Annotated in this window: 68 protein-coding genes, 1 tRNA gene and 1 pseudogene (1 of these 70 running past the window's edge); 35 read left to right on the top strand and 35 right to left on the bottom strand. The window is 70.6% G+C overall.

Annotation, left to right across the window (positions count from 1 at the left end; all coding sequences use genetic code 11):
* Both DP107_RS00825 and DP107_RS00820 read right to left on the bottom strand, forming a co-directional pair.
* Nucleotides 1-52 carry the start of a DUF2110 family protein gene (locus DP107_RS00825; RefSeq protein WP_144260234.1) on the bottom strand. It extends 626 nt beyond the left edge of the window, so 52 of the gene's 678 nt are visible here — the first part of the coding sequence; its start codon is at nt 50-52; its stop codon lies off the left edge, out of view.
* Nucleotides 53-589 (bottom strand): transcription factor, encoded by a 537-nt coding sequence (locus DP107_RS00820; protein ID WP_144260233.1) that lies wholly within the window; start codon nt 587-589, stop codon nt 53-55.
* Nucleotides 590-790: 201 nt separating this feature from the next.
* On the opposite strand from DP107_RS00820, the gene DP107_RS00815 reads away from it, so the two are divergent.
* Nucleotides 791-1,306 (top strand): TIGR04206 family protein, encoded by a 516-nt coding sequence (locus DP107_RS00815; protein WP_144260232.1) that lies wholly within the window; start codon nt 791-793, stop codon nt 1,304-1,306.
* 104 nt (nt 1,307-1,410) lie between these two features.
* Here the strand turns inward: DP107_RS00815 and DP107_RS00810 are convergent, their stop codons facing one another.
* Nucleotides 1,411-1,695, bottom strand: a complete 285-nt coding sequence (locus DP107_RS00810; protein WP_144260231.1) for a DUF7091 family protein — start codon at nt 1,693-1,695, stop codon at nt 1,411-1,413.
* A 102-nt stretch (nt 1,696-1,797) separates the two neighbouring features.
* Here DP107_RS00810 and DP107_RS00805 point away from each other — a divergent pair, with 102 nt between their 5' ends.
* The 3 genes from DP107_RS00805 to DP107_RS00795 all read left to right on the top strand — a co-directional run bounded on the left by DP107_RS00805 (nt 1,798) and on the right by DP107_RS00795 (nt 4,075).
* On the top strand, nt 1,798-2,358 hold the full coding sequence (locus DP107_RS00805) for a GNAT family N-acetyltransferase (protein WP_144260230.1): 561 nt from the start codon (nt 1,798-1,800) through the stop codon (nt 2,356-2,358).
* 177 nt (nt 2,359-2,535) lie between these two features.
* A complete protein-coding gene (locus DP107_RS00800; RefSeq protein ID WP_144260229.1) occupies nt 2,536-3,468 on the top strand; it encodes a replication factor A in 933 nt (310 codons plus the stop codon).
* 1 nt (nt 3,469) lies between these two features.
* Nucleotides 3,470-4,075: an RPA family protein gene (locus DP107_RS00795; protein ID WP_144260228.1), complete on the top strand. Its 606-nt coding sequence runs from the start codon at nt 3,470-3,472 to the stop codon at nt 4,073-4,075.
* A 107-nt stretch (nt 4,076-4,182) separates the two neighbouring features.
* Here the strand turns inward: DP107_RS00795 and DP107_RS00790 are convergent, their stop codons facing one another.
* On the bottom strand, nt 4,183-4,881 hold the full coding sequence (locus DP107_RS00790) for an HD domain-containing protein (protein WP_144260227.1): 699 nt from the start codon (nt 4,879-4,881) through the stop codon (nt 4,183-4,185).
* 318 nt (nt 4,882-5,199) lie between these two features.
* On the opposite strand from DP107_RS00790, the gene DP107_RS00785 reads away from it, so the two are divergent.
* Nucleotides 5,200-5,925, top strand: coding sequence for a GNAT family N-acetyltransferase (locus tag DP107_RS00785; protein WP_144260226.1), 726 nt, complete (start codon nt 5,200-5,202; stop codon nt 5,923-5,925).
* A 43-nt stretch (nt 5,926-5,968) separates the two neighbouring features.
* Here the strand turns inward: DP107_RS00785 and DP107_RS00780 are convergent, their stop codons facing one another.
* Both DP107_RS00780 and DP107_RS19705 read right to left on the bottom strand, forming a co-directional pair.
* Complete coding sequence (locus tag DP107_RS00780) at nt 5,969-6,241, bottom strand: PadR family transcriptional regulator (protein WP_144260225.1); 273 nt, start codon at nt 6,239-6,241, stop codon at nt 5,969-5,971.
* 355 nt (nt 6,242-6,596) lie between these two features.
* The gene (locus DP107_RS19705; RefSeq protein WP_185977114.1) at nt 6,597-6,743 is read right to left on the bottom strand and encodes a hypothetical protein; all 147 of its coding nucleotides are present in this window, start codon (nt 6,741-6,743) and stop codon (nt 6,597-6,599) included.
* A 167-nt stretch (nt 6,744-6,910) separates the two neighbouring features.
* On the opposite strand from DP107_RS19705, the gene DP107_RS00775 reads away from it, so the two are divergent.
* Entirely contained in the window at nt 6,911-7,669 is a 759-nt protein-coding gene (locus DP107_RS00775) for a proteasome assembly chaperone family protein (RefSeq protein WP_144260224.1), read from the top strand.
* Nucleotides 7,670-7,703: 34 nt separating this feature from the next.
* Here DP107_RS00775 and DP107_RS00770 read toward each other — a convergent pair whose 3' ends face one another.
* Together DP107_RS00770 and DP107_RS00765 are read right to left on the bottom strand one after the other, a co-directional pair.
* Complete coding sequence (locus DP107_RS00770) at nt 7,704-10,274, bottom strand: hypothetical protein (protein ID WP_144260223.1); 2,571 nt, start codon at nt 10,272-10,274, stop codon at nt 7,704-7,706.
* Nucleotides 10,275-10,277: 3 nt separating this feature from the next.
* Nucleotides 10,278-11,390 (bottom strand): M14 family metallopeptidase, encoded by a 1,113-nt coding sequence (locus tag DP107_RS00765; RefSeq protein ID WP_144260222.1) that lies wholly within the window; start codon nt 11,388-11,390, stop codon nt 10,278-10,280.
* A 198-nt stretch (nt 11,391-11,588) separates the two neighbouring features.
* Between DP107_RS00765 and DP107_RS00760 the strand changes: the two genes are divergently transcribed.
* The 3 genes from DP107_RS00760 (at nt 11,589) to DP107_RS00750 (ending at nt 13,404) form a co-directional block, all read left to right on the top strand.
* Nucleotides 11,589-12,257, top strand: a complete 669-nt coding sequence (locus tag DP107_RS00760) for a J domain-containing protein (RefSeq protein ID WP_394348507.1) — start codon at nt 11,589-11,591, stop codon at nt 12,255-12,257.
* A gap of 25 nt (nt 12,258-12,282) precedes the next feature.
* Entirely contained in the window at nt 12,283-12,534 is a 252-nt protein-coding gene (locus DP107_RS00755; protein ID WP_144260221.1) for a hypothetical protein, read from the top strand.
* A gap of 93 nt (nt 12,535-12,627) precedes the next feature.
* Nucleotides 12,628-13,404: a VOC family protein gene (locus DP107_RS00750; RefSeq protein WP_238330729.1), complete on the top strand. Its 777-nt coding sequence runs from the start codon at nt 12,628-12,630 to the stop codon at nt 13,402-13,404.
* Between the two features lie 121 nt (nt 13,405-13,525).
* Here DP107_RS00750 and DP107_RS00745 read toward each other — a convergent pair whose 3' ends face one another.
* The gene (locus DP107_RS00745) at nt 13,526-13,849 is read right to left on the bottom strand and encodes an FUN14 domain-containing protein (protein WP_144260220.1); all 324 of its coding nucleotides are present in this window, start codon (nt 13,847-13,849) and stop codon (nt 13,526-13,528) included.
* Between the two features lie 103 nt (nt 13,850-13,952).
* Between DP107_RS00745 and hflX the strand changes: the two genes are divergently transcribed.
* Together hflX and DP107_RS00735 are read left to right on the top strand one after the other, a co-directional pair.
* Nucleotides 13,953-15,257, top strand: coding sequence for a GTPase HflX (gene hflX / locus DP107_RS00740; protein WP_144260219.1), 1,305 nt, complete (start codon nt 13,953-13,955; stop codon nt 15,255-15,257).
* Between the two features lie 117 nt (nt 15,258-15,374).
* The gene (locus DP107_RS00735; RefSeq protein ID WP_144260218.1) at nt 15,375-15,869 is read left to right on the top strand and encodes a twin-arginine translocation signal domain-containing protein; all 495 of its coding nucleotides are present in this window, start codon (nt 15,375-15,377) and stop codon (nt 15,867-15,869) included.
* A 43-nt stretch (nt 15,870-15,912) separates the two neighbouring features.
* Here DP107_RS00735 and moaC read toward each other — a convergent pair whose 3' ends face one another.
* The 4 genes from moaC to DP107_RS00715 form a co-directional block, all read right to left on the bottom strand.
* Complete coding sequence (gene moaC / locus DP107_RS00730; RefSeq protein ID WP_144260217.1) at nt 15,913-16,431, bottom strand: cyclic pyranopterin monophosphate synthase MoaC; 519 nt, start codon at nt 16,429-16,431, stop codon at nt 15,913-15,915.
* Nucleotides 16,428-17,879 carry an NAD(P)H-hydrate dehydratase gene (locus tag DP107_RS00725; RefSeq protein ID WP_144260216.1) on the bottom strand — a complete coding sequence of 484 codons (1,452 nt, stop codon included), beginning with the start codon at nt 17,877-17,879 and terminating at the stop codon, nt 16,428-16,430. Before DP107_RS00725 ends, moaC begins: the two co-directional genes overlap by 4 nt.
* A 687-nt stretch (nt 17,880-18,566) precedes the next feature.
* A tRNA-Ser gene (locus tag DP107_RS00720) sits at nt 18,567-18,651 on the bottom strand.
* 52 nt (nt 18,652-18,703) lie between these two features.
* Complete coding sequence (locus DP107_RS00715; protein ID WP_144260215.1) at nt 18,704-19,465, bottom strand: hypothetical protein; 762 nt, start codon at nt 19,463-19,465, stop codon at nt 18,704-18,706.
* Between the two features lie 59 nt (nt 19,466-19,524).
* Between DP107_RS00715 and DP107_RS00710 the strand changes: the two genes are divergently transcribed.
* Nucleotides 19,525-19,740 carry a hypothetical protein gene (locus DP107_RS00710; protein ID WP_144260214.1) on the top strand — a complete coding sequence of 72 codons (216 nt, stop codon included), beginning with the start codon at nt 19,525-19,527 and terminating at the stop codon, nt 19,738-19,740.
* A gap of 428 nt (nt 19,741-20,168) precedes the next feature.
* On the opposite strand, the gene DP107_RS00705 is transcribed toward DP107_RS00710, so the two are convergent.
* The 3 genes from DP107_RS00705 to DP107_RS00695 form a co-directional block, all read right to left on the bottom strand.
* Nucleotides 20,169-21,254, bottom strand: coding sequence for a ferritin family protein (locus DP107_RS00705; RefSeq protein WP_202877305.1), 1,086 nt, complete (start codon nt 21,252-21,254; stop codon nt 20,169-20,171).
* A gap of 82 nt (nt 21,255-21,336) precedes the next feature.
* A complete protein-coding gene (locus DP107_RS00700; protein WP_144260213.1) occupies nt 21,337-21,801 on the bottom strand; it encodes an RNA-binding protein in 465 nt (154 codons plus the stop codon).
* A gap of 8 nt (nt 21,802-21,809) precedes the next feature.
* Nucleotides 21,810-22,016 carry a DUF1918 domain-containing protein gene (locus tag DP107_RS00695; protein WP_144260212.1) on the bottom strand — a complete coding sequence of 69 codons (207 nt, stop codon included), beginning with the start codon at nt 22,014-22,016 and terminating at the stop codon, nt 21,810-21,812.
* Nucleotides 22,017-22,309: 293 nt separating this feature from the next.
* Between DP107_RS00695 and DP107_RS00690 the strand changes: the two genes are divergently transcribed.
* On the top strand, nt 22,310-22,873 hold the full coding sequence (locus DP107_RS00690; RefSeq protein WP_144260211.1) for an NUDIX hydrolase: 564 nt from the start codon (nt 22,310-22,312) through the stop codon (nt 22,871-22,873).
* A gap of 77 nt (nt 22,874-22,950) precedes the next feature.
* On the opposite strand, the gene DP107_RS19700 is transcribed toward DP107_RS00690, so the two are convergent.
* The 3 genes from DP107_RS19700 to DP107_RS00680 form a co-directional block, all read right to left on the bottom strand.
* Entirely contained in the window at nt 22,951-23,097 is a 147-nt protein-coding gene (locus DP107_RS19700; protein ID WP_185977113.1) for a hypothetical protein, read from the bottom strand.
* Between the two features lie 57 nt (nt 23,098-23,154).
* Entirely contained in the window at nt 23,155-23,997 is an 843-nt protein-coding gene (locus tag DP107_RS00685; RefSeq protein WP_144260210.1) for a hypothetical protein, read from the bottom strand.
* Nucleotides 23,998-24,218: 221 nt separating this feature from the next.
* The gene (locus tag DP107_RS00680; RefSeq protein ID WP_144260209.1) at nt 24,219-25,241 is read right to left on the bottom strand and encodes a sensor histidine kinase; all 1,023 of its coding nucleotides are present in this window, start codon (nt 25,239-25,241) and stop codon (nt 24,219-24,221) included.
* A 180-nt stretch (nt 25,242-25,421) separates the two neighbouring features.
* Here DP107_RS00680 and DP107_RS00675 point away from each other — a divergent pair, with 180 nt between their 5' ends.
* Entirely contained in the window at nt 25,422-25,898 is a 477-nt protein-coding gene (locus DP107_RS00675; protein WP_144260208.1) for a DUF5796 family protein, read from the top strand.
* Nucleotides 25,898-26,140, top strand: coding sequence for a DUF7508 domain-containing protein (locus tag DP107_RS00670; protein ID WP_144260207.1), 243 nt, complete (start codon nt 25,898-25,900; stop codon nt 26,138-26,140). The genes DP107_RS00675 and DP107_RS00670 overlap by 1 nt, the downstream gene beginning before the upstream one ends.
* 302 nt (nt 26,141-26,442) lie before the next feature.
* On the opposite strand, the gene DP107_RS00665 is transcribed toward DP107_RS00670, so the two are convergent.
* Nucleotides 26,443-26,715: a DUF7111 family protein gene (locus tag DP107_RS00665; protein ID WP_144260206.1), complete on the bottom strand. Its 273-nt coding sequence runs from the start codon at nt 26,713-26,715 to the stop codon at nt 26,443-26,445.
* A 51-nt stretch (nt 26,716-26,766) separates the two neighbouring features.
* Nucleotides 26,767-27,909: an acyl-CoA dehydrogenase gene (locus tag DP107_RS00660; protein ID WP_144260205.1), complete on the bottom strand. Its 1,143-nt coding sequence runs from the start codon at nt 27,907-27,909 to the stop codon at nt 26,767-26,769.
* Nucleotides 27,910-28,013: 104 nt separating this feature from the next.
* Between DP107_RS00660 and DP107_RS00655 the strand changes: the two genes are divergently transcribed.
* The 4 genes from DP107_RS00655 (at nt 28,014) to DP107_RS19695 (ending at nt 30,165) form a co-directional block, all read left to right on the top strand.
* Nucleotides 28,014-28,304, top strand: a complete 291-nt coding sequence (locus DP107_RS00655) for a ribonuclease P protein component 4 (RefSeq protein WP_144260204.1) — start codon at nt 28,014-28,016, stop codon at nt 28,302-28,304.
* A gap of 73 nt (nt 28,305-28,377) precedes the next feature.
* Entirely contained in the window at nt 28,378-28,620 is a 243-nt protein-coding gene (locus tag DP107_RS00650; protein WP_144260203.1) for a YhbY family RNA-binding protein, read from the top strand.
* Complete coding sequence (locus tag DP107_RS00645) at nt 28,620-29,567, top strand: mechanosensitive ion channel family protein (RefSeq protein WP_144260202.1); 948 nt, start codon at nt 28,620-28,622, stop codon at nt 29,565-29,567. The genes DP107_RS00650 and DP107_RS00645 overlap by 1 nt, the downstream gene beginning before the upstream one ends.
* 421 nt (nt 29,568-29,988) lie before the next feature.
* Nucleotides 29,989-30,165, top strand: a complete 177-nt coding sequence (locus DP107_RS19695; protein WP_185977112.1) for a hypothetical protein — start codon at nt 29,989-29,991, stop codon at nt 30,163-30,165.
* Here DP107_RS19695 and DP107_RS00640 read toward each other — a convergent pair whose 3' ends face one another.
* Entirely contained in the window at nt 30,166-30,555 is a 390-nt protein-coding gene (locus DP107_RS00640; RefSeq protein ID WP_144260201.1) for a cupin domain-containing protein, read from the bottom strand.
* A 48-nt stretch (nt 30,556-30,603) separates the two neighbouring features.
* Nucleotides 30,604-31,062 (bottom strand): methyltransferase family protein, encoded by a 459-nt coding sequence (locus DP107_RS00635; protein WP_185977111.1) that lies wholly within the window; start codon nt 31,060-31,062, stop codon nt 30,604-30,606.
* 79 nt (nt 31,063-31,141) lie between these two features.
* Here DP107_RS00635 and DP107_RS00630 point away from each other — a divergent pair, with 79 nt between their 5' ends.
* On the top strand, nt 31,142-32,563 hold the full coding sequence (locus tag DP107_RS00630; protein WP_144260199.1) for an NAD(P)/FAD-dependent oxidoreductase: 1,422 nt from the start codon (nt 31,142-31,144) through the stop codon (nt 32,561-32,563).
* A gap of 23 nt (nt 32,564-32,586) precedes the next feature.
* Here the strand turns inward: DP107_RS00630 and DP107_RS00625 are convergent, their stop codons facing one another.
* The 5 genes from DP107_RS00625 to DP107_RS00605 all read right to left on the bottom strand — a co-directional run bounded on the left by DP107_RS00625 (nt 32,587) and on the right by DP107_RS00605 (nt 35,608).
* The gene (locus DP107_RS00625; RefSeq protein WP_144260198.1) at nt 32,587-32,952 is read right to left on the bottom strand and encodes a hypothetical protein; all 366 of its coding nucleotides are present in this window, start codon (nt 32,950-32,952) and stop codon (nt 32,587-32,589) included.
* Nucleotides 32,953-33,015: 63 nt separating this feature from the next.
* The gene (locus tag DP107_RS00620) at nt 33,016-33,819 is read right to left on the bottom strand and encodes a BtpA/SgcQ family protein (protein ID WP_144260197.1); all 804 of its coding nucleotides are present in this window, start codon (nt 33,817-33,819) and stop codon (nt 33,016-33,018) included.
* Nucleotides 33,820-33,956: 137 nt separating this feature from the next.
* Entirely contained in the window at nt 33,957-34,295 is a 339-nt protein-coding gene (locus DP107_RS00615; RefSeq protein ID WP_144260196.1) for a VOC family protein, read from the bottom strand.
* A 66-nt stretch (nt 34,296-34,361) separates the two neighbouring features.
* Entirely contained in the window at nt 34,362-35,090 is a 729-nt protein-coding gene (locus DP107_RS00610; protein WP_144260195.1) for a cytochrome c biogenesis CcdA family protein, read from the bottom strand.
* Complete coding sequence (locus DP107_RS00605; RefSeq protein WP_144260194.1) at nt 35,090-35,608, bottom strand: TlpA family protein disulfide reductase; 519 nt, start codon at nt 35,606-35,608, stop codon at nt 35,090-35,092. The genes DP107_RS00610 and DP107_RS00605 overlap by 1 nt, the downstream gene beginning before the upstream one ends.
* Nucleotides 35,609-35,710: 102 nt before the next feature.
* Here DP107_RS00605 and DP107_RS00600 point away from each other — a divergent pair, with 102 nt between their 5' ends.
* The 4 genes from DP107_RS00600 to DP107_RS00580 all read left to right on the top strand — a co-directional run bounded on the left by DP107_RS00600 (nt 35,711) and on the right by DP107_RS00580 (nt 39,187).
* A complete protein-coding gene (locus DP107_RS00600; RefSeq protein WP_144260193.1) occupies nt 35,711-36,904 on the top strand; it encodes a DUF3179 domain-containing protein in 1,194 nt (397 codons plus the stop codon).
* 66 nt (nt 36,905-36,970) lie between these two features.
* Nucleotides 36,971-37,768, top strand: a complete 798-nt coding sequence (locus DP107_RS00595) for a DUF7537 family lipoprotein (protein ID WP_144260192.1) — start codon at nt 36,971-36,973, stop codon at nt 37,766-37,768.
* Between the two features lie 115 nt (nt 37,769-37,883).
* A complete protein-coding gene (locus tag DP107_RS00585) occupies nt 37,884-38,711 on the top strand; it encodes a DUF7537 family lipoprotein (RefSeq protein WP_185977110.1) in 828 nt (275 codons plus the stop codon).
* 68 nt (nt 38,712-38,779) lie between these two features.
* A complete protein-coding gene (locus tag DP107_RS00580; protein WP_144260189.1) occupies nt 38,780-39,187 on the top strand; it encodes an SRPBCC family protein in 408 nt (135 codons plus the stop codon).
* A 177-nt stretch (nt 39,188-39,364) separates the two neighbouring features.
* On the opposite strand, the gene DP107_RS00575 is transcribed toward DP107_RS00580, so the two are convergent.
* The 4 genes and pseudogenes from DP107_RS00575 to DP107_RS00560 form a co-directional block, all read right to left on the bottom strand.
* Nucleotides 39,365-39,613: an HVO_2901 family zinc finger protein gene (locus DP107_RS00575; RefSeq protein ID WP_144260188.1), complete on the bottom strand. Its 249-nt coding sequence runs from the start codon at nt 39,611-39,613 to the stop codon at nt 39,365-39,367.
* A 202-nt stretch (nt 39,614-39,815) separates the two neighbouring features.
* Nucleotides 39,816-40,391: a flavin reductase family protein gene (locus DP107_RS00570; RefSeq protein ID WP_144260187.1), complete on the bottom strand. Its 576-nt coding sequence runs from the start codon at nt 40,389-40,391 to the stop codon at nt 39,816-39,818.
* Nucleotides 40,392-40,460: 69 nt separating this feature from the next.
* A pseudogene (locus tag DP107_RS00565) lies at nt 40,461-40,831 on the bottom strand (DoxX family membrane protein).
* A 291-nt stretch (nt 40,832-41,122) separates the two neighbouring features.
* Nucleotides 41,123-42,160, bottom strand: a complete 1,038-nt coding sequence (locus DP107_RS00560; RefSeq protein ID WP_144260186.1) for a tyrosine--tRNA ligase — start codon at nt 42,158-42,160, stop codon at nt 41,123-41,125.
* 100 nt (nt 42,161-42,260) lie between these two features.
* On the opposite strand from DP107_RS00560, the gene DP107_RS00555 reads away from it, so the two are divergent.
* The 6 genes from DP107_RS00555 to DP107_RS00530 all read left to right on the top strand — a co-directional run bounded on the left by DP107_RS00555 (nt 42,261) and on the right by DP107_RS00530 (nt 45,151).
* On the top strand, nt 42,261-42,695 hold the full coding sequence (locus DP107_RS00555) for a nuclear transport factor 2 family protein (protein ID WP_144260185.1): 435 nt from the start codon (nt 42,261-42,263) through the stop codon (nt 42,693-42,695).
* Nucleotides 42,696-42,697: 2 nt separating this feature from the next.
* Nucleotides 42,698-42,925 carry a hypothetical protein gene (locus tag DP107_RS00550; protein ID WP_144260184.1) on the top strand — a complete coding sequence of 76 codons (228 nt, stop codon included), beginning with the start codon at nt 42,698-42,700 and terminating at the stop codon, nt 42,923-42,925.
* Nucleotides 42,926-43,023: 98 nt separating this feature from the next.
* Nucleotides 43,024-44,190 (top strand): thiolase C-terminal domain-containing protein, encoded by a 1,167-nt coding sequence (locus DP107_RS00545; protein ID WP_185977109.1) that lies wholly within the window; start codon nt 43,024-43,026, stop codon nt 44,188-44,190.
* Nucleotides 44,187-44,582, top strand: a complete 396-nt coding sequence (locus DP107_RS00540; RefSeq protein WP_144260183.1) for a Zn-ribbon domain-containing OB-fold protein — start codon at nt 44,187-44,189, stop codon at nt 44,580-44,582. Before DP107_RS00545 ends, DP107_RS00540 begins: the two co-directional genes overlap by 4 nt.
* Before the next feature lie 41 nt (nt 44,583-44,623).
* A complete protein-coding gene (locus tag DP107_RS00535) occupies nt 44,624-44,860 on the top strand; it encodes a CDGSH iron-sulfur domain-containing protein (RefSeq protein WP_144260182.1) in 237 nt (78 codons plus the stop codon).
* A gap of 48 nt (nt 44,861-44,908) precedes the next feature.
* Complete coding sequence (locus DP107_RS00530; RefSeq protein WP_144260181.1) at nt 44,909-45,151, top strand: CDGSH iron-sulfur domain-containing protein; 243 nt, start codon at nt 44,909-44,911, stop codon at nt 45,149-45,151.
* 133 nt (nt 45,152-45,284) lie between these two features.
* On the opposite strand, the gene DP107_RS00525 is transcribed toward DP107_RS00530, so the two are convergent.
* Complete coding sequence (locus DP107_RS00525) at nt 45,285-45,596, bottom strand: hypothetical protein (protein WP_144260180.1); 312 nt, start codon at nt 45,594-45,596, stop codon at nt 45,285-45,287.
* A gap of 90 nt (nt 45,597-45,686) precedes the next feature.
* Here DP107_RS00525 and DP107_RS00520 point away from each other — a divergent pair, with 90 nt between their 5' ends.
* The 3 genes from DP107_RS00520 to DP107_RS00510 are packed head-to-tail and all read left to right on the top strand — an operon-like array spanning nt 45,687 to nt 49,364.
* Nucleotides 45,687-48,170, top strand: a complete 2,484-nt coding sequence (locus DP107_RS00520) for a penicillin acylase family protein (protein WP_144260179.1) — start codon at nt 45,687-45,689, stop codon at nt 48,168-48,170.
* On the top strand, nt 48,167-48,532 hold the full coding sequence (locus tag DP107_RS00515; protein WP_144260178.1) for a hypothetical protein: 366 nt from the start codon (nt 48,167-48,169) through the stop codon (nt 48,530-48,532). Before DP107_RS00520 ends, DP107_RS00515 begins: the two co-directional genes overlap by 4 nt.
* A gap of 52 nt (nt 48,533-48,584) precedes the next feature.
* The gene (locus tag DP107_RS00510) at nt 48,585-49,364 is read left to right on the top strand and encodes an HAD-IIA family hydrolase (RefSeq protein ID WP_144260177.1); all 780 of its coding nucleotides are present in this window, start codon (nt 48,585-48,587) and stop codon (nt 49,362-49,364) included.
* Between the two features lie 135 nt (nt 49,365-49,499).
* Here DP107_RS00510 and DP107_RS00505 read toward each other — a convergent pair whose 3' ends face one another.
* The gene (locus DP107_RS00505; protein WP_185977108.1) at nt 49,500-49,880 is read right to left on the bottom strand and encodes a winged helix-turn-helix transcriptional regulator; all 381 of its coding nucleotides are present in this window, start codon (nt 49,878-49,880) and stop codon (nt 49,500-49,502) included.
* A 64-nt stretch (nt 49,881-49,944) separates the two neighbouring features.
* Here DP107_RS00505 and merB point away from each other — a divergent pair, with 64 nt between their 5' ends.
* Nucleotides 49,945-50,661 (top strand): organomercurial lyase, encoded by a 717-nt coding sequence (gene merB / locus DP107_RS00500; RefSeq protein ID WP_144260176.1) that lies wholly within the window; start codon nt 49,945-49,947, stop codon nt 50,659-50,661.
* A 25-nt stretch (nt 50,662-50,686) separates the two neighbouring features.
* Nucleotides 50,687-51,349, top strand: a complete 663-nt coding sequence (gene hisH / locus DP107_RS00495) for an imidazole glycerol phosphate synthase subunit HisH (RefSeq protein ID WP_144260175.1) — start codon at nt 50,687-50,689, stop codon at nt 51,347-51,349.
* Between the two features lie 160 nt (nt 51,350-51,509).
* Here the strand turns inward: hisH and psmA are convergent.
* Nucleotides 51,510-52,248: archaeal proteasome endopeptidase complex subunit alpha (psmA, locus tag DP107_RS00490; RefSeq protein WP_144260773.1), on the bottom strand; the 739-nt coding region annotated here is incomplete at its 5' end.

Below are 52,248 nucleotides of genomic sequence, written 5' to 3'. Positions count from 1 at the left end.
CCCGCTCCCTGGCCTCGCCCTCGACGTACAGCTTCGTCGCGAGGACGACCATCTAAGCCTCGGCCTCTTCGGGCGCGGAGAGATGGAGCTCCTCGCGGAGCTCGGCGATGCGCCGTTCCATCGCGTCGACGAGCCGCTCGTTGGACATGGAGGTGAGCTCGGCGCCGCAGTTGGGACACTGGAAGCCGAACTCCATTGCCTCGCCGAACTCGAACCGGATGGAGTCCTGCTCGCAGAGGTAGAACTCGTTGTCGCGCTCGTAGTCCTCGCGCTCCTCTAGGGCCTCCAGCAGCCGGTGCATCTCCTCCTCCAGCCGCTCGGGGATGTTCTCGTACTCGAACGTCCAGAGGTAGGTGAGCCAGCCCGAGTCCTCGTCGCGCAACCGACGGTAGCTCGCGAGGTCGTTCTCGTAGAGGATGAACAGGGCCCGTCGCACGTCATTGAGCTCCATGCCCAGCTCCTCGGCCAGCTCCTCGTCGGTCACCTCCCCGTCCGGCGGGGCCGCCGCGACCGGCATCCCGGTCGGCCCCACCAGCTCATGGAGATACTTCTGTATCACGGGGTCCTCCAGTAGATCCTCGAACGCCATTACGTCGTAATCCGCCGGTCCGCCGGGTAAAACTTCCGCTCGGGCCGGCCACGCCGATATCGGCCCGGGTTTCACACCCCGAGCGGGTCGACCCTCCGGGGCCGGGTCGAGCCGCCGCCGTCGGCCGCGCACCGTGGCGGGAGCCCCGCAGGGGTCGCCGCCACCACCGGAGGGAAATACGCCCGTCACGAACGGAGTCCCATGGCGAACCAGGGGCCCGAAGGGGGTGACGGTGACGCGCCGGCCGAGCCACCGGCCACCGGGACACCACACGCCGGCCCACGCCGTCGGTTCGGCGCTATCCTGTCGCTGGCGTTCGTGCCGTGGACCGTCATCAGCATCTACAGTGAGTGGACGCTCGTCTTCCCCTTCGGCTTCTTCAACACGAGCCCACCGCAGCTGGTCGACCTCTACACCATGCTGTTCGTCGCGGGCGGCGGGCTCCCGCGGAACCCGGGGCTGCTACCGCTGTCGGTGCTGTTCTACCTGCTCGCGCTGGGGAGCGCTGCGGTCGCGCTCGGCGACCGCGAGGACCCCCGCTTGACCGCCGGCCTGCTCGTACTCGCCGGCGTCGCGCACCTGGGGGTTGCCTACTCCGTGAGCCACCGCCTCTACTACACGCCCGTCCCGTTCGGCGCGCTCCTGATGCTGGTCGTCGCCTGGTGGTACTACTGGCCCAGCCTGCGCGCGACCGTCATGGCACCGGTCGAGGGGTAGCCGGAGGGCACCCGATACCGCTGTTCCGGAGGGATGAGGCGGGTTCTCCCCGGGAGATACGGATAGATGGATGATACCCGAAATCATGCGGTCATACCCCCCGGTTACCACGTCTCGATGCGCCCCTCGCGGATGTCCTCGACGCAGCCCTGGCAGTCGACGTGGTCGGCATCGAAGCAGACGGGCCGGGCCGCCTCGTCCAGGTCGACGGCGCGGCGCTCGGCGTGGCGGCGGCAGACGATGCGCGCCCGGTCGGCCTCGTCGGTCGGAAGGTCCGCCAGGGCCCGCTTGCGCGCGGTTTCGTAGGCGCGGCGGGCCTCCTCGACCTGTCGCCCCGCCGAGCGGAGCTTCGTCCGGAGGAACCGCTGCAGCCGCCGTCGGTCGCCCATGTGGGAGCGTCGACCCGCGTGCACAAAATCCCGTTGGCGGCGGGGGCGCGTGCGAGTCCGGCCGGGGAAACCGATTAGTCCCCCGGCCGGCGTCGCTACACCATGCCGGGACCGGTCTTCCTCGAGACGGAACGGCTCGAACTGCGGACCGTGGAGGAGGAGGACGCCGACCTCGTCCAGGAGGGACGGATGAACCCCGAGATACGCCGCTACATCACCAGCTTCCGGGCGCCACGGAGCCACGCGGCCGTCGCCGAGGAGGTGCCAGCCGACGACGGCGTCCACCTGTTCGTCGTCCCGCGGGCGGGCGAGCACGGGGGCCGCTCCGTCGGACGGGCCGCCCTCGACCACGTCGACGAGACCGACGGCTGGGCCAACATCAGCTTCTGGCTGTTCCCGGAGGCTCAAGGGAGCGGATACGCGACGGAGGCGGCGGCCCATCTCGTCGCCTTCGGTTTCCGGGAGCGCGGCCTCCGGCGTATCACCGCCAACGCCGTCGCGCCCAACGAGGGGTCCATCGCGGTGCTGGGGCGGCTCGGGTTCACCCACGAGGGGACACAGCGCGAGAAGACGATGGTCGACGGCGAGTACGTCGACCTGGAGCTCTACGGCCTCCTCCGGCGGGAGTGGCCCGGTGTCGACGCCGTGCTCGACATCGATTGAGCCGAGTGTCGCGCCCGCCCGCCAGCCACATCACGGAACCGTGATACGCCTGTAATAGGTGCGGAGTGGGCTCAAGGCGAGCGGTTACAGTTCCACTCCGGTCGCGAAACTTCTTATACCATCCGGCGCCAAGCGCCGTACGCCTCCCAACGAAAACACGAGGAGGCGAGAGCAACCATGGCAGACCTACAGCGACACGCCGAAGAGGTACACGACCAGTTCTCCGATCAGCTCGATATCACCGCCGAGGAGGTGCACGACCGGCTCGAGACGCTCGTCGAGGAGTACAAGGTACCGGCCGAGGAGGCCCGCCGGAGCGTCGTCTCCACGTATCTGGACGAGTCGGGCATGGAGCGCGACCAGCTCGGCGGCGCCGGCGGTAACGCCTCGATGCTCGTCAACGAGATCGACGAGGACGAGCAGTGGGTGGACCTGCGGGTGCAGGTGGCCGACCTCTGGGAGCCCCGGAGCGACGCCGTCTCGCAGGTCGGCCTGCTGGGCGACGAATCCGGCACGAGCAAGTTCGTCGCCTTCGAGACTAGCGACCTCCCCCTTCTGGAGGAAGGGGAGAGCTACGCGCTGGACAACGTCGTCACTGACGAGTACGAGGGCACCTACTCGGTGAAGCTCAACCGGACGACCGACATCGCCGAGCTCGACGAGACGGTGGAGGTCGGCGACGACGCCGCGGAGGTCGAGGGCGCCCTGGTCGACATCCAGGACGGGAGCGGCCTGGTCAAGCGCTGCCCGGAGGAGGACTGCACGCGCGTCCTCCAGAACGGCCGCTGCAACGAGCACGGGGAGGTCGACGGGGAGTACGACCTCCGCATCAAGGCCGTCCTCGACGACGGCGAGGAGGTCCACGAGGTCATCTTCGACGAGGCGGCGACGACCGAGCTGACGGGCATCGGGCTGGAGGAGGCCATCGACATGGCCAAGGACGCGCTCGACACGGAGGTCGTGGTCGAGGAGATGCGCGAGGACGTGCTCGGGCGCTACTACCGCGTCCGGGGACCGACCTTCCGGCGCTACGTCCTGGCGGAGGAAACCGAGCGGCTCGACGGGCCCGTCGATGCCGAAGCGACGCTGATCAAGGCGAGGTCGATCTGAGATGAGTTCCATCCCAACCCGCGAGGTGGCGCGCCGGGCGTTCGCCACCGAGTTCAACGACGCCGGCTACACGTTCAAGGAGTCCGACGACGACCGTGCGCCGCTGTACGCGCTGCTGCCGACGGGTGCGCGCGCCAACCGCGTGTTCGTCGTCGGCACGCTGATGGAGACCGAGGACGTCGGCGACGAGTCGGAGTACTGGCGTGGCCGCATCGTCGACCCGACGGGGACCTTCTTCACCTACGCCGGGCAGTACCAGCCCGAGGCGGCCGCGGCGCTGCGCGAACTGGAGACACCCACGTTCGTCGCCATCGTCGGCAAGCCCCGGACCTACGAGACCGACGAGGGCGACGTTCGCGTCTCGCTCCGGCCCGAATCCATCACGGTGGTCGACCAGGCCACCCGTGACCGCTGGGTCGTCGAGACCGCCGAGCGGACGATCGAGCGCATCGGGGCGTTCGATCCGGAGACGAGCGAGTACGCCATGATGGCCGGGGAGCAGTACGACCTGCCGGTCGAGACCTACCGTGACCAGGCTATCGCCGCTCTGGAGTCGCTCGAGGACGGCGAGTCCGCGGAGGCCCCGACCGCCGACGCGGCCGACTGAGACGGGACTGGCGCCGAGGGCGGACCCTCCAGTTCGGTTTCGCCGTTCCACCACCAGGAGGCCGTTACAGCCGCTGCTATCGTGACGCGTACGGTCGCCCGCCCCGGTCAGTCTTCTCCCGTGTCGTCCCGTGGCGGTTCCATGTCGGCGATCTCCCCTTCGAGCCACTCCTTGAACCAGCGGACCCGCTTCAGCCGCCGGTGGGCGATGGACTCGGCGGTACCCGAGTGGACCCGGTCGGCGGCGTCCTCGCCGCGTTCGAGCACGCGCCCGACCATCTCGTTGGCGTCCATGTGCGTCCGGGACTCGTAGCCCATTCGGAGCAGCATCAGCGCGGTCCCGTTGGCACCGATCTTGTCGAGCAGGTCGGCCTCCATCAGACAGCGTGACTCGAGGGTGACGTCCGCGAGGTCGCCCTGGTAGGAGTGTTCGCGGACGGCCCGGCAGACGGCGTCCACGAACGACGGCGGGTAGTCGCCGCGGGTGTCGAGGTACTCCCGGGCGACGCGCGCGCCCTCCTCTGCGTGGACGTCCTGGTCGGCCTCCAGCTTGGAGATGTCGTGGAACAGCGCCGCGACGCGGGTCACGTCCACGTTGGCGCCCTCCTCTCGCGCGATGTCGGTCGCCAGCTCCGTCACGTTGAGGATGTGGTTGAACCGGTACTCGGCGCTGTGCCACGGGTACCACCGCATCCGGCCGCCCTCCTCCTCGTTCTCGACGGAGGCCGCGAGGTAGTCGTGGACGAACCCCTTCATCGCCTCGAACTCCGCCTCCGAGACCGGCGATTCCGTTATCTCAACGCCCATCGACCCACCCCCGGTAGTCGTATTCCGCACGTACGTCAGTCATCTTACCGAAAGGAAGGATGTTTCGAGCCTTAGAGGTTGTGGTACGAACACCGCGCCGAATCCGCTGACAACGGCCGTCTGGGTCGCCGTTACGACCGGTATCGTGCTCCCGGAGGCCGCGCGGACGACCGTCGAGTTTTGTCGAAGACTGACACCAGCGACGGGCCGCCGCCCCCGGACCGGTTCCGCGTGGGTCGGCCGGGGTGCTGGACGCGCGTCGAACCGTGTCCGCGTCCCGAGGTGGTTTTATATCGCCGCCGAGCGTGGGCGTCTCACATGCAGGTTCGAGAGGCGACACCGGCCGACGAGTCGGCGATCCGGTCCATCGCGAAGCGGTCCATGGAGGCCTCGTACTCCCTCTCACCGGGGGCTATCGAGGAGGCCATCCAGCGGTGGTACTCCAGCGACACTTTCACCGAGAAGCTAGGGGACGACGACGTCCTCTTCCTCGTCGTCGACGACGGCGTCGAGGTGGTCGCGTTCTCCGAGGGCGAACTCGTCGACGAGAACGGGGATATCAACTGGCTCCACGTCGACCCGATGCACCGCGGCGAGAGCATCGGCGGGGAGCTGTTCCGCGAGACCCGGCGCGCGCTCCGGGAGCGTGGCGCCGAGACCATCCGCGGTCGCGTCCTCTCTGACAACACGGAGGGGAACAGGTTCTACGAGCGGCAGGGCCTCGTCAACAGCGGCGAGGGCCGGGTCGAGCTCGACGGCCCCACCTTCGTCGAGAACGTCTACACCGACGCCGAATCGGACGACCTCGAGGCCGCGACCGCCCCGGACGACGAGGAGGTGTACGTCGACCATCTCGACACCGACCGCGGCTCGAAGGGCGCGTTCCACGTCGTCTACGCCGACGATGCCCGCGAGGACAAGTGGGGCTACTACTGCGGCAACTGCGAGAGGTTCATCCTGTCGATGGATACGATGGGACGGATGGAGTGCGAGGAGTGTGGGAACCAGCGCAAGCCGACGCGCTGGGACGCCGCCTACATGTAACCCGACCGGCACCAGCAGCGACCGTTCCGAACGCTGACAGGGCTCAGTCGAGGTACTGTTCCTCCCACTCGCGCCGGGCGTCGATCTCGCGACGACCGCGGCGCGTCAGGGTGTAGTAGTTCGTCCGCCGGTCGTGCTGACCCTTCTCGACGAGCCCCTTCTCGACCAGCGTGTCCAGGTTCGGGTACAGCCGACCGTGGTGGATCTCCTTCTCGTAGTAGTCCTCCAACTCGTCCTTGATCGCGAGTCCGTGCGGTTCCTCTCGCCCGGCGATGACGTACAGCAGATCGCGCTGGAAACCGGTCAGGTCGTACATGGCGCGTAGATACGGGTTACTGTCTGTCTGGAATAAGTATATCGATTTCATCATGTCACTCGGCAAATCTGTCCCCGACCGCGCCCGGGATGCGCACCGTACGATCGGTTCCGGCGCAGCAACCGCTCTAGGACCACGCTCCCGGCTCCCTGAGCGGTCCAGTAACTGGCGCGACGCGGTGCTCCCGAGTCGATTCCCGAAAGGAAAGCAAGGGCCGACCGGATGAAAAGGCCGGTCGGCCGTTGCCGCCCTGAATTGGTCCCCGCTGACGCTTCGGCCCTCCAAGCGAAGCGTCACCTGTATTCTACCGCCGTTTCCACTTAAGCCTACCGACCCGGAGCAACTGAACAGAAGTTCAAATATACTCCTCCTCCAGCACCCACCCGAGGGCGCGCTTGTAGTAGGTGAACATCTGCCGGACGCCCTCGTGGTTCATGTCCTCGTCGTCAAGCTCGGCCTTCAGGAACTCGTACTGTTCGCGGATCTCCTCTTCGTCACGCATGGCCCGGGCTACTGGCGCCTCCGGCATGAACCTGACCGTCCCGGGTGCCCGAGGAGCCACCGATGGCGCGGCCGGCGGCCGTCGGGAGGCACGCGCCAGTCGATGGAACCGTGGACCGTCGCCCGCGACCTGTGGGGGTTCAAGTGTCGCGGCACCGACCGCATGGTATGGACGAGTTCGACGTCGAGGAGCACGCGTCTCCCGAACTGGACGACCCCGTACTGGTCGAAGGGCTGCCGGGCGTGGGCCACGTCGGCAAGCTGGTGGCGGAGCACCTGCTCGAGGAGTTCGAGGAGGCACAGCTGGTCCGGCGGGTCTACTCCGAGCACTTCCCGCCGCAGGTCGCCGTCGACGACGACGGGACCACCACGATGGCCTGCGCGGAGTTCCACGCGGTTCCCACCGACGGTCGGGACCTGCTGCTGCTCTCGGGCGACCACCAGGCGACGGACGCCCCGGGCCACTACCGGCTCACGGACCGGTTCCTCGACACCGCCGACGAGTTCGGCGTCGAGCGCGCGTTCGCGCTCGGCGGCGTTCCGACCGGCGAACTCATCGAGGAGTACGCCGTCGTCGGCGCCGCCACCGACGATGACCAGGTCGCCGAACTGGCGGACGCCGGCGTCGAGTTCCGCGACGACGAACCCGCGGGCGGTATCGTCGGCGTCAGCGGCCTCCTGCTCGGCCTCGGCGAGCGCCGCGGCCTCCCGACGGCCTGCCTGATGGGGGAGACCTCCGGCTACCTCGTCGACCCGAAGAGCGCCCGCGCCGTGCTGGAGGTGCTCCAGGCGGTCGTCGACTTCGACGTCGGCTACGAGGCCCTGGAGGACCGCGCCGAGGAGATGGAGGCGGTCATCAAGAGGATCCAGGAGATGGAGCAGGGCAGCCAGGCCCCCAACGACGAGGACCTGCGGTATATCGGCTGATCCGCGCCGACCGGCGCTCCGCCGTCATGTGGTGTCAGAGGACGTTCGTCGAGGGGCCGACGACGTACGCGGTCTCCGTCCCCGCGACCTCCGCGGTGACGGCGGCTCCGTCGATGGTCGCAGTGACCTCCGCCGGCCCGAAGGTGTACTCGCCGGTGGCGCCCGCGCCCTCGGGTGCCTCAGCGTAGTAGGTCCGGCTGACGGAGCCCGCCGAGACGTCCGCCTCGGTGAGTGACCCCAGAACGACGGTACCGTCGTCGGTCCCGACAGCGTCACCGAAGGGCTCCCCGTCGCCGTCGCGAATGACGCTCCAGTCGTCCGGGAGTCCGTCGGTCAGCTCGACCTGCTGGTTCCCGTCGACCTCGCCGTCGATCGACTCGACCGTGACGCGGACCCGGTTGGTCTGCCCCCCGGTGAAGACGTCGCCGTCGTCGCTTCGGGATCCCGATGCCGAGAACTCCGGGGCTGGTGGCTCGACCGGGTCCACCCCGGAGAGGTCCCACTCGTCACCGCGGCCGTAGCGGCGAACCTCGGTGCCGACGTCGCGGATCTGCTCGAACCCGAGCGCGGACGTGAACATCACGTAGCCCAGGAACGTTGCCGTGTAGTTCAGCATCCCGAACGGGTGCAGGTTGGTCTGCTTCGCCGGCGGGAGCAGCGAGCAGATCGTGTGGATGCCGGTGCCCTCGTCCTCGCTCGCCGTGATGGAGCCGGCACCGACTGCGCCGTCGACGCGCCCGGCGACCGACGGGACGCCCTCGGCGCTGGTGGCGGCCGCCGCGAACGCCTCCTCGCGGATGACGTCCATCCGTGCCTCGCCGCTGACGCCGTACCCCAGGGGAGCCACCTTCCAGAGTTGGTCCTGGATGGGACGGACGTCGCCATCCGTGCCGAACAGGGGGTGGTCCAGGTTCTTCGAGGTGAACTGGGCCACGTCGTCGAACGTCCGCGTGATGGCGTCCTGCCCGAACCGGCTCCCGTCGACCAGATCGTTATCCAGCAGCGGCAGCAGGTAGTTCCCGGTATCCGTCAGGACCAGGTTGCCGCCGTCGTCCACGAACGTATCGAGCGCGCCAGTGTACCCCGAGTCGGCGGCCCCGGACTTCCGGGCTCGCTCCATGTCCTCGTTCAGGTAGTCGTGGATGACGACCGCGTGGTCGTACTCGGAGAGTGCCCCGTTCGCGACCTCGTCGACGGTGACGGGGTCCATACTCCCACTGTCGATGAACTCGGCGTAGTCCTGGAAGAAGGTGAACGGGGTCACGTCGTACGGGCGCTGCTCGTAACCGACCGCGACCTTCGGGTCCGGGGTCGCCGTCCCGGTGGACTGGAGCGTCCCGAACTGGATCTCGAACGGCTTCGGGTCGGGTTCGAGATTGCTGACCTCGAGCGTGTACGTCCCCTGGTCCGGGGACTCGACCACCCACTCGGGGAGGCCACAGCATTTCCCGCCGACGCGCTTCTCCGTGACGCCGTCGAACGACTGAACGGTCGCGCCGTCGGGACCCACCAGTTCGAGGTCGAACACCACGTCGGGCGCGTACGGGTGGATGGTCAGACTGTGGAGGTCCCGGTCGACATCGTACTGGACGGCGGTAGTCGATCCACCGGCGACCCGGTTCTCGACGGTCGTCGCGTCGGTGGTGGAACCGAAGGCGAACTCGGAGTCACCCTCCGACTCGCCGGCGGTGGTCGACTGCCGGGCACTGCCGTCGATCTCGTACCGTGTCGGGCCGCTGGCGAACGTTTCGACGACGAACGTGTACGTCCTGCCGGGTTCGGGATCGCTCGTCGTGATGCGCTCGGGCCCACCGAAGTTCGTCGAGCCGGCGATCCGGTCGCCGCTCCCGTCCTCGAGGAAGAAGTCCAGATCCTGGACGTTCGTCACCCACGAGCAGGTTGCCTCGACGCGGTCGGCCCCGTCGGGCATGGTGAACGTGTGTTCAGCAGTGGTCGACCCCGCGGCGCCCGGGGCGATGACGCCGGAGTAGTTCAGCTGTTCCACCTCCTCGAACCGGGTGAAGACGAGGTCCTCGTCGGTCCGCCTGAGCGCGTCCGCTTCCCCCCCGGCCTCGCCGGTCGTCACGAACGCGACGTCCTCCCCGTCGGTCCCGGTGGTGACGTCGAACTCGTCGACGGACCCGTCTGAGGGGGTGTCCGTGTTCCGGAAGCCGAACTCCGAGATGACGCGGATGGCGGTCCGGTAGCCGATCACCTCCTGGCGCACGAGTTCGGGGTTGTAGAGGTTCCCGTTGACTGCCCAGGAGAACGACATCTCGAAGTCGAGCGTCGTCATCCCGAGACCACCACCGACGACGTTCCCCTCGTCGTCCGTGATCTCGGGGTGCGCCATCCAGTCGAGGAACGCCCCGGAGACGGTGTAGTCGATGGTGTCGTAGATGGTGCCGTAGTCGAAGGCCTGCTCGGGGAGGACCCCGAACAGCAGTCCGGTCCGCGTGTCGCCGAGCAGGGACGTCTTCACGTCACCCGCGGTGGTCCAGATCTCCAGCGCCTCCTCCAGCGTGTCGTCGATGTTGAGACACATCTCGTACAGCTCGTGCAGATCGCGGCTGTTGAACTGGTCCTGACTGATCAGCCCGAGCACGAACTAGTTGAAGATGGGACCGCCGTGGAGGTCCGCGCCGTAGTTGAGGTTCCGGTAGTCGCGGAAGTGCTCGATGAGGTCCGCAGCGTCCGGGACCAGCTCCTGCATGTAGTCCGGGGCGTCCGTCCCGGCGGACGGCTCGGCCGGATAGTGCCCCGGCGGCGGGATGATGTAGCCGAGCGACGGATACTGCCGGTTGGTATCGTAGATGCCGGCGTTTCCGCGCTCGTAGAGTGTCAGCCCCTTCACGCCCGGGATGTCGAACTGCCAGGAGCTCTCGTACTGCGGGTTCCGGGCGACCCAGCCGTCGGGATTGACGAACCCGAAGACGATGACCATGTCGTCGAGCAGCGGCTCGACCTTCGCGTCGCTCCCGGTGATATCGGGCTCGGAACCGCGCGCGACGTTCTCGATGACGCGGGCGCCGGCCTCCGCCCCGGCCCGCTCGGGGCCGTGGAGCGAGCAGGAGAAGAACACCTTCTCCTTCTCCTCGAAGCTGGCCTCGCTGTCGAAGTTGGTCACCTCCGCGACGTACAGTCCCTTCGGGTCCGGCCGGTCGGTCGCGTCGTTGAGATGGCCGGGGGATCGGCCGACGTTCCGGATCCGTACGCGCTCGGGGTGTCGTGATTCGATCTCGCCGAGACCGTCCTTCAGCTGCTCGAAGCCGATGTAGTCGACGGAGCGGGTCGGCTCCGGGAACACGCCGAACGGGTAGTAGCCGATGCGCCAGAACGGGTTCGACCCGGGTGCGAACTGGAACTCGCTGGCGGTCGGCAGGTCGGCCGCGGCCGACGCCTCCGCTGCCGTCAACCGACCGTACGCGGCCGGTTCGGGGTCGGTGACCGAGATGGCGTCCCCGTCGAACGACTCCAGTGCCGTCGGGTCCGCGCCCTCCCGGAAGCGGACCAGCGTCGGGACCGCGTGGCCCTCGGGCGTGTGGTTCTGCACGTACTGGTACTCGGCGCTGAACACCTCGTCGGAGACGCTCGCGGCAGCGTTGCCCGGCGGGGCCAGCGCGGCCCCCGTCGCCGCCGACAGCTCGAGGAACGTCCGTCGGTCGATGCTGCCGTCCGCGAAGCGATCCGCCCGTGTCTCGTGTGGTGTCTCGTCTGGCATGTGTATCGATCGTCTGTGGGGTGGTCCCGTACGGAACGGCTACCGGAGGGGCGGTATCCGCCCCGTAAACGGTTCTGACAGAACCGTCCAATCGTTCGGTTGTGGCCCGATTCCGGCCGCCGGAACGGGACCGTCGCGTGCCGGCCACGCCGGCCGCTTCCCGAGGGATTCATACCCCTGCTACACCTACCGACCCTCGTGTTGGACGAGGTGCTCGGGTTCGGGGTTCCGCGATGGGTCGTCCTGGGCCTCGCCATCGGGTTCGCCGCCAGCTGTCTCGCCGCGTCCCTGTTCTACGTCGGGGCCCGCTGGTTCCCGGGCAACGGCGGGTCCGGCCCCGAGACGCGCCGGAGCGGCACCGACGACGACCGTCGGGCCGGTGAGATCCGCGAGTACCTCGACGCAATCGACGAACCGTTTGCCGAGGACCACCCGATCGAGGGCGGCTCGGTCGAGTTCTACCTCCCGGACCGCGACGTGGCCATCACCTTCGACCCGCGGACGTTCTACCGCCTCGAACGCTCGGCCACGCACTCCGTGCTCGTCGAGCACGAGCTGCCGGGCGTCCATCTCGGCTCGCGACTCCCCTTCGAGACCCCGGCGGTCGACTTCGGGCCGGACGAGGACGAGGATGAGGATGTGGCCCCGGACGACACCGCGTTCGCCGTGCTCGGCCTCCCGCGGACTGCCAGCGAGGCCGAGGTCCGACGGGCCTACCGGAAGAAGGTGAAGGAGGCCCACCCGGACCACGGCGGCGACGAGGAGGAGTTCAAACGCGTCCGCGAGGCCTACGCGACGGCACGGGCCGCGGCCGCCGGCGAGGCGACCCGCGGGGACCCGACCCCCGCCGGGGAGGCCACGCCGTGACCCGGTCGCCCGTGGAGGTGCTCGGGTGAACCGCGTCCCCATCACCGACGAGATACTGGCGCAACTGCCGCGCGCGCTGGATCACGACGAGGTCGACCATCCCCTGAACCGCGGTGCCGTCCAGTACGTCGCCTGGGAACTCGAGCTGGAGGCGCTCGCCGAGTTCGTCGGCGAGGCCGACGCGTCCACCTACTACGAGGCGCTCCGGCAGGTCGGCGTCGAGCCCCGCCCGGGCGGCGAGAACGAGGGCGGCCTCGACCCCGAACTGGACGGCTGAGCGGGTCGTTCCTCGGGTCACCGTAGACGATGTCTGCGGCCGCTCGGGGGGCCGTCATCACCTTTTTCGCTCGGCCGCGAGTAGTCCGGCCCGATGCTTGACTCCGATACCTCGTTCGACGCGACGCTCGACCACACCATGATGCGGGTCGAGGACCTGGAGGCATCGGTCGACTGGTACACGAGCCATCTCGACTACGTCGAGGAGGGGCGCATGGAGGCCGACACGTTCACCAACGTCTTCCTCGCCCCCGAGGACCGCCACGAGGCCGGCGCCGTCCTGGAGCTGACGTACAACCACGACGGCCGGAGCTACGACATGGGTGACGCCTGGGGCCACATCGCCGTCCGCGTCGACGACGTCCACGAGGCCTACGCGGAACTCATGGACGGGGGCGTCGCGGACTACCGCGACCCCGAGTCCTGTGGCGGGGAGTACGCCTTCGTCACCGACCCCGACGGCCACGAGATCGAGATCGTCGAGCGCGACCACGGGGCGCGCTGGTCGCTGGACCACACGATGCTCCGTGTCGAGGACGCCGAGGCCGCCATCGGCTGGTACGCCCGGAAGCTCGACTACGAGCTGCACCGGCGGGTCGAGCTCGACAGCTTCGCGCTCTACTTCATGGCCCCCCGCGACGCCCCCGAGGAGGCGATGAGCGTCGAACTCACCTACAACTACGACGGCAGCACCTACGACATGGGGGACGCCTGGGGTCACCTCGCCGTCCGCACGGAGGACCTCAACGACGCCTGGGAGGCGCTCATGCTGCGTAACGCCGCCGACTACCGCGACCCCGAATCCTGCAACCAGCGCTACGCCTTCACCAGGACCAACGACGGCCACGAGGTCGAGGTCGTCCGACGGTAGCGCCAGGGCGCCGGGGACTCACCGGGTCGCTGTTCGCAGGCTATCGGGCACTCTCGGCCCGAACGTCCCCGATATTACGAGTGATACAGCGATTCCCGGGAAACTGACTGTGACCGAGGCATCACGCCTTCTTGAACCCGAGCAGGAAGCCGCCCGCGAACCCGCCGCTGACCGAGAGCGTCGAGAGGAGGGTCATGATCCAGGACGGCGGGGTCTGCGAGGCGGCCGCCTCGCCGGCGGTGAGGAAGCTCGCGCCGACCCTGTCCCAGTTGACGACGAGTATCTGCCGTGACTCGAGGAACTTGAACAGCGCCAGTTCGAGGCCGACGATGATGGCGACGAGCTTGGCGACCTTCTTGGCAGTGAAGCCGATGATGCCGCCGATGAGGGCGCCCGTCCCAATGTTGATGCCGACGGTCTGGGCCAGCGACTGGAAATCGACCATTGTCGAGGGATGGGCCAGGGTGGTGTAAGGCTCTTGTGGCGACCCGTCGGGCGGGACCGACCGGCGATGAGGTTTTCACCCAGGGGAGGCAAGGGAGCGGTGAGTGACAGAGGAACACCAGGGGACGGCAGTCGTCGCGAAACGGGTTGACGCCGGCGAGGCCGACCTCGTCGAGTTCCGCGACCTCGCCCGAGCCGCGGGCTACGAGGTGGTCGCGGAGGTGACCCAGACCCGGAAGGAGGACCCCGCCCTCTGTCTGGGTGAGGGGAAGGCCGACGAGCTGGCGGCGGTCGTCGCCGAGGCGGGCGCGGGCGCGGTCCTGTTCGACAACCGGCTCGGCCCGTACCAGACGTTCAATCTCGGCAACAGGCTGCCCGAGGGGGTCGCGCTGGTCGACCGGTTCCGACTCATCCTGGAGATCTTCGGCCAACGGGCCGCGACAAAGAAGGCCCAGCTCCAGGTCGAGCTCGCGGAGCTGCGCTACGAGCTCCCCCGGGCCGAGGCGAAGGCGTCGCTGGCGAAACGCGACGAGCGCCCCGGGTTCATGGGGCTCGGCGAGTACGACGAGTCCCGCGAGCAGGACATCAAGCGCCAGATCGCCGAGATCAGCGACGAGCTGGAGGCCATCGAGACGACCGAGGCCCACCGGCGCGAGCAGCGCCGCGAGTCCGGCTTCGACCTCGTCGCGCTGGCGGGCTACACCAACGCCGGCAAATCGACGCTCCTCCGGCGGCTGGCCGACGAGCTCGACATCGAGGAGAACGCCGAGCTCCACCCGGATCTGGACGCGACGGCCGAGTCCGAGGACCGGCTGTTCACCACGCTCGGCACCACGACCCGCCGCGCGGACATGGGCAGGCGCGACGTGCTCGTGACCGATACGGTCGGGTTCGTCTCGGACCTGCCCCACTGGCTCGTCGAGTCGTTCAAATCGACGCTGTCGGAGGTGTACCGGGCCGACCTCGTCCTGCTCGTAGTCGACGTCTCCGACCCGGTCGAGGGGATCCGCGAGAAGCTGGTGACGTGTCACGACACCCTGTACGAGCGCAACGAGGCGCCTATCGTGACCGTCCTCAACAAGACCGATAAGGTGGCCGCCGACGAACTCCGGCGCAAGCGGGATGCGCTCTCGGCGCTCGCGCCCAACCCCATCGCCGTCAGCGCGCTGGACGGCGACGGTATCGCCGAACTGCGCGACCGCGTCGACGACGAACTGCCGCCGCTCGAGCGCGAGCGGCTCGTCCTCCCGATGTGCGACGAGGCGATGAGCCTCGTCTCCTGGGTCCACGACAACGCCCACGTCAACGACGTGGACTACGGCGAGCAGGTCGTCGTCGACTTCGAGGCCCGGCCGAGCGTGATCAGCCGGGCGCGGTCGAAGGCCTCGGAGATGGCGGTCGAGGCCTGAGCCACGGCGGAGAACAGGTTGGCCCGGAGGCCAGCGCCGTGTTCTGCCGGCCGGGAGGCCCCGTTTCCCACGTGAGGCGACACAAGACACATTCTCCATGCCGCCGTGCCACCGGTGATGCCCTCCCGACGCGACCTGTTGCGAGCCGGCGGCGCGGCCGGGCTGGCGGCGCTGGCCGGCTGTTCGCGGCTCCCGCTGGTCCCTGGGCCGCAGCTCTCACTGATGCTCCGCAACGAAATCGAGCAGGAGGCAGAGGTCAGTGTCGAACTGCTGCGACCTGACGGGAACGAGTACAGCGAGGCGGTCGTCTACGAGGAGTCGATCTCCGTCCCGGGGCCGGCGGACGTGACCGGCGCCCCCGGTCGAAAAACGACCACGGACATCGCGCCGGCACGGAGCTACCTCGTCCGGGTCCGGTTCGGGGACAGCTACGGAATGCCCGCGGCGGAATACCGCTACTACCCCGACTGCGCGCGGAAACTCCGACCCGCCGACGAGCGACCGGAGGAGTTCGAGCCGCGCCTGTTCATCGAACTCGTCGCAGACGAGGATGGAGCGGGGACGGCGATTATCAACCAGACACAGTGCAGCGGCGACTCGATCTGGTACTGAGTTCGAGTCCACCACCAGGCGGGGCGGTACCGGCGACTGCGTCCTACTCCAGCGGCCGCTTCGTCTTCTCGACAACCCGCACGTCGTCGATACGCGTCGCCGGATACTCGCCGTCGTCGTCCTTCTCGACGGCCTTCACCATGTCCCAGACGACGTTCAGCCCCGTCGTGACCCCTTCCAGGGCCTCCATCTCGCAGCCCGTCTTGCCGGTCGTCTCGACGGCCACCTCCAGGTCGACCCGCCCGTCGCCCACGTCGAACGTCGTCTCGACGTTGGTGATGGGGATGTGGTGGCACATCGGGACCGTCTCCCAGGTGTGCTTGACCGCCTGGACGGCGCCGACGCGGGCAGTCGCGAGCACGTCGCCCTTGCCGACCTCGTCGGCGCGAACGGCGTCGACGGTAGCGGCCCGGAGGTGGATGGTCCCCCGCGCGACCGCCCGGCGCGCCGTGTCGGGCTTGTCGCCGACGTCCACCATCTGGACGTCACCCTCGTCGACGTGGGTCAACCCTTCCGGGTCCCCGTCGTTTCCGCCGTCGCCCCCCGGGTTCTCGTCGCTCATGCTGCCCCCCCGGCCGCGTCCGGTCGACGGAGCGCCTGCGGCAGCGCGTCCACGAGGTCAGTCGCGACCAGGCCGTGGCCCCGCTCCGCGACGACGATGTCGCCCGCGCGACCGTTGGCGAAGGCGGCGACGCAGGCGGCCGCGTGCGGGTCCAGAACGGCGGCCAGGGCCCCGCAGGCGCCCGCCAGCACGTCGCCGGTCCCGCCGACGGTCATCCCGGCGTTCCCGGTCCGGTTGCGCCGCGTCCGCTCGCCGTCGGTGATGACGTCCTGTGCGCCCTTCACCAGCAGCGTGTGCCCCAGTTCGGCTGCGAACGCCTCGGCCAGGTCGGCCCGCTCCGCGGGGTCCGCGGCCGTCTCCCCGCCCATCGCCCGGAGTTCGCCCTGGTGTGGCGTGCACAGCAACGTGGCGTCGGTCTCCACCTCCGGGACGACCTGCAGCGCGTCGGCGTCCACCACGACGGTGCCGCCCAGCCCCGAGAGGAGCTGCCCGGCCGCGTCCAGGGTCGCGGTCGCGTCGCCCAGCCCCGGCCCGAGGACGACGGTGTCGTGCCCAGTCGCCAGTGCCGCGACCGTGGCGACGTTCCCCGGGGCGAACCGCTCGCCCTCGAACGGCCGCACGATGAGGTTCTCGCTGTACCCCTGCAGCGCCCGGGCGACGGGGTGGGGACAGGCGACCCGCACGAGGTCCGCCCCCGCCCGGAGCGCCGACCGTGCGGCCAGCGCCGGCGCGCCGGTGTAGGGCCCGCCGCCGACCACGAGCACCTCGCCGTGGTCGCCCTTGTGGCCCCGTGGGTCCCGACCCGGCCGGAGCAGGTCGCCCGGCCCGACGAACCGCTCGGCCGCCGCGGGGATGCCGATGGGTTCGACCCGCACCTCGGCGTCGACGGCCCGGAGCCCGGGCTTCGTGTCGTGGAACGTCACGACGTGGTCGGCGTCGACGGCGTTCGATGCCCTCACGCCGCCGTCCGGGTCCACGCCCGAGGGCACGTCCACCGAGAGCACGGTCGCGTCGGCGTCAATCATCGCCGCGGCGGCGGTCGCCTCGGGCTCGCGCAGGTCGCCCGCGACCCCCGTCCCGAGCATCGCGTCGACCACGAGGTCCGGGTCGCCGAGGGCAAGCGCGCTCGAATCGGTCACCTCGTGGGCGTCGTACTCGGCCTCTATCAGTGCCTCCCAGTTCTCCCGGGCGATGTCCGTCCCGATGGCCGACGCCCGCCCGAGCAGGTGGACCGACGCCTCGTACTCGTCGAGGAACCGCGCCGCCACCAGCCCGTCGCCGCCGTTGTTCCCCCGTCCGGCGACGATGGCCACCGCGGCACCCGGGTCGACCAGGTCCCGGACCGCCCGGGCGACGGCGTTGCCCGACGACTCCATCAACTGCTTGCGCGGCACGCCGAGCGCCTCGGCGTTCGCGTCGAGGACCGCGACCTCCCGTGCAGTGAGCATACGTGCTGGTTCGGCGGGGACCGGGTTAAATCCGACCGAGGAACGCGGCGCTCGGATGGCCGCTCAGTGTGCAGCCGACACCGACGGCGGCAGCGTCCCCGGAACCCCTCCTGCTCCTACGACCACAGCGACGACAGCGACGATGGGAACGCCCCCGAAGCCCTCGCCCTTCGAGCCCGCCAGGAGCCGGGAAGCGGAGACGCGCTGTGGCTCTGTCCCTCCCCGGCCTCTCGCGGCCATGCCCCAGGCACGGGGGACGGGGTCCCCCGGCACGCGCGGGCCTCGCACTCGCGGCGCTCCGCGCCGCCCGGAACGGCGGCGAAACCGCCCCGCACTGCTCGGCCACGCGCTCCCGGCCCGAGAGGGGCTGGTCGGTCGGTTCCGGGAGCAGGAAGCGCACGAGCGCGGGGAGACGCAGGGACGCCCTGCCCGGCCGGAACCGCCACCGGGTGGGACTGAAACGGGCCGGCCGGTCGACCCGGTGAGGTAGAGCACGCACCGCAGCGGGGGGAGCGAAGCGACCGGAGCGAGCCGCCACCGGCCGGGGGCCTCCGATAGGTTCCTGCCGTCACTGGTGGTAGCCTCGGTATGCAGAGAAGCGACGTATCGGCGGCATATCTGCTGAATACGTCGATATATAGTGGAAAACTGGACTTCTGTGGATAAGTAGTGGAATGTTCGGGGAAGCGGTGGGGATGGGATTTGAACCCATGAGGCGCGAGGCGCCAGTTGCTCTCAAGGCAACCACCTTAGGCCACTCGGTCACCCCACCTCGCCCGGACGTAGCGGGCCGGGTCGCTAAGACCTATCGGTGTCGGGGCGGGTCACTCGCCGGCCAGTGCCAGCCCGCCCGCGCCGTCGGCGACGACGGTCAGGGCGCTGTCGTCGAGCCAGTCGGCGACGTGGGTCGGGACCGGTCGCCCGGCGGTCCGGCGGGTCCCGACGCCCAGCAGTATCTCCGCGAGGTCGGCCGGCGTCTCCAGCAGCGGGAGCGTCCCGAGGTAGTCGACGTCGTGGCCGGCATCGCCGGCGCGGTCGGTCAGCGTCCGGAGCGCGGGCGGCGTGTAGGCGTCGGTGAAGTCGATCGGTTCGGTGAAGCCGGCGAAGTAGACGCGGCCGCGGGTCCCGGGCCCGAGCACGACCGGCGCGCGCCGGAGCTTCATCGCGGCCTCGTCGACCTCCTGCCGGGCGCAGAAGACGGCGGCCGGCTCGGTGACGGCGGCGGAGGCGACGCCCTCCTGGTCGAGCAGATGGGTGACGGTGTTGCCGGCGCGCCCGGCGAACGTCTCGCCGACCTGGACCTCGAAGCGGGCCTCGTCGGGTTCGTCGAGCGTCGGTTCGAGGGCCTCGCGCACCTCGCGCTCGGCGTCGGCACCGTCGGGGACGTGCGCGTCGGGGATGGCGTCGTCCGGACGGTAGTTGACGAGGAGGTCGCCACCGCTGGCCTCGGCGGCCCCGCAGACGTCGCGAAGCGCGGCGGTGTAGAGTTCGGCCGCCGCCGCGGGCGAGAGCGGGGCGTTCGCGACGAGGTCGGGGAAGACGAGTCCGGGGCGTGGCGGGTCGGCCAGGACACAGACGACGGTCATACCCCTCCGAGGCGGCGACGAGTCTTGAGCTTTATACTCCGGCGGCGCCAGCGGTCGGTATGGACTACACCCGACTCCTAAGCGCCGTCTGCGGGCTGGCCGTCGCGCTGGTCGCCCTGGGCGCCGTCGTCTCGCTCGTCACCGGCCCGCTCGCGGGGAGCCGGGCGGCCGCCGCCGTCGTCACCATGGCGCTGGTCGTCGGCAGCGTCGTCGGCATGGTCGTCGTGGGGACCCGCGGCAGCGCGGAGTGGCTGGAGAGCGGCGGCTACTGGTAACCGATGAGGTGCTCTGTGGAACGGGGTAGAGCGCGGGTCCGCCGTATCCGTGCGGTTGCGACGTGTTCTCAGCAACGAGCGCTCCTATCCACCGATGCCGGGGTTCGAGCGACACGGAGGTATATCTCGGCATGGTCGCCGATGGCCGGCCGGTAACTGGCCCTGGTTCCGTGAGGTGGACGGGCCGAGGGACGGGAGCCCTGTGCCGAACTGCGCGGAGGTGGATGACGGATACGCCTCGACCCCTCCCTCTGGCGGTACTCCTGCTGCCGGCCGGCTGCAACGGGTTCATGGGTGTCACGCCGTCGATCCGCGTTCCGAGGACTGCGGCTGACGGGAGTACGGACTCCAGCTCCTCGTCGACGGAGGGGTCCGTTCGACCTCCAGGTCCGGCGTCCGGGCGTCCAGGACCGTCGAGCGGCGCCACGCTACTGCTGCAGGGCCCGTCGCCCGGCGAGCCCAACGTCCGCGGTGGGAACGTCACCTGCTACGAGGCCGTCGCGCGGTCCCCGCGACCGACTCAGTCGGCACCGACCTCCTCGGCGCCCTTGATCTGGACCAGCTCCTCGACGGGGGGGCAACTCGGCGTCCCGGGAGGTGATGATCTCGATGCGCCGGGAGAGCTTCTCACTTGCGTACTCGACCAGCGGCGTGGAGTCGAAGTCCGTATCGTACTGACCGTCGTCGACGATGCCGGCGATGTGGGGGAGCAGCTCCTGCAGCGTCTCCCGGATGATCACCTCATCGACGTCGCCGGCCTCGATGTGCTCCTGGACCTTCCGCATCCCGAAGCCGACGTGGCGGCCCTCGTCGCTCCGGATGCGGGTGATACCCTCGATGAGCCCGTCGAGTTCCGTCCGGGTCCCGTCCTCGAACTGGTCGAACTCCGGCCCAGTGTCGGAGTACTGGGCCTGGTAGCCGTAGTAGGCCGTCTGTGCCAGCACCGACTCGACGGCCAGATGGTAGTGGCAGTAGGCGACCACGCGATTGTGGACGGTGTTCTCGCCGTCCTCGAGTAGCCGGTGCATCGCGGCCTCGGTCCTGTCGAACAGCTGGACGTAGGCGTCGTTGAAGAACTCCTCGTCGGTCGGGGGGAGCCGCTCGATGCCCCGCGCCTCCGCGACGGGGTCGATGACCTCGCGCCAGTAGCGGTCGAAGAAGACCGCGTGCTTTGCCTCCTCGTAGATCTGGCTGGAGACGAACATCCCGTCGTCGATGTCGTCGAGCGCGATGGCCAGCGGGGCGAGGTCCTCGGTGACGGCCTCCTCGCCGGCGCCGAACTTGGCGATGGAGGCCCGGAAGCCGCGGAACTCCTCGTCGGTCCAGTCCGAGTCGATGAGCCGCTCGCGGTCCTGCGCCAGTAGCTCCGCCGGGATGGCCTCGTAGGGGTCCCAGTGCCGGTAGACCGCGTTCCGGAAGTACCCCCCCCGAGAACGAGTCCGGGTCCAGTCGCAGCGACCGGTCGCCGTCCGCGTAGCGTGACATACTGTCGCATCCACGGTGGCGAGTATCAAGATGTCGCCGTGTAATCGCGCGTCGTTAAACCGCAGGCGTCCATCGCCGGCTCCTCCGCCCTCGTATGGGCCCGCCGTCCGGTCAGTCCTCGCGCTCGACGAGGCCGGCGAACGCCTCACGGGCGTTCTCGACGGCGGTCTCGCGCTCGGCCGGATAGGCCTCGACCTTGGCACGGAGGGTGATCCCCTCGCCCACCTCGGTGCGGCCCTGGAAGGCGGCCTGCTTGTCGAGCGAGAGGAACAGTGAGCAGTCCTCGTCCACGCGGTCGTCCAGCTCGTCGAGGACACGTTCGAACTCGTCGGCCGCGGCCAGCGTCCGCAGGGCGTGGCTGATCTCGCCGGTCCGCTCCAGCCGCGTCGACAGCACGATGATGCGGTCGCCGTTGAACCCCTCCGTCTCGGACCAGCGGAGTTCCACCGGATCCCGCGGGTCGTCCTCGCCACGGTCGGGGAGGAACCGGCGGAGTGCCGACTCGACGCGCTTTGTGTCCTCCGTAGCGTAGCAGAACGTCCGGAGCTCGACGTAGTGGAAGGGGACCGACGCCATCCCGCGAGTTACTCGTCCTCGTCGGTCGCGGCGTCCTCGGGGGCGGCCTCGATGGCGTCCTCGGAGATGCCGGCCTCCTGGCCGTCCTCGAACTGGATGATGTAGGTGGCGTCGCCGAACATCGTCTCGGAGACCTGCGTCACCTCGCCCACCTGGCCGTCGAACTCGCTGTGTTCGTCGTGCAGCACGACCGTGTCGCCCTTCTCGAAGCTCATGCGTTCGCGTTCCCCACGACACCGCAAAAGCACGTTGGTTCGACAGCCGAGTGGGCCATCGCCCGTGACGGGACGCGGTCCCTGTCGGCGGGCCGGGACGTCCGACCGGCGCCGGACGATGCTCTGACACGGACGGTCGAACGCTTTTTGCGATGGCCACGTGTAGCCGGCGTTATGCATCCCTCCGTCCGCCCCGGCGCCAGACCCACCCACACCGGACCGTCAGCGAACCGCCCAGAGGGACCGTTAGCAGGGGTTCCAGCCCCGGTGCCGGCACTCCGGCGGATGGACTGATGTCGCTCGACGACCTGTGGTACCTGGCCGACGAGGCCGACCAGCAGGCCGAGCAGGCCTACCACCGGCTCCGGGAGCGCCACGACGGCTTCCTCGAGCGACGCCACGAGAAGCACGTCTCGCGGGGACGGTTCCGCACCCTCGCCAGCCGCATCCGTGAGCGGGGCACGCCCTACGGCGCCCACACCATCGTCCATCGCCCCGGCGGCGACCTGCTGCTCGTCCGGCACGAGGGCGTCGACATGTGGGTGCTCCCCGGCGGCGAGGTCGACCCCGGCGAGTCGTTCCGGGAGGCGGCACGTCGCGAACTCGCCGAGGAGGCGGGCGTCGAAGCCACGTACGAAGGGCTCGGCGTCCTCGGCCGCGTCGAGGTCCGGACCGGCGGCTACGACACCTGGGGTGTCCTTCCGGTGTACGCCGCCCGGGCCGATCCCGAAGGACCGACGCCCCGGCCCCGGGACCCGGACGGGGAGATCAGCGAGGCGCGCTGGTTCACCGAGCTCCCGGCGGACACCCGCGACCGCGACATCCTCCGGGAGTGGCGTCGACGTCGGGGCGTCTGAGCCCGGCGCGGGACATCAGCCCACTGTCGGGGCTGATGGCCACGCGGATGTCTCCCCGACCCACGGCATCGCTCCCATCACCCGCCGCGGTGCCGTCCCCCCGCCGGGGACGCGAGCGTCCGGTTGCTCTGGTCGTCCTCGATGGTGGCCGTCACGGTGTAGTCGCCGGCTCCGCCGAGCACGCCCATCGCGGCCAGCAGCGTCCGCCGTGTGGACGGCGACACGGCCGAGGTGGCGCAGTCGACCGGCGAGCGCGTTCCGGCGCGGTCGGTCGCGACGCGTCAGTCCCGGCTCCCGTGGTCGACGCCGGAGCGCGACTCGGCATCGAGCCGGCGGAGCGCCGCCCGGGCCTGCGAGGCGTCGTAGCCGAACAGCACGCGGTCGCTGTACTCGCCGGCCACCGTCGCCGCCTTCAGCAGGTTGTCCAGGTCGACGTTGACGGCGTACAGTTCGACGGTGAAGGGCAGACCCAACTCCTCGCAGCGGTCGGCCCACGCCGACGCCAGGATCTCCAGCCAGTAGGTCGTCGAGTAGGCCATGTCGTAGATCGGGACGACGAACTCATCGACGTACTCCGCGAGCGCCTCCAGATCGAGGCCGGAGCGCTCGTAGAGGTGGCCCGGGTACGGGTCGGGGTAGACGGTCAGGTAGAGGTCGCCCGGGACGTGCTCGCGGACGGTGGCGACGAACTCCGTGATGATCGCCGCGCGCCACGCCCCGCGGTCCTCGAAGCCGCTCTCGGCGAACGCCGCGTCGCACCGGTCGCAGTGGCAGTACTCGCCCCGCGGCCAGCCCACGTCGTCCAGGCGCACGTCCCCGTTGACCGCCACGCAGTCCTCCACGATGTCGAGCAGGCCGCGCTTGTAGTCGGCCAGCGACGGGTCGATGTAGTCCCAGTCGAAGTACTCCCGCTCGCGGGTCGCCCTCCGGCCCTCGTCGTCCTCCGGGACGAGGTCGGGGTTGCCCGTGGCGGCCGCGTTGTCCGCGAAGCAGGACACCATGTTGATGGCGTTCGGTTCGGGGTCCGATGGCTTCCCGGCGACGGACTTCACCTCGTAGAAGCAGCTATCGAACTCCGGCCACTCCAGCTCGTCGGGATTCCGTGTGACGACCCCGTGCTCCATACCGGTCGATAGCGGGGCCCGACGGTAAGTGGTGTCGTTCGCCGGCGCGGGCGCCGCGCCCGGGCGGGACTACCGGCGGACGAGGTAGAGACCGACGATGGCGAGCAGGACGACGACCGCGAGGGCCTTCTTGGACATGTCAGAGAAAGCGTCGACCGGGAACATAATAACCTTTCGGGGGCGGGGGACGGGTTCCGCGTCACGGTACCCGCCGCGTCCGGTCAGGCGCCGGTCTCGAACTCGAACCGAGCGCCACCGCCGTCGCTCTCGGTCAGGTCGACCGTCCAGCCGTGGGCCTCCGCGACCGTGCGGACGATATCGAGTCCCAGCCCCGTCCCCTCCCGGTTGGTGGTGTGGCCGGCCTCGAACACCGTCTCCCGCCTCTCGTCCGGGATACCGCACCCGTTGTCCGCGACGTAGAACCCCGTCCGGCCGGACAGCGACCCGACCGTCACCCGGAGGTCCGCCCCGTCGTTGTGCTCGATGGAGTTCCGGAGCAGGTTCTCTAGGAGCGCTCGCAGCCGACCCTCGTCGGCCTCGACGGTCAGCCCGTCGGCCTCGACGACCAGCGTCGCCGCGTCGCTCCCCGAGATCGACCAGGCCCGCCTGGCCACGGCACCGAGGTCCACGGGCTCGGTCTCGCCCAGCGCACGCCCGGTCCGGGTCAGCAGCAGGACGTCCTCGACGAGCTCGTTCATCCGGTCCAGGACGTCGTCGAGGTCCTCGACGTACTCCTGGGCCCCGGCGTCCGACTCCGTCTCCAGCAGCGAGAGCGTCGCCTTCGCGGTGTTGATGGGGTCCCGAAGGTCGTGGCTGACGACCGAGGCGAACTGCTCCAGCTGCTCGTTCTGCCGCTCCAGCTGCTCCTCGCGCTCGATGCGGTCGGAGATGTCGCGCATGATGCCCGAGAACACCGGTTCGCCGTCGTACTCGTGCTCCTCGAAGACGATGGAGAGCGGGACCTCGTGGCCGTCGGCGTGCTCCGCCGGGAGCTCGATATCGTCCCAGTCGAGGGTCCGTTCGCCCTCCGAGAGGTACCGGTCGATGGCGATCATATGTGCCTCCTGGAACCGCTCGGGCATCACCGTCGTCAACGACTCGCCCTCCAACTCGTCCGGGTCGTAGCCGAGGACGCGTTCGACGCCGTCGCTGGCGAAGAGAATCTCGCTGTTGGCGTCGATACTGATGATGGCGTCGCGGCTCCGGGCCGCGAGTTCACGGAAGAAGGTGTCTTCCATCGTCATGCCGCTCCCCGCCAGGGCGTCGTACCGGGCGCGGCTCCGACACCGCGACCAGGACGGCCGACGTCCTGCTCGATACCCGGACGCCCGTGCATGTGAGAACAACCGTCGTATGCGTCTTAACGATTTTGTCCACCCGTCAGCCCCGCGGCCCTTTTAAGCCAGAGCGCTGTACCGATGCGTATGAGTAGTGCCAACCGGACCGACGTCCCGCCCGAGACGGTGGGCGTCTCGCTCGAACCCGAGGGCGTCGAGGTGACCTACACCGACGGTCGGTCGGTGTTCTACCACGGCGTCCCCAAGCGCGCGGAGGGTCGTGTCGTCTCCGCCCCCGGCAAGGAGGTCCACCTCCTCGTCACGGACCCCACAGAGACGGAGGGGGTGATGCTGTACGTCAACGACCGGAAGACCGACGACGAGATCCTCGAATCGGCCGGCGTCGGCCGCGTCATCCTCGGCCGGAACGAGTCCGAGTCGGTCTTCCCCGGCGTCGAGGCGACGAACACGGGCTACCGCGTCGAGGTGACCGCCGACCCGGCGGAGGCCCGTGGGCGCGTCTTCGTCTTCGTCGAGGACGAGGTCTCCGAGCAAGCGTACGAGATCGTCGCCCCGTCCGAGGGCGACGGTGAGGGGACCGAGGCCCCCGAGCAGGTGGAGTGATGCCCTTACGGAAGGCCTGGGAACCGCTGGAGCGCGCCACGGTCGGTAGGATCCCCGACCGCTACGGGGTCTACGAACTCGGCGACGCCGACGGGACCGTCCTCGCCGTCGAGCACGGCCCCCTCCGCGACGAGGTCAAGGAGGCGCTGGCCTACCGGGACGCCGCGCAGGTCCGCTGGACGGCCTGCCAGAACCGCCAGCAGGCGACCGCCCTCGCCGAGGAGCATCGCGACCGGCGCTGACCGACCGCGACCTCTTGGAACAGCGCCTTTCGAGACGAGGGGCATGGGCACGTGTCATATACCGCCCACAGCAGCTAGGAAGCCGATATTGGCCGAGTAAGCGGCCACTGTACGGACGGGTCCGTCCGCGCGAGTGGAGCGAGCGTGCCGGAGTTTCGCCCCGGCTGGGTGCCCGGGTGCCGGCTCTCCGACCGGCTTCTGTGGCGAGCCGTCTGGTGTTCCGCCCCCGAGCGAACCGCTGGTCGGTTCCCACGGGCGGCACGACGCCCCGCGAGGACCCCCGACTCATCAGAACAGCTCGTTCACATCCCCATGTCGGCCGCTCCCTCGGGCACCGGCAGGTCGTGCGGCGAGACGCCGAGCAGCTCGGCGGCGTGGTCAAGCGCCATATCGAAGCCGTAGTAGCGCTCGAGTTCGTCGCCGCCGGGGCCGTTGCGGACCTTCAGCATGGCGTAGCCGTCGGCGTTCTGGGCCACCGTGGCCCGCCGGCCGTCGCGCTCGTAGGTGAGCCGCCGCTCCTCGTCTGTCTCCTCGTAGGTGGCCGTCACGTCACCGTCGGTACCGGTCGCGGTCATGGATACCGGTATGGGCTGGCAACGGACCAACCTACCGGTCGAGGGACCGCATCAGTCCAGGAGGTCCTGCCCGATGGTGTTGCGCAGCACCTCGCTGGTGCCCTCGTAGATCTCGTTGAGCTTGGCGTCGCGGTAGAACCGCTCGGCGGGGAAGTCCTTGGTGTACCCGTAGCCGCCGTGGATCTGGATGCCCTCGTTGGCGACCTCGCGGGAGACCTCAGAGGCGTAGAGCTTGGCCTGGGCGGCCTCCTTGCGGAAGCGCTCGCCGCGCATCTTCCTGTCCGCGGCGTCGTGCATCAGCAGGCGCGCGGCGCGGGTCTTCGTGTCCATGTCGGCAATCTTGTGCTGGATGGCCTGGAAGTCGCCGATGGGCTGGTCGAACTGCTCGCGGTCGCCGGCGTAGTCGGTAGCGGCATCGAGCGCGGCCTGGGCGATGCCGACCGAGCGCGCGGCGATGGTGATGCGCCCGCCGTTCAGGGTCTTCAACGCCTGGACGAAGCCATCACCCTCCTCGCCGAGCAGGCGGTCCTCGGGGACGTAGCAGTCGTCGAACCGGAGTTCGGCGGTCGGGCAGCCCTTGTCGCCGAGCTTGTCCTCCGTGCCCTCGACGATGAAGCCGTCGTCCTCCTCGGGGCGGACGATGAACGAGGACATGCCCTCGCGGCCCGCGCCGGCGTCGGTCTTGGCGATGACGGTGACCGTGTCCGCGACGGAGCCGTTCGAGATCCACAGTTTGCCGCCGTTGATGTAGTAGCCGTCACCGTTGCGCTCGGCCGTGGTGTCCATGGCGGGCACGTCGCTGCCGGCGCCGGCCTCGGAGAGCGCGAACGCGCCGATGTCGTCCCCGAGCGCGATCGGTTCGAGGTACTGCCGCTTCTGGGCCTCGTCACCGAACTGGTACACCATGTTGCCCGCGAGCGAGACGTGCGCGGCCATGATGGTGCCCAGGCCGCCCGATCCGCGCGAGATCTCCTCGAGCGCGATCGGATAGGCGTGGTAGTCCAGACCGGCGCCGCCGTACTCCTCCGGGAACGGGGCACCCATCAGCCCGAGGTCGCCCATCTCGTCGACGAGGTCCTGGGGGAACTCGTCCTCGTGGTCGATTTCCGCGGCGCGCGGGACGACCTCCTCGTCCACGAACTCCGCGACCATCTCCTTGATCTGCTTCTGTTCCGCCGTCAGCGAGAGGTCCATACATCGAGGTAGGAGGGCGCTTACTTCAGGGTTGCGAGGGTCCACCCGTCCCGCGTGCCGCCGGGACCCGCAACGCACAACCCGGGGGCGGTCGCAGACGTGGCGTGGACGCGAGCGACCGAACCATCGCGACCGAGCGGATCCGGCGGCTACAGGAACTGGCGCGCGAGGCGGTCCGCGCCGACCGGCCGGACCGCGCCCGGCGGTACGTCCGACTGGCCCGCCGGGTCGCCGAGCGCCACCGACTCACGCTCCCGCACCGGTTCCGTCGCTTCACCTGCGACCGCTGCGACGCCTATCTGGTCCCCGGACGGAACGCGCGCGTCCGGACCCGCGAGGGCCACGTCGTCGTGACCTGCGACTGCGGTGAGCACGCCCGCTACCCCTACGATTGACCGATTTCCGATCGTCGCTCGGGGACGGCAACGTGTATAGCTTTTAACACAGACGACCACGAAGCCGGGCTACATGACGGACGACATCAAACGGCGGGCCCACGACCTCGACGTGACGGTCTGGGTCGGCAAGGCCGGGTTGGACCCGGTCGTCGAGGAGCTGCGCGACCAGCTCGCGGAGCGCGACCTGGTGAAGGTGAAGTTCCTGCGGGCCGCCCGTGGTGGAACCACGACCGAGGCACTCGCCGAGGAACTGGCCGAGCGCGCGGGCGCGGAACTGTTCCGGACACGCGGCCACACCGGGGTGTTCCGGTGATGGGACTCCCGCTCGCCCCCGTACAGACCGCGGTGGATGGCACCGGCTTCGTCTCCCAGTCCCTCGAGAGCGTCGGCGTCCCGGCCGCGCTGGCCGCCCCTATCGCGCAGGCGATCGTCTTCGTCGTCGTCTTCATCGCGATCTATCTGCTTGGCCGGGTCCTCATCACCCCGATCTTCGGCCGCGTGCTGGACCGGCGCGACCTGGACGACCACGCCAAGCGACCGCTCAAACGCGTCGTCGGCATCGTCATCGGTTTCGTCGCCGTCACGGCAGCCTTCGGCCTCGCCGGCTTCGGGAACTTCCTCCAGTCGCTGGCCACCATCGCTGCGGCCGCCACGCTGGCCATCGGGTTCGCGATGCAGGACGTCCTCAAGAACTTTGTCGCGGGCATCTTCATCTACACGGACAGGCCGTTCCGCATCGGCGACTGGATCGAGTGGGACGACAACTCCGGCATCGTGGAGGACATCTCGCTGCGCGTCTCCCGGGTCCGCACCTTCGACAACGAGCTGCTGACCGTCCCGAACTCCCAGCTCACCGACGGCGTCATCAAGAACCCTGTCGCCAAGGACAAGCTCCGGATGAAGTTCGTCTTCGGCATCGGCTACGACGACGATATCGAGGCGGCCACCGACATCATCATGGAGGAGGCCGAAGCCAACGACGATATCCTCGAGGACCCCGCGCCCTCCGTACGGCTGACCGAGCTCGCTGACTCCTACGTCGGCCTCCAGTGCCGGTTCTGGATCCGGAACCCCTCGCGCGCCGACTTCGTCCGCACCCGTGGCGAGTACGTCACGACCGTCAAGCAGCGGTTCGACGACGCTGGCATCAATATCCCGTACCCCCAGCGGGACCTCTCGGGCGGCCTCGACCTCACCGGCCCCGCCGCGGAGGCGCTGGCCGCGGCCAACGCCGACCCCGAGGCGAACGCCGACGACTGAGCGCTCTCACGGCTCGGTGGCCCTCGCGCCGGCTTCGCCGCCCACAGAAAGCCCCGTATTCCGACGCCGAGGCGACCCGGAGATCCGCTGACCATCGACCAGCTCCGAACTGCAAGCGACTGCGGGAGCCAGCTGACCGGCTCCGCCGGCCGGTCATCAACCCGCGGGCCTCGCCCGCGACCCCGCCGGCGTTCGGACGTTCAGCCGGAGCCAAGCCCCGGCGCGGCCCTCGCTCGCTGCGCTCACCCGAGACAGGGGCAACCACGGCCCCTCTGCCCGCCCGTACGGGTGTGCTCCTCCCGGATACCGTCGAGATACGCGATGTAACAGGGGAGAACGGGCAGCATCCGGACCGTTGGCGCGGTCGTATCGGAACACGCACACCACAGGAGCCAAACCCGGGTCGTGCTTCGGCTGTCGTATGACCGAGGACGACGACGAGGACCTTCGTGCCGCGGTCGAGTCGTTCGTCGACGACGTGGACCTGGCGCTGTCCGAGTACGAGCAGGGGTATGCCGACGCCGACGCCACGCTGTCGGTGGTGCAGTCGCACCTGGTCGAACTCCGGGAGGCGGTGGAGGAGCCAGACGAGGGCTGATCACCCACCGGAACCGCCCGTGTCGGGGTCGTAGGGGCGCGCAATGTCGAACGCCGGGGCACCGGTTCCCACGACCCGGACCGGCCCGTCGGCGGCGGCCGGGTTGTGAGCGCGGTGGGGGCTCTCGGGCTCGGCGACGAACACCTCGCCCGGGTCGACGGTGTACTCGCCGTCCGGCGTCTCGACGACGAGCGTGCCATGGGCGACGTAGAAGCCCTCCTCGCGCTGCTCGTGGTAGTGGTAGGTCGTCGGGAGTTGCTCGCCCGGTTCCATGGTGTAGACGGCGAGCGCGAGTTGCGCCAGTTCGGTGGCCTCGGTGACCGACCGCCGGTCACAGGGGTGGTCGGGTGACGCCGGGAGGTCGTCCGGGTCGATGTGGTGGTAGCCCATGCGGACCCCTCGGCGGCGCGAGGGCGAAAGCGTGGCGCCCCCGGCGGCTCAGAGCCAGCGCGGGACCCGCTCGCAGTAGTCGGCGTACGCCTCCCCCAGCGCCGCCCGGAGGTGTGGCTCCTCGCGGCGGACCACCACGACGTGGTAGACGGCCCAGAGGGCCAGGCCGTAGCCCGCGAGGAGGACCGAGCCGGACAGCAGCGCCTCGCCGAGCGCGGCGGCGACGGTCCCGAGGTAGATGGGGTTGCGGCTGTACCGCAGCGGCCCGTCGGTGACGAGCGTCCCCGGCTCGCGGGTGTGCGAGGGTGGCTCCTCGGCCACCGCGAACGTGTGGACGGCCCACCCGGCGAACGCGAGGCCGGCGACGACGACCGGTATCCCGAGATAGCGGCCCGGCCCGGGGTCGACCCCGACGGGCGACGGGAACCCGACCGCGAGCGCCGGCCCCACGGCGAGCACGACGACGGCCGGCGCGAGGCCGAAAGGGTACGCCCTGTGGTCGGTCATGGTCGGGGGCTGTGGCGCCGGCGAGAAACCTCCCACGGCGTGTCGGTGGGGCTTTGGGGGCCACGCCCGAACGGAGCGTATGCACGTTGCCGTACTCGGCGCCGGATACGCGGGACTGACCGTCGCCCGCCGACTGGAGCGCCGGCTCCCCGACGACGTCGACATCACCGTCGTCGACGAGTCCGACACCCATCTCGTCCAGCACGAACTCCACCGTGTCGTGCGGCATCCCGACCTGGCGGAGGTCATCACGGTCCCGCTGGCGGACGTGCTGGGCCGCGCCGAGGTGCGGCGGGCACGTGTCACGGACGTCGACCCGGAGGCCGGGGTGGCGACGCTCGACGCCGCGGACGGCGGCGCGGAGCGGCTCGACTACGACTACGCGGCGGTCTGTCTCGGCGCGGAGACGGCGTTCTACGGTCTGCCGGGTGTCGAGGAGCACGCGACGCCGCTGAAGCGGCTCCGTCACGCCGAGACCATCCGCCGGGACGCGCTGGACGCCCCCGGCGGCGAGGCCATCGTCGGTGGCGGCGGACTGTCGGGCATCCAGGTCGCCGGCGAGCTCGCGGCGCTCTCGGACGCCGAGACCCTCGACCTCGACGTGACGGTCGTGGAGATGGCCGACCGCATCGCGCCGGGGTTCGACGAGCCGTTCGCCGACGCGGTCCGCGACGAACTCCGGGCCCGGGATGTCGCCCTCGAGACGGGCGCGACGGTCGAGTCCGCCGACACTGACGCCGTCCACCTGGCCGACGGCCGCGCGCTCGGCTACGACACGTTCGTCTGGGCCGGCGGTATCCGCGGCCCGGACGCGACCGACGGGGATCGCCACGAGGTCCGGGCGAACCTCCGCGCCGGCGACGGCACGTTCGTCGTCGGGGACGCCGGCCGGGTCGTCGACGCCTCGGGTGAGGCGGTCCCGGCGGCCGCACAGACGGCGCTCCGCGAGGCACGGGTGGCGGCGGCCAACATACGGCGGCTGATTCGTGGCGGCGACGACGGGTTCGAGCCACGACTGGACCGCTACGAGTACGACTCGCCGGGCTGGGTCGTCAGCGTCGGCGACGGCGCCGTCGCGCAGGTCGGTCCGGTCGTGGTGAGCGGGGAGCCGGCGAAGGCCGCGAAGGCGGTCATCGGCGCCGGCCACCTCGGTGCGGTCGGCGCCATCGGCCGCGCGTCGGACCTGGTCCGGGCCGAACTCGGCTGGCCGGGCGCCGACGACGTGGACCTGCCGGCACAGCTGCTGGCGCTCGGCCGCGTCGGCCGCCTCGCCGCGGTGACCGACCCGGCCTCGCCCGGCGAGGTGCAGTACCCGTTCGCGACGGCGGCGGTCTCGCTGGCCGACGCCTTCGGCCCCGAGACGGTCGACCTGACGCCGGCCACCCGGCTCGCGGACCCAACCCATCCCGACGGCCCGGCGCGACTCGCCGGCGACGCGCTGGCGGCCGGGCTGGACGCGCTGACGGGGCTGGCGGGCGGCGGGAGCGACGCGGACGAGTAGCGGGAGACGACGCCGGCGACGCCTCAGACGCCGGGGATGCCGGGGATGTCCGACACGATACCGGCGCCCAGGTTCGACAGCAGGGCGAGGACGACGAGCACGGTCACGTACGCGACGAGCGTGATACCGGCGGCGGTGATCCAGCCGGCCCCGTAGCGCCACTTGATGACGGCGAGATACGCCAGGAACACCAGTACCGGTCCGAGGACGGGTACCCCGCCGAAGAGGAACGACGTGATGCCCCAGACGAGCGAGCCGATCGCCGCCGTCACGACGGCGTGGCCGTAGTCGCGGCTCCCGGCCACCAGGCTGGCGCCGACGTAGATACCGAGCCCTCCGATGAGGAGGGTTACGATGAACAGGACGAGCGAGTTCCCGAATGCGACCATCGTTCGGGCCGAGAGCCGCCCCTCGAGTGAACGTTGTGGCCGAGGCCCCGCGTGGCCCGCGCCTCAGTCGCGCCGTGCGGCCGACACCAGTTCGGCGACCCGCTCGCGTTCGACCGGTGCCGTCGGGTCCCCGTTGCGCTTCAGTGCCGTCCCGACGATGACGGCGTCGGCGATGCCCAGTACCGTCGCGACGGAGTCAGGCGTGACACCGCTCCCGACGACCAGCGGGACGCCCGTCTCCGTGGCCACCGCTCCGACCGTCTCCAGTCGCTCGCGGTCGACCGGTTCGCCGGTCGCCGGCCCGGAGACGACCACCCCGTCCGCGCCGCCACGCTTGACCGTCTCCCGCGCGACCGCCGGGAGCGGGCGCTCGGCCAGCGCCGCGGAGTGCTTCACCCCGACGTCCGCGAGCACGCGCACGTCCGGGGCGTCCAGCCGGTCGCGGAGACGTAGCGTCTCATTGGCCCGCCCCTCGACGACGCCCTGGTCGGTCAGCCGGGCGCCGGCGTGGACGTTCACGCGGACGAACGAAGCCCCGGCCGCGGCCGCGACGGCCATCGCGCCCGGCCCGTCCGACCGGAGCACGTTCACGCCGACAGGCACGTCGACCGCGCGTCCGACCGCGTCGACCAGTGTCGTCATCGCCGCCACGATATGCCGCGGCACCGCGTCGGGATGGAACGGCGCGTCCCCGAAGTTCTCGACGAGGACGGCGTCCATGCCCTCCCCGACGAGTGCCTCGGCGTCGGCGACGGCCCGCTCCCGAAGCGCCTCGCGGTCGCCATCGAACCCCGGCGCGCCCGGGAGCGCCGGCAGATGGACCATCCCAACCAGTTCCGGCATCCCCGCGGTGTCTGTCGTGTCCATACCGGTGTTCCGACCGTCGGCGGCTTCAAGCCACGGCTCGCCGGATACGTCGGATACGCCGGCCATATCTCCTCGATACACCGTATATCATGATAGACGGGCATTGCGAACGGTTACGTGGTCGATACGCCCCCTACTCACCGTTCGAAGCACTGGACCTCCACGGTGCGGCCCTCCGGGTCGCGGGCGAAGGCCTGGTAGATGCCGTAGGTGTCGTTGTACCGCGGCCCCTCGACGAGCGCGTCGCCGAGGTCGTCGGCCAGTCGGTCCACTGCCCCGCGGTCGGGGACGACGAAGGTCAGGATACCCTCGGTCTCGGCCGGCGAGCGGTCGCAGAACCCGACCCGGAACCCCTCGAAGTCGAGGATGGTGCAGTCGGGCTGTTCGCGCCACGTCTCGCAGCCAAAACCCCGGTAGAACGCGACCGTCCGGTCGAGCGACTCGCTGCGGAAGAAGACGATGCCGCCGTGGTCCATATCCGGGACACAGGCGCTTCCGGCATCCCTGTTCCGGCGACCCGCCCGCCGGCCACCGCCGCCCCCTCAGACCAGCCCCAGCGCCCGGAGCCCGCCCAGCGGGTCGAAGTCGAAGACGTAGAGGTAGATCTGCGCGAGGCCGGCGACCACGAGGAGCGCGCCGGCGGTCCGGGAGACACGGCCCGTCCCCGCGGAGAGCCGCCGGAGCAGGCCCGCGCGGCCGAGCGCCGCCAGCAGTGTCACGGCGACCATCAGCACCGCCATCCCCAGCGCGTACGTCCCGAGGACGAGCGCGGCGCCGACGGGGCCGGCGCCGAGCGCGACCAGCGCGAGGCCGATGAAGACGGGCGCGGTGCAGCCGGCGGCCGCGACGGCGTAGACGACCCCGAAGGCGACGTAGCCGCCGACGGTTCGGCGGCGCTCGGGCAGCAGGACGTGGAGGTCGGGGAGGACCCCGGCGGCGAGGCCGGCGCCCAGCACGACCAGCAGCCCCCCGACGACGAGTTCGAGGACGGCGATATCGCGCAGGGCGCTCGCGCCGACCGCGGCGGCGATGCCCGCGAGGACGCCGTAGACGAGGAAGAAGCCGAAGCTGACGAACACGCCGACCGCGGTGGCGCGAGCGACGCGCCGCAGCGTCGACGCCGGCCCGCCCTCGGGTCCGTCGCCCCCGTCGCCCAGGCCGAGGTAGAACGCGACGTAGCCGGGCAGCAGCGGGAACGCACAGGGGGCAAAGAAGGTGGCGACGCCGGCCGAGAACGCGAACGCCAGCCGGCCGACGGAGACCGGCTCCATCAGCCCCCAGCGGCGCCGGCCTCGCGGAGCTTCTCGGCCACCGTCTCCGCCGCCGCGAGGCCGACGTGGCGCCACACCTCCTCGCCGTCGGCGTCGAAGACGAGCAGCGTCGGGACGCGTGTCACGCCGAACCGCTCGTTCGTCCGGAGTTCGGTGTCCTGTGCGACCGCCCAGGTCCCCTCGTACTCGCGCCAGAACTCCCGGACGGCCTCGGTTTCGGCCTCGTTCGTGATGGAGAGCATGTGGGCGTCCGGGGCCGACTCGCGGACCGACCGCAGTTCGGCCATCTGTGGCTTGCAGGGCGCACACCAGGTCGCCCAGAAGTCGAGCAGCGCCGGCCGGTCCGGCAACACCGGAACCGGGCCGCCGGGCGAGCCCTCCACGTCGAGTGCCTGCAGCGTCGGCCCGTCGTAGTCCTCGCCGGTCGAGCCGGGGTCGCCGCTGCCGACCGAGAGACAGCCAGCGAGGCCCGCCGCAGCTCCGGAGCCCAGCGTCGCGAGGAGACGGCGACGTCGCATGGTCGAACGGAGCCGTCGCGCGGATATAAACCCCGCCGCGACTGTGAGTCGACCACACACGAGCCCGATGTCGTGATGTGAAGTCCAGCACAGCTAGCGGATATGCAACTTCGCCGCCGGTCGCTGCTGGCCGCCTGCTGTGGCGGGGTCGCGGCCCTGGCTGGCTGCGGCGAGCGGGGCGATGCCGGCGCCCCCGGCGACGAGGGGTCGGAGACGACCACGCCGACGGCGACCCCCGAGCGGCGCTCGGTCAACGGGGTCGATGTGCCCGTCCCGCGCTCGGAGCTCCAGCGCGGCGCCGCCCGCGACGCCATCGCGGCCATCGTCGACCCCGTCTTCGGCGAGGACTGGTCGGGCATCTCGATGGAGGTGAATATGAACGTCGGGTCGTACACCTCCCGGCCCCGGCTCTCGGCCGACGACCGGGTCATCGGGGTGACCCGCGCCGGCGAGGCCCGCGCCTATCCGCTGAAACTGCTCGTCCGACACGAGGTAGTGAACGACAGCTTCCCGACCGCCGAGGGCGGCGACGGGCCGTTGCTGGTGACATACTGCCCGCTCTGTGGGAGCGCGCTCACCGCCGTCCGCCGGGTCGACGGCCGGGAAACGACGTTCGGCGTGTCGGGACTCCTGTTCCGGAACGACCTGGTGATGTACGACGCGGCGACGGACAGCTTCTGGAGCCAGGTCGCCGCCACCGCCATCCGTGGGCCGCGGACGGGCGAGACCCTGGAGCTGGTGCCCTCGACGCTCACCACGCTCGGGGAGTGGCGCGAGACCCATCCCGAGACGGTCGTCCTCCGGCCGCCGCCCGACTCCGGGACGGTCGGCGACGCCGGGCCCTCGAACTACGACAGATACCCCTACGGCACCTACCGGACGGACGAGCGCATCGGCCTCGGCGGGGAATACGAGGGCGCGCTCCACCCCAAGACGACGGTCATCGGGGTCACGGACGGGGGCGAGGCGGTGGCGTATCCGCTGTCGCTCGTCCAGGAGGCGGGCGTCGTGAACGACCGTGTCGGCGATCTGCCGGTGGTCGTGGCGGCGACGGGCGAGGGGACGCTGGTCGCCTACGTCCGGCGGGTCGACGGGGAGGCGACACCGTTCGAGCGCGCCGACGAGTCGCATCTCCGTGCGGCCGGCTCCCGCTGGCGGGTGGCGGACGGGCAGGCGGTCGACGGCCCTCACGAGGGCGTGACCCTCCCACGAGCCAACGAGGTCTCGCCGCTGTTCTTTTTCGCCTGGAAGGAGTTCAACCCGGACACGGCCGTCCACGGGACGGCCGGGGACTGAGGTGGGTACCCGGGCGCCACGCTACCGAGTCACGGGATTCTACTCGCGACACTCGCAGGTCCGGCCATGCGACGACAGGTCGCGGCGGTCCCGGTGGGACTGCTCGTGCTCCCGTCGGGGTGCTCGCTGTTCGACGCGAGGACGTCGACGGGGGCGCAGCCGAGCCCCACGGCGACGGAGACACCGACGACCGCGCCGGCCCCGTCCCCGGCGGGTTACGCCGACGGGGGCATCACGAACGCGACAGCGGCGCGGAACGGCCACCTGCAGGGCGTGCTCGCGACCGGGAACGTCAGTCTCGGCTACAACGCGACCATCCGGGACCCGAACGGCACCCGCACCGTGACGGTCCTGCAGTTCGTCCCGCCGGGCGAGCCGCGGGCGCTCACGGACACCGTCGTCGCGGCCGGCGGGAGTCGCGGGTCGGGCGCGGTCCGGCGGACCCGGTTCTACGCGAACGGGGCCCAGTACGTCCGGGAGCAACGCGCCGGCACCACCTACGGGAGCATCGACGGGGAACTCCCGCCCGCCGCGTTCGCCGGTCGTCAGCACGTCGACCCGGCGCTGACGAAGGTGCGCTGCGACTCCATCGAGCGGGTCGAACGCGACGGCGAGACGCTCTTCCGGCTCCGGATGTCGGCCATCGGGGACCCGGGGGCGCTCCTCTCGGACCGGCTCTCGGCCGAGGACGTCACCGGTGGGAACGTGGCGCTGACCGTCGGCCCGGAGGGCGTCATCCGCTCGCTCCGGTACCGGGCGACCGTCGAGGCCGACGGGCGGACGGGGAACTACGGGGTCCCGTTCGCCGTCGCCGGCATCGACCGGACGCCGGTCGAGCGACCGGAGTGGGCACGGGAGCGCTGACCGGCTCCGACTGGCAACTCGACGCCCGTTTTCGCCCGTTTCCGGGCCGCTACCGGCGCGATGTGCGACGTGGGACCGAAACGCATAGGAGGCCCCTCTCCACACGGGGCGACGTATGAGTCGCCCGCTGCTCGCCGGTATGATGGCGGCGCTGCTGCTGACTGCCGGTTGCTCGTTCCTCGGTGGCGGTGGGACCCCGACGGCGGAGCCGGACGGGCCGACGCCGACGGGGACACCGACCGCGACCGCTACGCCCTCGCCGACGCCGACGACGGAGTACCCCGCCGGCTACGGTGCGGACGGGGTCGAGAACGCGACCGCGGCCGGCATCGCGCACACGGAGGGGCTGCTCGAACGGGACTCGTTCATCGTCGGCATCAACGGGACCGTGCTGGCCGACGACGGGACCGAGTCGGTCCAGCAGCTCCAGAGCGTCGACCTCGCCGGGGAGCGAGCACTGGTCGCGGTCAACGACTCCGAGCGGGTCGAGCGGACGACATACCTCGCTGACGGGACCCGCTACACCCGGGTGACCCCCCCGGACGGGAACGTCAGCTACAACGTCACCGACGCGCCGCTCCAGCCCCGGACGTTCACCGGTATCTCCTTTATCAGCCCGGCGCTGACGAACGTCTCCTACGGGGCGGCGAACGTCACCGAGACCGACGCGGGGACCTTCTACGGCTACCGGGCGGCGTCGGTCGACCGGTCGGCGTTCCGGAACCTGCTCGGGCCGTCCATCGACCCGGGGAACGTCACCGACTTCGACGCCGGGTTCGTCGTCGACGAGGACGGGGTCGTCCGCCGGCTGAGCTACCAGGCGGCCGTCGAACGCGGGAACGGGACGCTCATCGTGGACGTCCGGCTGCGGACCTACGCCATCGACGAGGTCGAGGTCTCGCCACCGCCCTGGCTGGACGAGGCCCGGGAGTCGGACCCGTGACTGGTGCCATGCCCCCGTGTCGCCAGCGCGGGGGTTGATACGGCCACAGTCCCTGTCCCCGACCCGCCGTGGATACTGGCATCGAACACACCCCGGACGGCCGCCGGCTCGTCGTCGCCCGCCGGACCCGCGCGCCGGCGACCGCGGTCTGGCGCGCGTTCCGCGACACGCGCCGCTGGCCCGACTGGGGACCCACCGTCCGCGCGGTCGACTGCGAGGACCGGTACGTCGAGCGCGGGTCGACCGGTCACGTCACCACCGTCGGCGGACTGCGGCTCCCGTTCGAGGTGACGAGCTGTGCCGATGGCCGCTGGACGTGGGATGTGGCCCGGCTCCCGGCCACCGGGCACCGGGTCCACGACGGCTCGGAGCCGGTTGCCGCGTTCGAGCTGCCGTTGGCGGCCGCGCCGTACGCCGTCGTCTGCCGCCGGGCGCTGGAGCGACTCGACCGGGTGGCACGGACGACCGGTGACTGACCCGCCGGTCCGGGCGCTCGGACGATGACGATACAACGGACCCGTATCCGCGACTGTCGGTTCAGATGGAGTACACCCGACGAGAACTGACTACTGTCGGGAGATCATCGGCGGCGCCGAGCGACGTGGTAGGACCTGTAGCGGGCCGCGGCCGACCGGTCGCTCGTCGGTCGCGTGTTATCGGAGCCCGGAGGAGGCAACCGAGAAATCGTCCGCCTTGTGCAGGTCGTCGCCGAGTCCGGAGCCGTCGCAGTCGTCGTTCGGGCACCGATAGGTCCAGCCGTCCCGTGTCGCCCGTCGCTCTGATACCTTCTCGCCGCACTCCCGGCAGACGAGCTGGGAGGCTGCCTCACAGGTATCCCGGTGGAGTTCGAGTTCGAGTTCCGTGCTGAAGGTCCGCTTGCAGTTCCTGCAGACGTGAGCCATACTCAATCCTGTAGATGCCTCCATAATATGTGTGGTGCTTTCCATGTCCGGGCTTCAAATACGACGCGCGTCCGACGCTGGCCGTTGGCGTGTGTTATCCCGTGTCAGTGCCCAAAACGGCCGACGTCCCGCGATTCCGTCACGGTCCGACCCGGATCAGCGCGGCTCGAACGGGCGGAACACCCCCGCGGTTGACAGGTTCTCAGTCGGGTCGCGGGACCTCGAGCCGGTCCCGTGTCGTGCAGTAGTAGTCGGCCGCGAGGCGACCGAGCGCGTCGAACCGCGTGGTGTCGAGCTTCCCGTCGACGAGCAGTTCCTCGTCGGCGTGGAAGCGGACGACCCGCCCGAACGTGGCGGTGTTCGACCCGAGGTCCAGCGTGTCGTGCAGCCGGCATTCGAAGGCGATAGGTGCCTCCGCGACGCGCGGGGCGTCGACGGCGCTGCCGCGGGTGGCCGTCACCCCCGCGAGACCGAATTCGTCGTCGCCGGTCGTCGCCGCGGTCGCGACCATGGGCTCCGCGAGGCCGGTCGGGACCAGGTTCACGACGAACGAACCGCGCTCGGTGACGTTCCGGAGGGTGTCCTTCCGGTCCCCGTCGGGGGTGCGGCCGGGGGCGAACGCCAGTATCGGCGGCGCGACGCACATCACGTTGAAGAAGGAGTACGGCGCGAGGTTCCGGCCGGCGGGGCCGTCGGTCGAGACCCAGGCGATGGGGCGGGGGACGACCGCGCCGCTCAGCCAGCGGTACATCGACTCCGCCTCCGGATCGAACTCCATGCTCGCGGTCTGGAGCGTCGCCGGCAAAAGCGGGCCGGTCGCCCCGGTGTCCCGGGGAGTGGGACCGCCTCAGAGGACGCCGAGGTCGAGCGCGTATGGCCACGGCGCCGCGGCCAGGGCCAGGAAGGCAAGCGCCCCGCCGGCCAGCGTCGCGTTATTGAGGAACTGCGTCATCTCGGTCTGGCGCTGCTGCGGGTCTCGACGGTCCAGAAGTCGTGCATGACGACGGCGGAGGCCAGCAGGAAGGCGGCCAGTGCGCCGGCCCCGAGGACGACGAACACCCTGGTGATGACCGCGACGCCACCGAGGAGGAGCATGGCACCCGACGCGGCAGCGGACAGCGCCGGCGCGGGCAGGCCCTTCATCTCGGCGTAGCCGGTCATGTCCTCCCAGTTCAGGAAGTGGTTGAGCCCCATGAACGCGAGGACGCCGCCGAACAGGAGCCGCGCGAGGGGGAATCGCCCGCGCCCGCGGACTCGGACAGTGCGGGGCCGCCCTGCGGGACGAACCCGTTCACCGGCCGCCCTCCGCTCGGGTGGGTTCCGTCCCGATACGAGATTCTATCGTGAGTGCTGCTTTCATCGCGTTAGCGGTTACGCCCCCCGCGTACTTACTGGTTCGCTGACATCGAGGGAAGCGGGTCACATCGACTGCACCCAGGTTGCGGCCGTGTTACCGGATGGATACCGGTGCGGAGAGCCCGGGCCGACGAGGGACCGCCGGCCGCCGGCTCAGCCCCAGGTCTCCGGGTAGGCCTCGGCCAGCACCTCGGGGTGGTCGAGCAGACGCTCGCGGACCGGCGCGATGACGTCGTCGATGGCGGCGGCCGCGGCGGGCTTCAGGTCCGCCGGGTGGAGCTCGCCGGCGACGAAGTCCGACTCCAGCTCCCCGTACGCGTCGTAACTGAGATCGCCGCCGTACTCCTCGGGGCGCTCCACCACGAGCGGGTCGTCCCGGACCGCGAGGACGGGGAAGACGAGCCGCTGGAGGTACTCCAGCACGCCGTTGTCCGCGACCTCGCCGGCGGGGCAGTAGGCGCCGTCGATCTTCTCGGCGACCGTGTCGGCGTCGTCGGTGAGGAAGACGCCGGAGGCGCGGTCGCTGCTGGACTGCTTCCCGCCCGAGAGCCCCGAGAGCAGCGGCGCGAACACGCAGAGCGGCTTGTCGAAGCCGTGGTCCGGGAGCTCCTCGCGGGCGAGCATGTAGATGCCCCGCTGGTCGATTCCCCCGTACGCGATGTCGGCGTCGAGCGCGGCCACGTCCAGGCTCTGCATCAGCGTGTAGACCAGCCCGCCGAGTTTCGGGTTGTCGGACTGGCGGACGACCTCGCTGCCCGCGCGCTGGGCCCGCGAGATGGTCGTGTCCGCGAGCAGTCGGTAGAGCTGTAGCGTGTACGGCTCCTCGAGCTGGTAGTCGGTCCCCCGCGTGAAGCTGACCGCGTCCGGGTCGGCTCCGGCCGCCGCCACCATCCCCTCGATGGCGAGCCGGTAGTACTCCGAACGGGCGTCGAGCAGTTCGAACGGTGACTTCTCGTCGTCGAGGTGGGCGTGGAGGTCCGCGACGAGCACGGTCACGTCCAGCCCGGCGTCGATGAAGTCCGCGAGTTTGCGGATCGTCGTGAAGTGACCGATATGCATCTCCCCAGTCGGGGCGTAGCCGATGTACGCCGTCGGTTCTGCCGTCTCCGCGAGGAGCGTCTCCAGTTCGTCCTCGGTGACCACCTCCTCCGTGTGGCGGGCCACCAGCGCGGCGCGTTCGGCCGTGTCCATACCCGTTTCACCTCCGCGTGGCGATTAAAAGGTTCGAAGGCCCCGGGCGGGGGCCGCCGCGTTCCAGTAGCCGTAAGGTGCCCCCACGCTTGCGACCCGTATGGACGAGGACGATGCCACGGTCGCACCCGCGGACCCGCCGGCCGGGAGCGCGGCCGCGGTCGTACGGGCGTACTACCAGGACCTGCGGGACGGCGCGCCGCTGTATCCGTACTTCCGCGAGGCGCCGACCACGGTGAAGTTCGGCGTCGGCGAGCGACTGACCGGCTACGAGGCCGTCGAGGCAGGCCTCCGGTCGCAGACCGAGATCACGACGGACTGGGTCGCCGACTCCGACCGGCTCGTCGTCGAGGCGCGCGGGGACCACGCCTGGTTCTCCGACGACGTGTTCATGGCATGGACGGACACGGAGCGGTCCATCCGGTACGAGTTCGACACGCGCTGGTCGGGGACGCTGGTCCGTGCGGCGGGCGACGACCCGGAGCCGGCGTGGCTGTTCGCCGGGATGCACGTCAGCACGGCCGTGGAGGGCTGATAGTGGTCGGCCCGGTCTCCGACGAGGAGCGCTCCGACGCGGCGTTCCGCATCAAGATCGGCATCGTGCTGTTCGTCTCGCTCTCGGCGGGGCTCATCACGCTCCAGGGGGGTGTCCCGCTCTGGCAGACCGGCGTGGCGATGCTGGTGGGGCTGCTGACGGGGCTGGCGCTGGTCTACCTCGTTTTCCCCGGCGACGGCGGCGTCCGGTCGAGCCGACAGCGGCGCTGAGCCCCGCATCGGCCGCCCAGCACGCCGCCGATGCCCTCGTCAGGGGGCCACCGTGGAACGTGTCACTCATTACGCGTGCCATCGTTACCCACGGGTAGATGACACGAGCAAGCGTGGTCGGCGCCGGCATGACGAAGTTCGGCGTTCACGACACACCGATGCAGGAGCTGTTCGGCGAGGCCGCGTTCGCGGCGTTCGACGACGCCGGGGTCGGGCCCGACGAGGTGGAGGCGCTCTACTTCGGCAACGCGATGGGCGGCCAGACGGAGAACGTCACGCACCTGGGACCACAGGTCGCGACCCACGTCGGGCTCGCGGGCAAGCCGGTCCAGCGGTACGAGGACGCCTGTGCCACCTCCGCGAACGCGTTCAAGAACGCGGTCGAGGCCGTCGAGTCCGGGCGCCACGACGTCGTCCTGGCGGGCGGCGTCGAGCGCTGCACGCCCGAGACCGGGCTGGACACGGACGCGATGACGCGCATCTTCGCGTCGGCCTCGCACCGCCAGTACGAGCAGCCGACCGGTCTCACCTTCCCGGCGGTGTTCGCCCTGCTCACCAAGCGCCACATGCACGAGCACGGCACCACCGAGGAGCAGCTCGCCCACGTCGCGGTGAAGAACCACGGCCACGGTTCGCTCAACCCGAAGGCCCACTTCGGGAAGGAGACGACCGTCGAAGAGGCGCTCGACGGTCCGGTCGTCGCCGACCCGTTCCGGCTGATGGACTGCTGCCCGTTCTCGGACGGCGCGAGCGCGGTCGTCGTCGTCAGCGACGACCTGGCGGACTCGTTCGACGCCCCCGTCGACGTGACCGGTGTCGGCCACGCGACGGACGTGGTCCCGCTCGCCGACAAGGACACCCCGCACGTGACGCAGGCCGCCCGCGACGCCGCCACTACGGCCTACGACCAGGCCGCCGTCACCGCGGACGAAGTCGACTTCGCGGAGGTCCACGACTGCTTCACCGGCGCCGAGGTGCTCGCCAGCGAGGCCCTCGGGCTGGTCGAGGACGGCCAGGGCGGCATCGCCGCCGCCGAGGGCCGCACCCGCCGCGACGGCGAGATGCCGATCAACGCCTCCGGCGGGCTGAAGGCCAAGGGCCACCCCATCGGCGCGACCGGCACCGCACAGATCGTCGAGCTGACCAAGCAGCTCCGGGGCACGGCCGGCGACCATCAGCTCAGCGGCGTCGAGTGCGGCGTGGCGCACAACCTCGGGGGCGACGCCGCGACCACCGTCGTCTCCGTCATGGAGGGTCGCGCATGAGCGCCCAGGACGACATCGAGCTGCCGGAGACGCTGTCGTATCACGACTGGGCCGCCGCCGTCCGCGAGGGGCAGCTGCTTGGCCAGTCCTGCAACGACTGCGACCACGTCGGTGGCGTTCCGAGCGGCGCCTGCCAGGAGTGTGGGGGCCGCGACCTGACCACCGTCGAGCTCCCGACGACGGGGACCGTCTACACGGAGACGACGATCAACGTCCCGCCGGAGGGGTTCCAGGAGCGAGGGTACCAGGTCGTCGTGGTCGACCTCGGCGACGCCCGCGTGATGGCCCGCATCGTCGGCGAGCACGTCGACATCGGCGACGACGTGTCCCTCTCCGGGTTCATCGATACCGACGACGACCACCCGGCGCCGACGTTCGAACCGGACGACTGAGCGCCCCGGCGCTTATCTCCGTTCGGAGCCGGGGTTCGACCATGGCCCGAGAGGTCCGCCACGAAGCCGACGGTCCGGCGACTCTGACCGACGCGGACATCGACCCGGAGAAGGGCGATATCGCCGTCTGTCGCTGTGGACTCTCGCCCGAGTTCCCGTTCTGTGACGGCTCGCACCGTGCGACCCTCGACGAAGCGGAGGGCCGTCTGTACCGCTACCCGGACGGTCCGGACGGGGAGCGCCGGGTCGTCGAGCGACTGGTGACCGACGAGGAGTGACGCCCGTCCCGGAGAACCTACTTCCGTGTCCCGTGTCAGTGTGTCAGTATGGCACGTGAAGTGACCCACGAGGAGCACGGCCCGGACGTGTTCGACGAGGACGACCTGGCGGACCAGGGTGGCACCATCGCCATCTGTCGGTGTGGACTGTCGGACGACCAGCCGTTCTGTGACGGCTCACACGGCGCGACGCGGGACGAGGAGGCGGATGTCGTCTACAAGTACGAGGACGATGACGACGAGAACCCCCGCCGCGTGGTCGAGGGGTTCGAGTTCGCCGCCGAGGAGTGACCGGCACGACGGCTTCGTGCTACCGTGCCGTTCCGGGGCGTATCGCATCGATACCCGGGCCCTGGCACTGGCGGAGACCTCTCCGCGAGCATCCTCGAACTCCCCGCCCACCTCGGTCGGTGATGACCCTCGGTCATCGATCGGTCGGGGCGCGCGCCCGGGCCGGGGCTGCCAGGGGCGTGTCAGGCGCTCCCGCGGGCGTGGGCGTCGACGACCACTCGTAGAGCAGCGCGACGGTCCCGCCGTGGACGGGAACGGTCCCCGCGACCACGAACAGGACCTGGAGGGCGTCAGCGAGCAGGCGTGGGCCGCTCGCGCGGCCGAACCGGACCGACTCGATCCAGAGGCCGAGCGACGGGCTCCCGACGATGAGGACCGCGTAGCCGAGCCGTCCCGCGACTGCCGACGTATCGGGGGGTCCCGCAGGCGGTGAGGACGACCACACGTCCCCGGCAACGCCGGGCGACGTGAACCCCCCGACCGTGCGGCCCCACCACACGAACACTTATTCGGGAGCCGACCGCCCTCCGGCAGTATGGCATCCGACCTCGCGGGTGTGGTCGCCTCGGTCCTCTGTCTGGCGGTGCTGCTGTCGGCGGCGGTCGGCGGCGGCTCCCTGCTGACGCTGTCGGCGCCGGCCTCGGGGGCGGCATGGGGGCCGGCCTACGGCGCCAACGACGGGTCGGTCGCCTCACGGGTGGCGGACCTCGGTGGCCCGCGGCAGGTCGAGAACCCGTACGGACACGCCACGGTCCAGTACGACGATGCGGGCGTGCCGCATATCAACGCCTCCAACCGACAGGCGCTGGCGTTCGCGGTCGGCTACGTCCAGGCCCGCGACCGGCTGTTCCAGATGGACCTCCAGCGTCGGTTGATGTCGGGGAACCTCTCGGCGGCCTTCGGCGCCCGGGCGGTCGAGTCGGACCGGTTCCACCGGCAGATGGGGTTCGCGGACGCGGCGAACGCCTCCTGGCGGCGCATCCGCGACACCGAGGCCGGTGACGGCGTCCGCGCGTACAGCGCCGGCGTCAACCGCTACATCGACGCGCGCCCGACGCCGTTCGAGTTCCGCGCCAACGACTACGAGCCGACGCGCTGGACCCCACAGGACACGCTCATCGTCGGGAAGCTCATCGCCTGGGACCTGACCGGCGACTTCCGCGACCTCCGGGGGCGCAGCATCCGCCGGGCGTTCCCCGACCGGACCGACGAGGTGGCGGCGCTCTATCCTGACCAGCTCGACCACGACGAGGCCATCGTGGACTCGGCGGTCGGTGGCGAGCGCAACGCGGTCGGCGAGCCCCGGCCCGAACTCGTCTCCGGCGACGCGGACGCCGGGCTCCAGGGACTCTACGAGGAACTCCGGCCACACCAGTCCGAGCCCGGCCTGGGGTCGAACTCCTGGGTCGTCGCGGGGCGGCACACCGAGGACGGGAGCCCCATCGTCGCGAACGACCCGCATCTCTCGCTCACCGTCCCGTCGGTCTGGTACGAGCAGCACCTCCGGGTGCGCGGTGACGGCGACGACGCGATGGACGTCCGCGGGGTCGCCTTCCCGGGCGTCCCGACGGTCGTCATCGGCGCGAACGAGGATATCGCGTGGGGCTTCACCAACGTCGGCGCCGACCAGACCGACCTCTACCGCTACGACCGCCCGTCCGCGGACACCTACCGCTACAGGGGCGAGACCCGCGAGTTCGAGACGCACAACGAGACCATCCCGGTGAAGGACGGCCGCGACCGGACGGTCCGCATCCGCCGGACGGTGCACGGCCCCTTCCTCTCGCGGGAGACGCCACAGGGCGAGACCGGTGTGGCCGTCTCCTGGGTCGGGCTCGGCGACACGCGGGAATCCGTGGCCATCTACGAGCTGAACGGGGCGACGGATCTGGACGAGGTGCGCGAGATCATGCGTCGGTTCGACTCGCCGACGCAGAACTTCGTCGCCGCGGACATCCGGGACGGCGGCACCTACTTCCGGCTCACCGGGCGCTACCCGGTCCGGCAGGTCGGGAACCGGAGCGTCACCGGGGACCGCGTGTTCGACGGGTCGGCCGCGCGGGTGGAGTGGCCCGGCTTCGAGCCGTACGGGCGGACGAACTGGTCGGCGTTCCACGACTACGACGCGGTCCCCGAGGTCCGGAACCCGGACTACCTGGCGACGGCCAACCAGCGTACGACCGACGACCCGCCGTTCTACATCGCCCACAGCCCGCGCTACGCGGACCCCTACCGGGGGGAACGCATCAACGACCTGCTGGAGCAGCGCGCGACCTCGGACCGCCCCATCACCGCCGAGTACGTCCGGCGGATGCAGCGCGACGTCCGCAGCGAGGCCGCCGCGGACCTCCTCCCCGTCGTCGCGGACGCGACCGGGGAGATGGCCCCCGAGACCCGCGCGGCGGCCGACCGCCTCAAGGACTGGGACCGCAACATGACCCGTGACTCCCGGGCGGCCCTGCTGTACGCCCGCTGGCTGGAGCATTACCGGAACGCGACGTTCGGCGACGAGTTCCGCTCGCGCGGGCTGGACGAGTCCTACTTCCCGAAGGACCACACCCTCGCGCGGTTGCCGGCCGACTCGCGCTGGTTCGACGACGTCCGGACCGGGGACCGCGAGCGCCGTGCGGACATCGCCGCGCGTGCGCTGCGTCGCGCGGTCGCGGAGATCGACCGCGAGGGCTGGGAGACCTACGGCGACTACAACCGGCTGCACGCGGAGCATCCGTTCCCGCTCGAGTTCCTCGACTTCCCCGGGCGCGGGATGGACGGCTCGGCCTACACCGTCTCGAACTTCCGCTCCCAGCGGTCGACGCAGGCTGGCTCCTCGTGGCGGATGGTCGTCACCGAGGGCGAGTCCTCGGGGGTCATCCCCGGCGGCCAGTCCGGGAACCCGTACTCGCCGCGATACCACAGCCAGCTGGACGAGTGGGCGGCGGGGGAGTACAAGTCGATGGCACGGGCGTCGGCCGGGCGGACGGAGCTGGTGTTCGTCCCGGCCGACGGGGGGGCGGAGTGAGCTACCTGACACCCGCGGCCCTGACGGCGGTCCGCGACCGGCGGGAGGGTGGGCTGACGCTCGGCGCGTTCGCCCTCGGGCTGGTGGCGGTGCTCGCCACGGCGCTCGTTCCCGCGATTCCCCCCGGGAGCGGCCTCGTCCTCGGGGGAGCCCTCGCCGGCCTGACGGCACGCTCGCTCGTCCGGGCGCTCCAGTTGGGGCTCTACTTCGGCGGGCTGGTGCTGGTCTGCTGGGGCGCGGCGCTGGTCCTGTTCGGCGTCCTCGCGCCGGTCGCGGCGGCGACGCCGCTGTCGCTGCTCGCCGTGGCGCTCGGGTTCGGGCTGCCGACACTGGCGGCGGTCGCGGTCCGTGGCCTCGTCTGAGTCCACATGCCGCGACCGGTAGACTCCTGACTCGACGGGTCCAACGCCCGGTATGCACTTCGAGGGGGTCGTCCTCGACCTCGACGGGACGGTCTACCGCGGCGGCGAACCGATACCGGGCGCGCCCGAGACGGTCGGGCGGCTCCGGGAGCGGGGCTGTTCGCTGCTGTTCTGCTCGAACAACCCCACCAAGGACCGCGCCGCGTACGTCGAGCGCCTCGCCGGCATGGGCATCACGGCCACCGCCGACGAGGTGCTGTCCGCCGGAACCGTCACCACGCAGTATCTCCGCGACCACCACGCCGACGACCGGCTGTACGTCGTCGGCGCGTCGGGGCTGCGCGAGCAGTTCGCCGCGGCCGACCTCCACACCACCGACGACCCCGAGGCGTGCGAGGCCCTGGTCGTCTCGTTCTACCGCGGCTTCGACTACGACAGCATCGCGGACGCGTACGACGCGGGCCGGGACGGCTGTCCGTTCATCGGGACGGACCCGGACGTCCTCATTCCGACCGCGGACGGGATGGCACCGGGGTCGGGGGCCATGATCCGCGCGGTCGCGGGGGTCCTCGAGCGCGACCCGGACCACGTGCTCGGAAAGCCCGCCCCCGAGACCGTCGGGATGGCGCGCGAGGCCATCGGGGTCCCGCTGGACCGCTGTCTGATGGTCGGTGACCGGCTCGACACGGACATCGCGTTCGGCGAGCGCGCGGGCATGACGACCGCGCTGGTCCGGACGGGCGTCGACGGCGACGGGGCCGTCGGCGGGGGCGACGTGACCCCCGACCACGTGCTGGACTCGGTCGCCGACGTGGAGCGGCTGTTCGACTGAGTCCCGCGGCTCTCCGACCCCGCACGCGGGTCGGCGGCGCGTCTCCCCGGCACTCGTCCGACGGCGTCCGTCGCCCGGCCCGGCTCGATGATCCCCACCCCGCCGCCATCGGCCGACCTGGCGTCGCTACCAGGCCTATCGCGCGACCGTCCCGTCGCGCTCCCGGACCCACTCCAGCAGCGGTTCGAGCCGTGCCGCGAGCTCCGTCCCGTCGTCGGTCAGGCGGTACTCCACCCGCGGGGGAATCTCGTCGTACTGCTCGCGCGCCAGCAGCCCCGCCCCCGTCAACTCAGTCAGCCGTGTCGACAGTGTGGAACTGCTCACCTCGCCGAACGCAGTCTCGATCTCACCGTAGCGGACCGGCTCCAGCGCCCCGACCACGCAGACGACTTGGATGGCGTACCGGCGGCCGAGCAGGTCGATGACCCCGCCGAGGGGGCAGTAGCAGCGCGGTCCCTCCTCCGAATCGGCCGCCGCGTCGGTCGTCCCTGCATCTCCCTCCAATGGTTCGGTCATTCGAAGCTCGTTCGATACTTCGGACTCGTCAGTACAAACGCTTCGGGTTCCAAAGCGGGAGTGGATGTCGAACCAGACCGCCGACTGTTGCGAACAGTGTAGCGCCACAGCATCGACCACCGAGGGCGGGACGACCGCCCGGAGGGCGGACGGAGGACAGCGGGCCACGACCGAGTACGACACCGCGACTCCGGCTGACCGCTGGCTCGACGAGCCGGTGCTGGCGGGGACGCTCCCCGCGGACCTGGCCGCGACCGCGGCCGCGTTCTACGGGGTCGAGAGGGTCGAGACCCTCGGCGACTTCGCCGACGCGACCCGCGCGGCGGCGGGGGGCGCCATCGACCCAGCCGACCTCTGCCACACCGACGGCCCCTCGCCACACCGAGCGACCGCCGGGGACGACACGTACCAGTTCCAGTGTTTCTACGACGGGCTCGTCCTGGCACGGCTCCGGGAGTCGGCCATCGACATCGAGACGGTGAGTCCCGGCGGCACGCCCATCGACCTGTACGTCTCGGACGACGGCACGGTCGACGTCGCGCCGTCCGGGGCGGTGGTTTCGTTCGGGGTCGCGGCCGACGCTCCGACGACCGGTGACCCGACCGCGGAGCAGGTCTACGGCGCGGTCTGTCCGCAGGTACGGGCGTTTCCCTCGCGCGAGGCGTACATGGCGTGGGCGGCGGCGACGGACGCGCCGACCGTCAGACTGTCGCTCGCGGCCGGGCTGCCCGTCGCGGCGTCGCTCATCGGGCGGGCGCCACGCCCGGACGGCAACTCCTAAATCCGGCGGCCCCCCACGGTCGGGCGTGCAGGTCACCATCATCGACTACGGGGTCGGCAACCTGCGGAGCCTCCAGCGCGGCCTGGAGCGCGCCGACGCGACGGTGACGGTCTCCGACGACCCGGCGGAGATCGCCGCCAGCGACGCCCTCGTGCTTCCCGGCGTCGGCGCGTTCGGCGAGTGTGTCCGCAACCTCGCGCCGTTCCGCGACGTCGTCGTCGAGGCCGCCGCCGACACCCCCGTCCTCGGCATCTGCGTGGGCTTCCAGCTCATGTTCACCGAGTCCACCGAAGGTGCCCCCGAAGGCGAGACCATCGACGGCCTCGACCTCATCCCCGGCCGTGTCGAGCGGCTCCCCAGCGACGAGGTGAAGGTCCCCCACATGGGCTGGAACGAGCTGACCGTCGAGCGCGACCACCCCATCGTCGACGGAGTGGCGTCGAAGACGCCACAGGCAGACGGCGACTACGCCTACTTCGTCCACTCGTACGGCTCCAGCGTCGCCGACCACACCGTCGCCGCCTGTGACTACGGCTTCGACTTCGCCGCTATCGCCGCCACCGAGCGCGGCAACGTGATGGGCACACAGTTCCATCCCGAGAAGTCCGGCGACACCGGACTGCGCGTGCTCCGGAACTTCGTCGCCTTCGCCGAGGACTGGAACGATACGACCGTCACCGCGGAATGACGTTTCCGCGGTTATACTCGAGGTACGCTGGTTACACGGCGTTCAGTTCGTCTCAACCCGTCGTTCGAACCGAACTGTAATCAGAGGATGGAAACGAGGGGGCGGCCGTCGCGGGAGCTGCGGGACGGTCCGGACCCGTGTTCGGCCCCGGACCGGGGGCCTACTCCTCCCCCTCGCCGGTCTCGAGCAGGCCGTTCTCGTCCAGGTGGGACTCGACCTGCGCGTCGCTGAGGTCCTCGTACTGGGCGGTGTCGGCCGGGATGGTGGCGACGCCAATGGTCTCGGGGGAGAGCGAGCCGTCGTTGACGGAGGCGAGCGCGCCGAGCGCGAGCCCGATGCCGCCGTCGAGGTCCGCGGACTCCTCGTAGTGCTCCTCGAGGTGTTCCTCGATCTCGCCGCGGTCGGCGCCGATGGCGAGGGCCTGCCACTCGTAGGGGGTGCCCGAGGGGTCGGTCTCGAACAGGCGGGGCTCGCCGTCCTCGACGCCGCCGACGATGAGGGCGACACCGAACGGCCGCGCGCCGCCGACCTGGGTGTACTGCTGGATGAAGTCGGTGACCTCCTTGGTCAGCGTCTCGACGCCGATGGGCTCGCCGTAGCGCAGCTGGTTGACCTGCGCCTGGCGACGGGCCATGTCGATGAGCTGACGGGCGTCGGCGACGTGGCCCGCGCTGGCGATACCGACGTGGTCGTCGGCCTTGTGGAGCTTCTCGACGGAGTCACGCTCCATCAGCGGCGAGCGGATGCGCTTGTCCACCACGAGGACGACGCCGCCCTGTGTCCGGACGCCGATGCTCGCCGTGCCGCGCTTCACCGCCTCGCGCGCGTACTCCACCTGGTAGAGCCGGCCGTCCGGCGAGAAGATGGTGATACCGCGGTCGTACGCCTGCTGTTGGGAT

The organism is Haloglomus irregulare (genome assembly GCF_007421925.1).
In the GTDB taxonomy this organism is placed as follows: Archaea; Halobacteriota; Halobacteria; order Halobacteriales; family Haloarculaceae; genus Haloglomus; species Haloglomus irregulare.
Note: the sequence above shows the minus strand (reverse complement) of the source record. Positions and strands in the feature narration are given on the sequence as shown.

Coding starts and splice junctions, on each gene's coding strand:
- DP107_RS00750 (WP_238330729.1), top strand. CDS start 12,628: ATGCTTGACTCCGATACCTCGTTCGACGCGACGCTCGACCACACCATG.
- DP107_RS00700 (WP_144260213.1), bottom strand. CDS start 21,801: ATGGCGTCGGTCCCCTTCCACTACGTCGAGCTCCGGACGTTCTGCTAC.
- moaC (WP_144260217.1), bottom strand. CDS start 16,431: ATGAGCGACGAGAACCCGGGGGGCGACGGCGGAAACGACGGGGACCCG.
- DP107_RS00620 (WP_144260197.1), bottom strand. CDS start 33,819: ATGGACACGACAGACACCGCGGGGATGCCGGAACTGGTTGGGATGGTC.
- DP107_RS00810 (WP_144260231.1), bottom strand. CDS start 1,695: ATGGGCGACCGACGGCGGCTGCAGCGGTTCCTCCGGACGAAGCTCCGC.
- DP107_RS00805 (WP_144260230.1), top strand. CDS start 1,798: ATGCCGGGACCGGTCTTCCTCGAGACGGAACGGCTCGAACTGCGGACC.
- DP107_RS00560 (WP_144260186.1), bottom strand. CDS start 42,160: ATGGACACGGCCGAACGCGCCGCGCTGGTGGCCCGCCACACGGAGGAG.
- DP107_RS00510 (WP_144260177.1), top strand. CDS start 48,585: ATGCACTTCGAGGGGGTCGTCCTCGACCTCGACGGGACGGTCTACCGC.
- DP107_RS00505 (WP_185977108.1), bottom strand. CDS start 49,880: ATGACCGAACCATTGGAGGGAGATGCAGGGACGACCGACGCGGCGGCC.
- DP107_RS00660 (WP_144260205.1), bottom strand. CDS start 27,909: ATGGACCTCTCGCTGACGGCGGAACAGAAGCAGATCAAGGAGATGGTC.
- DP107_RS00685 (WP_144260210.1), bottom strand. CDS start 23,997: ATGGAGCACGGGGTCGTCACACGGAATCCCGACGAGCTGGAGTGGCCG.
- DP107_RS00725 (WP_144260216.1), bottom strand. CDS start 17,879: ATGCTCACTGCACGGGAGGTCGCGGTCCTCGACGCGAACGCCGAGGCG.
- DP107_RS00735 (WP_144260218.1), top strand. CDS start 15,375: ATGCCCTCCCGACGCGACCTGTTGCGAGCCGGCGGCGCGGCCGGGCTG.
- DP107_RS00795 (WP_144260228.1), top strand. CDS start 3,470: ATGAGTTCCATCCCAACCCGCGAGGTGGCGCGCCGGGCGTTCGCCACC.
- DP107_RS00710 (WP_144260214.1), top strand. CDS start 19,525: ATGGACTACACCCGACTCCTAAGCGCCGTCTGCGGGCTGGCCGTCGCG.
- DP107_RS00785 (WP_144260226.1), top strand. CDS start 5,200: ATGCAGGTTCGAGAGGCGACACCGGCCGACGAGTCGGCGATCCGGTCC.
- DP107_RS00815 (WP_144260232.1), top strand. CDS start 791: ATGGCGAACCAGGGGCCCGAAGGGGGTGACGGTGACGCGCCGGCCGAG.
- merB (WP_144260176.1), top strand. CDS start 49,945: ATGTCGAACCAGACCGCCGACTGTTGCGAACAGTGTAGCGCCACAGCA.
- DP107_RS00820 (WP_144260233.1), bottom strand. CDS start 589: ATGGCGTTCGAGGATCTACTGGAGGACCCCGTGATACAGAAGTATCTC.
- DP107_RS00650 (WP_144260203.1), top strand. CDS start 28,378: ATGACGGACGACATCAAACGGCGGGCCCACGACCTCGACGTGACGGTC.
- DP107_RS00535 (WP_144260182.1), top strand. CDS start 44,624: ATGGCCCGAGAGGTCCGCCACGAAGCCGACGGTCCGGCGACTCTGACC.
- DP107_RS00520 (WP_144260179.1), top strand. CDS start 45,687: ATGGCATCCGACCTCGCGGGTGTGGTCGCCTCGGTCCTCTGTCTGGCG.
- DP107_RS00680 (WP_144260209.1), bottom strand. CDS start 25,241: ATGACGATGGAAGACACCTTCTTCCGTGAACTCGCGGCCCGGAGCCGC.
- DP107_RS00610 (WP_144260195.1), bottom strand. CDS start 35,090: ATGGAGCCGGTCTCCGTCGGCCGGCTGGCGTTCGCGTTCTCGGCCGGC.
- DP107_RS00575 (WP_144260188.1), bottom strand. CDS start 39,613: ATGGCTCACGTCTGCAGGAACTGCAAGCGGACCTTCAGCACGGAACTC.
- DP107_RS00665 (WP_144260206.1), bottom strand. CDS start 26,715: ATGACCGCGACCGGTACCGACGGTGACGTGACGGCCACCTACGAGGAG.
- DP107_RS00625 (WP_144260198.1), bottom strand. CDS start 32,952: ATGGTCGCATTCGGGAACTCGCTCGTCCTGTTCATCGTAACCCTCCTC.
- DP107_RS00645 (WP_144260202.1), top strand. CDS start 28,620: ATGGGACTCCCGCTCGCCCCCGTACAGACCGCGGTGGATGGCACCGGC.
- DP107_RS00630 (WP_144260199.1), top strand. CDS start 31,142: ATGCACGTTGCCGTACTCGGCGCCGGATACGCGGGACTGACCGTCGCC.
- DP107_RS00690 (WP_144260211.1), top strand. CDS start 22,310: ATGTCGCTCGACGACCTGTGGTACCTGGCCGACGAGGCCGACCAGCAG.
- DP107_RS00600 (WP_144260193.1), top strand. CDS start 35,711: ATGCAACTTCGCCGCCGGTCGCTGCTGGCCGCCTGCTGTGGCGGGGTC.
- DP107_RS00595 (WP_144260192.1), top strand. CDS start 36,971: ATGCGACGACAGGTCGCGGCGGTCCCGGTGGGACTGCTCGTGCTCCCG.
- DP107_RS19695 (WP_185977112.1), top strand. CDS start 29,989: ATGACCGAGGACGACGACGAGGACCTTCGTGCCGCGGTCGAGTCGTTC.
- DP107_RS00540 (WP_144260183.1), top strand. CDS start 44,187: ATGAGCGCCCAGGACGACATCGAGCTGCCGGAGACGCTGTCGTATCAC.
- DP107_RS19705 (WP_185977114.1), bottom strand. CDS start 6,743: ATGCGTGACGAAGAGGAGATCCGCGAACAGTACGAGTTCCTGAAGGCC.
- DP107_RS00780 (WP_144260225.1), bottom strand. CDS start 6,241: ATGTACGACCTGACCGGTTTCCAGCGCGATCTGCTGTACGTCATCGCC.
- DP107_RS00745 (WP_144260220.1), bottom strand. CDS start 13,849: ATGGTCGATTTCCAGTCGCTGGCCCAGACCGTCGGCATCAACATTGGG.
- DP107_RS00555 (WP_144260185.1), top strand. CDS start 42,261: ATGGACGAGGACGATGCCACGGTCGCACCCGCGGACCCGCCGGCCGGG.
- DP107_RS00695 (WP_144260212.1), bottom strand. CDS start 22,016: ATGAGCTTCGAGAAGGGCGACACGGTCGTGCTGCACGACGAACACAGC.
- DP107_RS00635 (WP_185977111.1), bottom strand. CDS start 31,062: ATGACCGACCACAGGGCGTACCCTTTCGGCCTCGCGCCGGCCGTCGTC.
- DP107_RS00570 (WP_144260187.1), bottom strand. CDS start 40,391: ATGGAGTTCGATCCGGAGGCGGAGTCGATGTACCGCTGGCTGAGCGGC.
- DP107_RS00765 (WP_144260222.1), bottom strand. CDS start 11,390: ATGCCAGACGAGACACCACACGAGACACGGGCGGATCGCTTCGCGGAC.
- DP107_RS00585 (WP_185977110.1), top strand. CDS start 37,884: ATGAGTCGCCCGCTGCTCGCCGGTATGATGGCGGCGCTGCTGCTGACT.
- DP107_RS00615 (WP_144260196.1), bottom strand. CDS start 34,295: ATGGACCACGGCGGCATCGTCTTCTTCCGCAGCGAGTCGCTCGACCGG.
- DP107_RS00715 (WP_144260215.1), bottom strand. CDS start 19,465: ATGACCGTCGTCTGTGTCCTGGCCGACCCGCCACGCCCCGGACTCGTC.
- DP107_RS00675 (WP_144260208.1), top strand. CDS start 25,422: ATGAGTAGTGCCAACCGGACCGACGTCCCGCCCGAGACGGTGGGCGTC.
- DP107_RS00545 (WP_185977109.1), top strand. CDS start 43,024: ATGACACGAGCAAGCGTGGTCGGCGCCGGCATGACGAAGTTCGGCGTT.
- DP107_RS00640 (WP_144260201.1), bottom strand. CDS start 30,555: ATGGGCTACCACCACATCGACCCGGACGACCTCCCGGCGTCACCCGAC.
- DP107_RS00790 (WP_144260227.1), bottom strand. CDS start 4,881: ATGGGCGTTGAGATAACGGAATCGCCGGTCTCGGAGGCGGAGTTCGAG.
- DP107_RS00530 (WP_144260181.1), top strand. CDS start 44,909: ATGGCACGTGAAGTGACCCACGAGGAGCACGGCCCGGACGTGTTCGAC.
- DP107_RS00800 (WP_144260229.1), top strand. CDS start 2,536: ATGGCAGACCTACAGCGACACGCCGAAGAGGTACACGACCAGTTCTCC.
- DP107_RS00775 (WP_144260224.1), top strand. CDS start 6,911: ATGGACGAGTTCGACGTCGAGGAGCACGCGTCTCCCGAACTGGACGAC.
- DP107_RS00605 (WP_144260194.1), bottom strand. CDS start 35,608: ATGCGACGTCGCCGTCTCCTCGCGACGCTGGGCTCCGGAGCTGCGGCG.
- DP107_RS00670 (WP_144260207.1), top strand. CDS start 25,898: ATGCCCTTACGGAAGGCCTGGGAACCGCTGGAGCGCGCCACGGTCGGT.